Source organism: Marivirga sericea, from assembly GCF_900177665.1.
Lineage (GTDB): Bacteria > Bacteroidota > Bacteroidia > Cytophagales > Cyclobacteriaceae > Marivirga > Marivirga sericea.
On the sequence record NZ_FXAW01000001.1, the window covers coordinates 865,074 to 922,744 of the forward strand.

53 protein-coding genes and 1 tRNA gene (2 of these 54 cut by a window edge) are annotated in these 57,671 nt (G+C 36.5%); 9 read left to right on the plus strand and 45 right to left on the minus strand.

All coding sequences use genetic code 11. The features are described from left to right. The 6 genes from B9Y84_RS03420 to mnmA form a co-directional block, all read right to left on the minus strand. On the minus strand, nt 1-383 hold the beginning of the coding sequence (locus tag B9Y84_RS03420; RefSeq protein WP_085515685.1) for a tetratricopeptide repeat protein. 2,686 nt of this gene lie to the left of the window's left edge; 383 of the gene's 3,069 nt are visible here — the first part of the coding sequence; it begins with the start codon at nt 381-383; its stop codon lies beyond the left edge, outside the window. Nucleotides 384-629: 246 nt separating this feature from the next. Next, nucleotides 630-1,652: a DNA polymerase III subunit delta gene (gene holA, locus B9Y84_RS03425; protein ID WP_085515686.1), complete on the minus strand. Its 1,023-nt coding sequence runs from the start codon at nt 1,650-1,652 to the stop codon at nt 630-632. A gap of 358 nt (nt 1,653-2,010) precedes the next feature. Beyond that, entirely contained in the window at nt 2,011-2,505 is a 495-nt protein-coding gene (locus tag B9Y84_RS03430) for a YkgJ family cysteine cluster protein (RefSeq protein WP_085515687.1), read from the minus strand. A 120-nt stretch (nt 2,506-2,625) separates the two neighbouring features. Beyond that, nucleotides 2,626-3,435, minus strand: coding sequence for a CvfB family protein (locus B9Y84_RS03435; protein WP_085515688.1), 810 nt, complete (start codon nt 3,433-3,435; stop codon nt 2,626-2,628). Nucleotides 3,436-3,598: 163 nt separating this feature from the next. Then, nucleotides 3,599-4,273, minus strand: coding sequence for a hypothetical protein (locus B9Y84_RS03440; RefSeq protein WP_085515689.1), 675 nt, complete (start codon nt 4,271-4,273; stop codon nt 3,599-3,601). Then, complete coding sequence (mnmA, locus tag B9Y84_RS03445; protein ID WP_085515690.1) at nt 4,248-5,384, minus strand: tRNA 2-thiouridine(34) synthase MnmA; 1,137 nt, start codon at nt 5,382-5,384, stop codon at nt 4,248-4,250. The genes B9Y84_RS03440 and mnmA overlap by 26 nt, the downstream gene beginning before the upstream one ends. Nucleotides 5,385-5,587: 203 nt before the next feature. Between mnmA and B9Y84_RS03450 the strand changes: the two genes are divergently transcribed. From B9Y84_RS03450 to B9Y84_RS03480, 7 genes are all read left to right on the plus strand, one after another. Continuing rightward, on the plus strand, nt 5,588-6,172 hold the full coding sequence (locus B9Y84_RS03450) for a redoxin domain-containing protein (RefSeq protein ID WP_085515691.1): 585 nt from the start codon (nt 5,588-5,590) through the stop codon (nt 6,170-6,172). Between the two features lie 250 nt (nt 6,173-6,422). Then, nucleotides 6,423-6,557: a BrnT family toxin gene (locus tag B9Y84_RS21030; RefSeq protein ID WP_394334686.1), complete on the plus strand. Its 135-nt coding sequence runs from the start codon at nt 6,423-6,425 to the stop codon at nt 6,555-6,557. Further along, the gene (gene brnA, locus B9Y84_RS03460) at nt 6,529-6,771 is read left to right on the plus strand and encodes a type II toxin-antitoxin system BrnA family antitoxin (RefSeq protein ID WP_221406407.1); all 243 of its coding nucleotides are present in this window, start codon (nt 6,529-6,531) and stop codon (nt 6,769-6,771) included. Before B9Y84_RS21030 ends, brnA begins: the two co-directional genes overlap by 29 nt. Nucleotides 6,772-6,937: 166 nt before the next feature. After that, nucleotides 6,938-8,149 carry an Nramp family divalent metal transporter gene (locus tag B9Y84_RS03465; protein ID WP_085515692.1) on the plus strand — a complete coding sequence of 404 codons (1,212 nt, stop codon included), beginning with the start codon at nt 6,938-6,940 and terminating at the stop codon, nt 8,147-8,149. Between the two features lie 8 nt (nt 8,150-8,157). Beyond that, a complete protein-coding gene (locus B9Y84_RS03470) occupies nt 8,158-8,913 on the plus strand; it encodes a 5-oxoprolinase subunit PxpA (protein ID WP_085515693.1) in 756 nt (251 codons plus the stop codon). Beyond that, nucleotides 8,910-9,584 carry a 5-oxoprolinase subunit PxpB gene (gene pxpB / locus B9Y84_RS03475; RefSeq protein WP_176223697.1) on the plus strand — a complete coding sequence of 225 codons (675 nt, stop codon included), beginning with the start codon at nt 8,910-8,912 and terminating at the stop codon, nt 9,582-9,584. The genes B9Y84_RS03470 and pxpB overlap by 4 nt, the downstream gene beginning before the upstream one ends. Beyond that, on the plus strand, nt 9,574-10,449 hold the full coding sequence (locus B9Y84_RS03480) for a 5-oxoprolinase subunit C family protein (protein ID WP_085515695.1): 876 nt from the start codon (nt 9,574-9,576) through the stop codon (nt 10,447-10,449). The genes pxpB and B9Y84_RS03480 overlap by 11 nt, the downstream gene beginning before the upstream one ends. Nucleotides 10,450-10,692: 243 nt before the next feature. Here the strand turns inward: B9Y84_RS03480 and B9Y84_RS03485 are convergent, their stop codons facing one another. The 32 genes from B9Y84_RS03485 to miaE all read right to left on the minus strand — a co-directional run bounded on the left by B9Y84_RS03485 (nt 10,693) and on the right by miaE (nt 46,986). Continuing rightward, nucleotides 10,693-11,823 carry a glycosyltransferase family 4 protein gene (locus tag B9Y84_RS03485; RefSeq protein ID WP_085515696.1) on the minus strand — a complete coding sequence of 377 codons (1,131 nt, stop codon included), beginning with the start codon at nt 11,821-11,823 and terminating at the stop codon, nt 10,693-10,695. 51 nt (nt 11,824-11,874) lie between these two features. Next, a complete protein-coding gene (locus B9Y84_RS03490; RefSeq protein WP_085515697.1) occupies nt 11,875-13,137 on the minus strand; it encodes a hypothetical protein in 1,263 nt (420 codons plus the stop codon). Then, complete coding sequence (locus B9Y84_RS03495; RefSeq protein WP_085515698.1) at nt 13,137-14,279, minus strand: glycosyltransferase family 4 protein; 1,143 nt, start codon at nt 14,277-14,279, stop codon at nt 13,137-13,139. Before B9Y84_RS03495 ends, B9Y84_RS03490 begins: the two co-directional genes overlap by 1 nt. After that, nucleotides 14,279-15,358, minus strand: coding sequence for a glycosyltransferase family 4 protein (locus B9Y84_RS03500; protein ID WP_085515699.1), 1,080 nt, complete (start codon nt 15,356-15,358; stop codon nt 14,279-14,281). Before B9Y84_RS03500 ends, B9Y84_RS03495 begins: the two co-directional genes overlap by 1 nt. After that, the gene (locus tag B9Y84_RS03505) at nt 15,345-16,532 is read right to left on the minus strand and encodes a polysialyltransferase family glycosyltransferase (RefSeq protein ID WP_085515700.1); all 1,188 of its coding nucleotides are present in this window, start codon (nt 16,530-16,532) and stop codon (nt 15,345-15,347) included. The genes B9Y84_RS03500 and B9Y84_RS03505 overlap by 14 nt, the downstream gene beginning before the upstream one ends. A 110-nt stretch (nt 16,533-16,642) precedes the next feature. Next, on the minus strand, nt 16,643-17,128 hold the full coding sequence (locus B9Y84_RS03510) for a KdsC family phosphatase (RefSeq protein WP_085515701.1): 486 nt from the start codon (nt 17,126-17,128) through the stop codon (nt 16,643-16,645). 54 nt (nt 17,129-17,182) lie between these two features. Beyond that, nucleotides 17,183-17,560, minus strand: coding sequence for a GxxExxY protein (locus tag B9Y84_RS03515; protein WP_085515702.1), 378 nt, complete (start codon nt 17,558-17,560; stop codon nt 17,183-17,185). Nucleotides 17,561-17,622: 62 nt separating this feature from the next. Continuing rightward, the gene (locus tag B9Y84_RS03520) at nt 17,623-18,663 is read right to left on the minus strand and encodes an N-acetylneuraminate synthase family protein (RefSeq protein ID WP_085515703.1); all 1,041 of its coding nucleotides are present in this window, start codon (nt 18,661-18,663) and stop codon (nt 17,623-17,625) included. Between the two features lie 232 nt (nt 18,664-18,895). Continuing rightward, on the minus strand, nt 18,896-19,645 hold the full coding sequence (locus B9Y84_RS03525) for a cytidylyltransferase domain-containing protein (protein WP_085515704.1): 750 nt from the start codon (nt 19,643-19,645) through the stop codon (nt 18,896-18,898). A 3-nt stretch (nt 19,646-19,648) separates the two neighbouring features. Next, nucleotides 19,649-20,719 (minus strand): glycosyltransferase, encoded by a 1,071-nt coding sequence (locus tag B9Y84_RS03530; protein WP_085515705.1) that lies wholly within the window; start codon nt 20,717-20,719, stop codon nt 19,649-19,651. Nucleotides 20,720-20,728: 9 nt separating this feature from the next. Further along, entirely contained in the window at nt 20,729-21,832 is a 1,104-nt protein-coding gene (locus B9Y84_RS03535; RefSeq protein ID WP_085515706.1) for a DegT/DnrJ/EryC1/StrS family aminotransferase, read from the minus strand. A 3-nt stretch (nt 21,833-21,835) separates the two neighbouring features. Then, entirely contained in the window at nt 21,836-22,381 is a 546-nt protein-coding gene (locus B9Y84_RS03540; protein ID WP_085515707.1) for an acyltransferase, read from the minus strand. Continuing rightward, nucleotides 22,362-22,790: a sugar 3,4-ketoisomerase gene (locus B9Y84_RS03545; RefSeq protein ID WP_085515708.1), complete on the minus strand. Its 429-nt coding sequence runs from the start codon at nt 22,788-22,790 to the stop codon at nt 22,362-22,364. Before B9Y84_RS03545 ends, B9Y84_RS03540 begins: the two co-directional genes overlap by 20 nt. Beyond that, nucleotides 22,787-23,185 (minus strand): sugar 3,4-ketoisomerase, encoded by a 399-nt coding sequence (locus tag B9Y84_RS03550; protein ID WP_085515709.1) that lies wholly within the window; start codon nt 23,183-23,185, stop codon nt 22,787-22,789. The genes B9Y84_RS03545 and B9Y84_RS03550 overlap by 4 nt, the downstream gene beginning before the upstream one ends. 16 nt (nt 23,186-23,201) lie before the next feature. After that, nucleotides 23,202-24,377, minus strand: a complete 1,176-nt coding sequence (locus tag B9Y84_RS03555) for a glycosyltransferase family 4 protein (RefSeq protein WP_085515710.1) — start codon at nt 24,375-24,377, stop codon at nt 23,202-23,204. A gap of 9 nt (nt 24,378-24,386) precedes the next feature. Continuing rightward, a complete protein-coding gene (locus B9Y84_RS03560) occupies nt 24,387-25,298 on the minus strand; it encodes a glycosyltransferase family 2 protein (protein ID WP_085515711.1) in 912 nt (303 codons plus the stop codon). Further along, nucleotides 25,291-25,854, minus strand: coding sequence for an acyltransferase (locus tag B9Y84_RS03565; protein ID WP_085515712.1), 564 nt, complete (start codon nt 25,852-25,854; stop codon nt 25,291-25,293). Before B9Y84_RS03565 ends, B9Y84_RS03560 begins: the two co-directional genes overlap by 8 nt. Before the next feature lie 3 nt (nt 25,855-25,857). Next, nucleotides 25,858-26,934: a DegT/DnrJ/EryC1/StrS family aminotransferase gene (locus B9Y84_RS03570; RefSeq protein WP_085515713.1), complete on the minus strand. Its 1,077-nt coding sequence runs from the start codon at nt 26,932-26,934 to the stop codon at nt 25,858-25,860. Beyond that, nucleotides 26,931-27,632 (minus strand): sulfotransferase, encoded by a 702-nt coding sequence (locus tag B9Y84_RS03575; protein WP_085515714.1) that lies wholly within the window; start codon nt 27,630-27,632, stop codon nt 26,931-26,933. The genes B9Y84_RS03570 and B9Y84_RS03575 overlap by 4 nt, the downstream gene beginning before the upstream one ends. Continuing rightward, a complete protein-coding gene (locus B9Y84_RS03580) occupies nt 27,607-29,055 on the minus strand; it encodes a lipopolysaccharide biosynthesis protein (RefSeq protein ID WP_085515715.1) in 1,449 nt (482 codons plus the stop codon). The genes B9Y84_RS03575 and B9Y84_RS03580 overlap by 26 nt, the downstream gene beginning before the upstream one ends. A gap of 215 nt (nt 29,056-29,270) precedes the next feature. Beyond that, nucleotides 29,271-30,335, minus strand: coding sequence for an NAD-dependent epimerase (locus tag B9Y84_RS03585; protein WP_085516032.1), 1,065 nt, complete (start codon nt 30,333-30,335; stop codon nt 29,271-29,273). Nucleotides 30,336-30,689: 354 nt separating this feature from the next. Next, nucleotides 30,690-31,217, minus strand: coding sequence for a transcriptional regulator (locus B9Y84_RS03590; protein WP_085515716.1), 528 nt, complete (start codon nt 31,215-31,217; stop codon nt 30,690-30,692). Between the two features lie 680 nt (nt 31,218-31,897). Continuing rightward, nucleotides 31,898-34,309 carry a GumC family protein gene (locus B9Y84_RS03595; protein ID WP_085515717.1) on the minus strand — a complete coding sequence of 804 codons (2,412 nt, stop codon included), beginning with the start codon at nt 34,307-34,309 and terminating at the stop codon, nt 31,898-31,900. 6 nt (nt 34,310-34,315) lie between these two features. Continuing rightward, nucleotides 34,316-35,122: a polysaccharide biosynthesis/export family protein gene (locus B9Y84_RS03600; RefSeq protein WP_245830813.1), complete on the minus strand. Its 807-nt coding sequence runs from the start codon at nt 35,120-35,122 to the stop codon at nt 34,316-34,318. A gap of 269 nt (nt 35,123-35,391) precedes the next feature. Next, nucleotides 35,392-36,126, minus strand: a complete 735-nt coding sequence (locus B9Y84_RS03605) for a hypothetical protein (RefSeq protein WP_085515718.1) — start codon at nt 36,124-36,126, stop codon at nt 35,392-35,394. A gap of 54 nt (nt 36,127-36,180) precedes the next feature. After that, the gene (locus B9Y84_RS03610; protein WP_085515719.1) at nt 36,181-37,368 is read right to left on the minus strand and encodes a caspase family protein; all 1,188 of its coding nucleotides are present in this window, start codon (nt 37,366-37,368) and stop codon (nt 36,181-36,183) included. A 12-nt stretch (nt 37,369-37,380) separates the two neighbouring features. Then, nucleotides 37,381-42,897, minus strand: a complete 5,517-nt coding sequence (locus tag B9Y84_RS03615) for a LamG-like jellyroll fold domain-containing protein (RefSeq protein WP_085515720.1) — start codon at nt 42,895-42,897, stop codon at nt 37,381-37,383. After that, nucleotides 42,894-43,346 carry a hypothetical protein gene (locus B9Y84_RS03620; RefSeq protein WP_085515721.1) on the minus strand — a complete coding sequence of 151 codons (453 nt, stop codon included), beginning with the start codon at nt 43,344-43,346 and terminating at the stop codon, nt 42,894-42,896. Before B9Y84_RS03620 ends, B9Y84_RS03615 begins: the two co-directional genes overlap by 4 nt. 273 nt (nt 43,347-43,619) lie before the next feature. Continuing rightward, nucleotides 43,620-43,692, minus strand: a tRNA-Thr gene (locus tag B9Y84_RS03625). 134 nt (nt 43,693-43,826) lie between these two features. Then, a complete protein-coding gene (locus tag B9Y84_RS03630; RefSeq protein ID WP_085516034.1) occupies nt 43,827-45,761 on the minus strand; it encodes a DUF349 domain-containing protein in 1,935 nt (644 codons plus the stop codon). Nucleotides 45,762-45,822: 61 nt separating this feature from the next. Next, on the minus strand, nt 45,823-46,401 hold the full coding sequence (locus tag B9Y84_RS03635) for a YqgE/AlgH family protein (protein WP_085515722.1): 579 nt from the start codon (nt 46,399-46,401) through the stop codon (nt 45,823-45,825). After that, complete coding sequence (gene miaE / locus B9Y84_RS03640) at nt 46,402-46,986, minus strand: MiaE family protein (protein ID WP_085515723.1); 585 nt, start codon at nt 46,984-46,986, stop codon at nt 46,402-46,404. It lies immediately after the preceding gene. A gap of 114 nt (nt 46,987-47,100) precedes the next feature. Here miaE and pdxH point away from each other — a divergent pair, with 114 nt between their 5' ends. Both pdxH and B9Y84_RS03650 read left to right on the plus strand, forming a co-directional pair. Beyond that, nucleotides 47,101-47,742: a pyridoxamine 5'-phosphate oxidase gene (pdxH, locus tag B9Y84_RS03645; RefSeq protein ID WP_085515724.1), complete on the plus strand. Its 642-nt coding sequence runs from the start codon at nt 47,101-47,103 to the stop codon at nt 47,740-47,742. Then, a complete protein-coding gene (locus tag B9Y84_RS03650; protein WP_176223698.1) occupies nt 47,739-48,965 on the plus strand; it encodes a glycosyltransferase in 1,227 nt (408 codons plus the stop codon). Before pdxH ends, B9Y84_RS03650 begins: the two co-directional genes overlap by 4 nt. Nucleotides 48,966-49,181: 216 nt before the next feature. On the opposite strand, the gene bshB1 is transcribed toward B9Y84_RS03650, so the two are convergent. The 7 genes from bshB1 to B9Y84_RS03685 all read right to left on the minus strand — a co-directional run. Continuing rightward, the gene (bshB1, locus tag B9Y84_RS03655) at nt 49,182-49,901 is read right to left on the minus strand and encodes a bacillithiol biosynthesis deacetylase BshB1 (protein WP_085515726.1); all 720 of its coding nucleotides are present in this window, start codon (nt 49,899-49,901) and stop codon (nt 49,182-49,184) included. Nucleotides 49,902-50,001: 100 nt separating this feature from the next. Continuing rightward, nucleotides 50,002-50,970, minus strand: coding sequence for a thioredoxin-disulfide reductase (trxB, locus tag B9Y84_RS03660; RefSeq protein WP_085515727.1), 969 nt, complete (start codon nt 50,968-50,970; stop codon nt 50,002-50,004). A 121-nt stretch (nt 50,971-51,091) separates the two neighbouring features. Beyond that, a complete protein-coding gene (locus tag B9Y84_RS03665) occupies nt 51,092-51,955 on the minus strand; it encodes a sigma-70 family RNA polymerase sigma factor (protein ID WP_013452378.1) in 864 nt (287 codons plus the stop codon). 103 nt (nt 51,956-52,058) lie between these two features. Further along, on the minus strand, nt 52,059-54,200 hold the full coding sequence (gene pnp / locus B9Y84_RS03670; protein WP_085515728.1) for a polyribonucleotide nucleotidyltransferase: 2,142 nt from the start codon (nt 54,198-54,200) through the stop codon (nt 52,059-52,061). A gap of 143 nt (nt 54,201-54,343) precedes the next feature. Beyond that, complete coding sequence (gene rpsO, locus B9Y84_RS03675) at nt 54,344-54,619, minus strand: 30S ribosomal protein S15 (RefSeq protein ID WP_085515729.1); 276 nt, start codon at nt 54,617-54,619, stop codon at nt 54,344-54,346. A 68-nt stretch (nt 54,620-54,687) separates the two neighbouring features. Then, the gene (locus tag B9Y84_RS03680; protein WP_085515730.1) at nt 54,688-56,313 is read right to left on the minus strand and encodes an LptF/LptG family permease; all 1,626 of its coding nucleotides are present in this window, start codon (nt 56,311-56,313) and stop codon (nt 54,688-54,690) included. Between the two features lie 450 nt (nt 56,314-56,763). After that, a protein-coding gene (locus tag B9Y84_RS03685; RefSeq protein ID WP_085515731.1) for an alpha/beta hydrolase crosses the window boundary here: on the minus strand, nt 56,764-57,671 show its 3' portion. It continues 94 nt past the right edge of the window; the window shows 908 of its 1,002 coding nt (coding positions 95-1,002); the start codon falls outside the window, past its right edge; its stop codon occupies nt 56,764-56,766.

The window sequence follows — 57,671 nt, forward strand, 5'->3', positions numbered from 1 at the left end:
TTCTCATAGTATTGAATAGCTTTGGCGTAGTTTTTCTCTCGAAAATAAAAGTTTCCTAATTCGAAGTAAGCCTCTGAAGCTTTCGGATGAGTGGGATTGGATTCCACAAAGGACTTAACTTGCTTTTCCCCATTCGAGTGATATAAGTAAATAGAAATCAACGCACTGTAATATTCAGCATTGACTACTTTCAATCTTTCGTTATCTACATGCTTTTGATATTCCTCAAATTTATTTTGCGCAGCTGTATATTGCTTTTGTTCAAAATATTCCATGCCATCTTCATAAATCTCATCTGCCTGAGAATTTACGAAAGCATATTGGCTGAATAAGGAAAAGGGAAACAAAATAATGAGTCCTAAAATTAGAATCTTTTTATTCATTCTTCTGGTGACGATTAAATTTTCAATATATAATCAAATCCCCTAGCTGTATTTATAGGGAACATTCAAAAATAATAAGCTGCTTTCTTCTTTTAATCTTTTCAAATTTGACAAATTACATAATCTCCGATGATAGCTGAATTTTAAACTTCAAATACTTCAAGCAGGAATTTAAAGTAATTGATTTATATATTACTATTACTGCTAAATAACTGTATAAATTGATAATTATTTCATTTAAGAACTTCAATGCATCAATTTGTATACCAATTCTTTCATTAGTTGTGCTTCTGCAATATTTGCAGTAACTCCCTTAAACATTAAGTCGGCTTGAAAAATGTGGGCTAAATTCTGAATGGTCTTATTCAAATTAAATCTTCTACTGGCTGCTAAGTAGTCTTTTGCAAAAAAGGGATTTACACCAGCTGCAGAAGCTACTCCTCGCTCGCTTTTGTCAGGTGAATGATGAATTAACAATACTTTAGCAAAAAAAGCATGTAGAAAAGCGATATTAACCACAGCAGGATGGTTTTTAGGATCCGAAGCAAAATAGTTAATGATCCTATTTGCTCGCAATGAATCACCTTTTATTATGGCATTTTGCAATTCAAAAATATTAAAATCTTTATTGATGCCAACATACTCTTGAACCAAGCCTTCATTAATCTCTGTCGGTTCAGAAAAATTCACTAATACTTTGTCTATTTCGTTGGAAAGCCTTTCTAAATTATTTCCAATGTATTCTGTTAAAAGTAATAGCGCTTGACGATTGATGCTATGCCCCTTTGACTTCACATAGTTTTGAATCCAGTCGGGTACTTTATTTTCATAGATTTTGTTAGATTCCAGCAGAACAGCATATTGATCAAGAGATTTAAGTATTTTCTTCCGTTTATCAAGCTTTTTATGCTTATAGCAGAAGACCAAAACAGTGGAAGGTTGAGGACTTTTTAAATAGTTTTCAAACATTGAAAAGTCAAAGTTACTTTCCGTAAATTCCCCTAGATTTTGCGCCTCCTTTACAATAATTACTTGCCTTTGCCCCATCATAGGAAAAGATCTTGAGGCTGAAACAACTTGATCTAGCTTTACATCCTTTCCATATAGCACTTGCTGATTAAAGCCCTTTTCAGCTTCATCCAAAGCATTTTTCTCAATGTAATTACTAATTAAATCAATGAAATAAGGCTCCTCCCCATGTAGAAAATAAACAGGCGCATAATTACCCCCCTTAAGGTCTGCCAATATTTGTTCTGCCGATTTTGCCATAAATTTGTAGTATTGGTGCGAATATAAACTTTACTTGCGGGAGTATCAAGTTGACAGTGTCAAGTAGTAAGAATTTGCTTCCATACTACGCAAGGCGAGAGTATCAATCAGTTTTAAACATAAATTTAGGATACTAGGAGGTACTATAAAAGCCAGCTTACAAGCTATAATAATTGCTACTTTAATAACCACAATAGAAACAAAAGAACATAATAGGTTTTTCGCTAAAGCGAAAATTTGTAGCGCAAGATGAACTTCTCTCCACCTTAATCACAATGTCAATATATTTCTACCCTGTTTCAACATACCTATTCCAGGACTAACCTTCGGCACTGACCTTAGTTCGCACTTCGAGCTTCTATCTTCTAACTTCTTTACTTTTCATCTCCTCTAATATGTGATAGACTGCTGGACAAACCTCTGCATTCGTGAAAGTCTTCTTTAATATTTGGTGCATTCTCTTTCGGTTGGTGTGTGGATACTCTCTACAAGCTGTTGGTCTATTTTTATAGACTATGCATTTATTGTCATATCCCAAAAATGGACAAGGAGAAGCGTTCAGGACATAATCTTGATCTTCATCTATATGCAAATAGGTTTCAATAAATTCAGGGACTTTCATTTTAAGCGCCTTTGAAACCCTTTCAATATCAGATTGCTGGAAAATAGGACTTGTAGTTTTACAACAATTTGCACAATCCAGACAATCCATTTTTTCAAAAACTTTAGCATCTAAGTCATGGAAATCGTCATCCAACTTTTTCTTTTTGCGCAATTGCTGGTAAAAAGCTTTGTTTTGACCAACGTAATCTATGCTGTTTTCTTTCCAATCATCATATAGTTCAATGCTCATATATAGTATTCCGTCTAAAACTGTATGGTTTCTAATCTAGCAGCTGAGCTACTTTAATAACTTTAAAATAGCAAAGCTAACAGATTTTATATTCCAATTTAATGTCAAAATTAGGCCTTATCACACCAAATAAATCCCATCTTCTTTAATCTGGATTTTCTTCTCTTTATACAAATGTCCAATCTGTCTTTTGAATTCCTTTTTGCTAAGCCCGTAAACGTCATAAATTTCATCCGGCTTTGATTTATCATGATAAGGCATAAAACCATTGTGGTCTCTGAGCAGCTCAAGGATTTCCTTTTGCTTCGTCTCTTTTTCTATCTTCCACTGTACATCCATTTTTCCATCAGCTCTGATGGACTTTATTTTACCTTTTCCCTCCATTCCGATATCTAAAGGATCGAAAACGGTATTTTCATAAACAAGGCCTTTATACTGCTGATTGATGACCACCTCATAACCTAAATCTGTGATTCTGTAAATCAACAAATCTACTTCCTGTCCCTCTTTCAAATCGACAGAACCCGTCTCTAGGAAAGATTCGATGTGCATAGAGGCTACAATTCGATCAGTTTTAGGATCTAAGGTAACATAAGCCACGATTAAATCACCAACCTCTAATTCATCTGTCTGCTCAGAAAATGGAATTAGCAGTTCTTTTTCTAGGCCCCAATCGACAAATGCTCCTACATTTGTTATTTGCATGACTTCAAATAATCTGGCTTGATGTAATTCAGCCAATGGCTTTAAAGTAGTGGCTATTGGACGCTGTGCGGAGTCTTTATAAACAAATACGTCTATTTCTTCACCTACATTCTGTGGGACATATTTATTGGGCAATAATACATCTTCTTCTCCATCGCTGAGATATAATCCTTGCGGAGATTCTCTCACAATCTTCAAGGTATTCCATTTTCCTAATGCTAACATGCACGCAAGTTAAGACGGTTTTAGCAAATTGTAAACAGTTGTGGTCCCGAAGTCGATAGCTTTTGGTAAATAAGCACTAGGGAATAGGTTCTAAGGGAGGAGTGTAAAGTAGGAAGTATTTGATCTAAATTGAGATTTTGAAATCACTAAATTCCAAAAAAATTTAATCAAATTTCCTTCTCATTCTAATGGTTTGTCCAAAGTCAATTTCTTGGAGTCCTAAGCACTCTGTTTCTCTACAGAATTCTAATTGAGATGATACTTTATAAATCAGGCCTAAATCAGCTGCGTAAACCTCTATTCTTTGATCGAAATTAGCAATAGAATCATTATTATCTTCTTGAATCACTTGCACAGTATTTTCATAGGTAGTACCATTTAGATCATAAGATTGGAAAGCTCTCAAGATCGTAAACTCATCTTCCTCAAATTCTTGGGGTTGGCCATTCCAGCTTTTACCCTCTCTAACAGGAAAGCTTATTTTTACTTCTTCTGAATTACCCAATTTTAAACTACCAAAACTAGAGGTTCGTTGCTTTACGATGGTTGACTCTACTTCTTTACTCCCATCCTGATTTATCCTATAACGATAGCCTTCTAATTTCACAGCATTTGTAGTGGCCACAAAATCCAACCATTCATCTTGGACAATGTAACGGCTAGTGTCGACAGTACCGTCTACATTGTAGTTAATTTCTTCCACTTCGAATCGTGCATTTTCCTGGAAATTGATCGGAAAAAACTGTAGTCCCAAAACTGCCTGATTTGGGGCTACAGTTGAATTTTCACAAGAGGTGAAAACTAGTAAGAGACTAAATAGAATTAGATAAAGCCTCATTTTTTATTTTTTGCTGATTGAAAGAGGAATGGATCCATCCACCGCCCACTACATCATCTCCTTCGTAAAATACCGCTGCTTGACCTGGAGCAATAGCTGGTATGCCATTTCCAAAAAATACTTTCATGGTATCTCCAACTTGTTCAATTACAGCCGGTGCGCCATCATCATTATATCTCACTTTAGTGACAGAATCAAGACGCTCGTCAAGAGAGGTATATTTGCTCATCACCAGATTTTTTACATACATGCCGTCTCTGGATAATTCATCAAATGTTCCTAGCACTACTCTATTCTTATCTTTCTGGATCTCCGTAACATAAACAGGGTAACCCAAAGCAATCCCTAATCCTTTTCTTTGCCCTACAGTGTAGAAAGGGTAGCCTTCATGAGTCCCTACAACGGTTCCGTCTTCTAAAACGAACTCCCCACCTTTCACTTCTTCTTCCAAACCTTCTACTCTCCTCTTCAAAAAGCCTCTGTAATCATTATCAGGTACAAAGCAGATCTCATATGATTCAGATTTATTCACCAATTCATAAAAGCCTTTATCTTCGGCCATTTTACGAATTTCAGGTTTGGTTAAATCACCTAAAGGCAGAATTGTGCGACTCAAACTCTCTTGAGAAACACCCCAAAGCGCATAGGACTGATCTTTATTCAAATCTTTCCCTTTGGAGATAATATATCTGCCGTTTTCTTCCCTAACCTTAGCATAATGACCAGTTGCAATATAATCACAGCCTAATTTATCTGCTCTTTGCAGTAAAGAATCCCACTTTATGTGCGTATTACATAGCACACATGGATTTGGCGTTCTCCCTGCTAAATATTCATCCGTAAAATGGTCAATTACGTAATCGCCAAACTCTTCCCGGATATCTAAAATATAGTGCGGAAAGCCCAGATTTACTGCTAAGTTTCGGGCATCATTAATGGAATCCAAGCTGCAACAGCCTGTTTCCTTTTTGGAACTGCCTGAAGAGGCATAATCCCATGTTTTCATAGTCATTCCTATGACTTCGTAGCCTTGTTCATGTAATAGAACGGCTGCCAATGAGCTGTCAATTCCACCGCTCATGGCTACTAGTACTCTTCCTTTTTTGCTCATAATTCACGTTTTCACAGGATTCACAGTCCTGCTTTGGTGATACATTTATTTCGAATAACCAACAATCTTTATTGGTTTAAAGTGCAAAGTTAATGAGAATTTAAATAAATCGTTAAAAAGAAGAAAATTTATGAAGAAAATTAAAACCAAATGATGGGGCCTTTGCGTTTGTATGTTATAACATTAAAAATATAATTATTTATATGACTCTACATACAACTGCATTAGCCCCTTTATTCAATAAAAAGGACATTTTTGGACGTCAAATCAATCTTGAGGATTATAAAGATAAAAAATTATTAATCGGTTTTTTCAGACACGCTGGTTGTCCCTTTTGCAATTTAAGAGTACATGCCTTAACAAAAGTACACGAAAAACTAAAAGCAAAAGGCTTAGAGATGATCTTTTTCTTTGAATCTAAAGAAAGTGTTTTGCTCAGAAGTAGTTTTCACCAAGAAGTATCTCCAATACCATTAATTTCAGATCCTGAAAAGGAAATCTATGCAAAATATGGATTAGAGGAATCTAAATCAATATCTACAAAAAGCCACATTACAAGTTTCATTCAAACTGCCATCAAGGCAAAACTGAATGGTGTTCCAATGCATATGCCTACAGAGCAAGAATCTCTAAATACAATTCCTGCTGAATTCTTAGTAGATAAAGGATTTAGGTTAAAGAAACTGCATTATTCTAAAAGCTTAACAGATCGATTGGATATTGAATTGATTGAAAAATTTGCTGACGATAGCAGCATTTTTGAGCACTATGAAAAAGAGATGGTATAAATACTAACTGGTTTTTTGTTCTTAGAAGCAATAATCTCTCAGCTTCTTTTTGAAAAGAGTAATTTACACTTAAATTCAAATAAAAATTGAACCATTATTAATTAATTTTTGTGTATAAAAACCTTATGTTTGAATTTGATCATCAGAAAAGCAATTCAAATAAATTAAAACATGGAATTAATTTTAGTGAGGCAAAAAGCTATGGAATGATCCTTCGAGGGTAGTTATTCCTGCAAAAAACATTGATGAAATAAGATATTTGCTAGTAGGGAAAATCAATGATGTTTTTTGGTCTGCAATTTTTACTTTTCGAAACGATAAGGTTAGGATTATTTCAGTTAGAAAATCTAGGGAAAATGAAAAAGACATCTATAAAAGCATCTGAATTTGATACTAAATTTGACAATGGAGAAGATATAACTGAATTTTTGGATTTAGAAAATGCCTTAAAACCTTCAAATAAGCCAAAAAGAGTTAGCATTGATTTTCCAGAATGGATGGTGACGGAGCTTGATAAGGTATCTAAAAGATTGGGAGTCACTCGACAAAGTGTTATTAAAGTTTTTATATCTGAAAAACTGAAGGAGAAATCATTGTAGAATATATTTCTACAATTTGTGCGTACTCGCTGCTCGATCGCAGTAATACTTCTTCGCAAGTGGTCAATTCAATTCTTTTCCTACTAGAAAAATAGAAATTCAAGTGGATCGTCATCTGTACTAAATCAATCCCATGAATTTCCTTAACTTTTAGGAAAAAAAGGGAATGTTCAAAAAACTAAAGCAATTAGGGCCGGGAATGATAGTTGCTGCAGCGTTTATCGGGCCCGGAACGGTCACAACAGCAAGTATAGCTGGTGCAGGTTATGGATATACACTTCTCTGGGCTATGTCATTTTCCATTTTGGCTACCATCCTATTGCAAGAAATGACTGCTCGCTTGGGAACTCAGGCTAAAATGGGTCTGGGAGAAGCCATTCGGTATAAGTCCACCAACAAATTTTTGAAATATTTGAGTTACGCATTAGTCATCAGTGCAATAGTAATTGGCAATGCCGCTTATGAGTCCGGAAATTTAGCGGGTGCCATTATGGGTTTTGAGGGTGTTCCTGAAGTATTTGGAATTAACCTGCTACTACTTTTCATTGGCATGTCCGCCTTTACGCTTTTGTTTCTGGGAAAGTACCAATACATAGAAAGATTTCTCATCCTATTGGTTAGCATTATGGGCATAGTCTTCATCTTTGCAGCCATCCTTTTGCAACCTTCATTTACTGAAATAATGAAAGGACTTTTCATGCCCGTCATTCCCGAAAAGGCCGCATTGATGGTAGTGGGTTTAATAGGCACTACAGTCGTTCCCTATAACTTATTTCTGCATGCATCCGCAAGTAAAGCTAAGTGGAGAACGGGCGATTCTCTTTCGCTTTCGAGATGGGACACTGTAGTATCCGTTAGTTTAGGAGGGGTGATTACAATGGCGATCATGATCACATCAGCAGTAGCTTTTAAAGGGAATCCGCAAGAAATAGATGGAATTACAGTCTTAGGAGCACAATTAAAACCCATTCTAGGAGATTGGTCAACTCCTTTTCTGGCCTTTGGATTTTTAGCTGCAGGATTTTCTTCCAGTATCACAGCTCCTTTGGCAGCAGCATATGCTACTTCGGAAATGTTGGATTGGAAGGACGGATTACGGAGCAAAAAATTTAAGATGATATGGATTTTGGTGTTAATGACAGGCATTATCATTGCCTCTATGGGTTTTCGACCCACCGCCTTAATACTATTTGCCCAAGTCACTAATGGACTACTGCTTCCCATCTTGGCTATCTACCTATTATGGATCATGAACGATAAAGCCCTGATGGGAAAACATGTGAATTCAAAACTCATTAACATTATGGGCGTTGTGGTTATTATTGTAACTTTAGTCTTAGGCCTAAAAAGTATTTTTTCAGCTCTTAGGATTATTTAATCTAAAAAATGAACTCAATAGACATTAACTGTGATTTAGGAGAAAGTTTTGGTCAATTTATAATGGGAAACGATGGTGCCATATTTCCCTACATCAGCTCCTGCAATATTGCATGCGGATTTCATGGTGGGGACCCCCTTCACATGGAAAACACCATTGAGAAAGCTTTGCACTTTAAGGTTCAAATTGGTGCACACCCCTCCTATCCGGATTTAGCAGGATTTGGTAGGCGAAAAATCATACTCTCCGATGAAGAATTAAAAGCTTCCATTAAATATCAAATCTCAGCGCTCATGGGCATGGTGAAAAGCCAAGGTGGTGAATTGAAATACGTAAAAGCTCATGGGGCACTTTATAATTCTATTGCCCATAATGAAAAAGAGGCAAAAACATTCTTACTAGCAGTAAAAGAACTTAACCCTGATTTAGCCATTCTGGGATTGGCAGGGAGTCCTTTTCAAGAAATTGCTCAAAATTCTGGGTTTAGATTTATAAAAGAAGGATTCTTGGACAGGCGCTATCTTGAAGATGGAAGTTTGATGCCGAGAAAAGAGCAAGGTGCAGTTTTAGAATCTGTTGATGACAGTCTGAATCAATTTACTGCAATAGCTCAGAAAAGAGAAGTGCAAACAGCAAATGGAAAACGCATCCCCATGAATGTGGATAGTTTATGTATTCACGGAGATAATCCCTTGGCAGAGAAAATATTAAAAGGTATTCGCCATTTAGATCTCCCCATCAAGGTTAAATGCGCAGCGCTATGATGAAGATTAGACCTTATGGGTCTCATGCCTTGCTCATTAATTTTGAGCAAAAAATAGACCTTGAAATTCATCATTTAGTCAAAGGCTATTTCAATGCTATAAGCGAATTTGAGGAGGTAAGTTATCAAATTCCTGCTTATTGTTCTATCACCGTAGTTTTTGATAAAAAAACCACAGATTATGAGCATTTAAAATCCAAAATTGAGTTGCTTGAGATAGAACCGTCCAAAACCACAGCAAAAACCACCACCATTGAAATCCCTGTATGCTACGAAGCAGCGTATGCACCCGATTTAGCTTCTCTTGCTCAGGAGTTAAATCTCAAGCCAGAAGAAGTTATCTCACTGCATACTGCTGAAACTTATGATGTATATATGATGGGCTTTCTGCCAGGCTTCCCCTACCTAGGAAAACTCCCAGTTGCTTTGGAATGTAAAAGGAAATCAACTCCAAGAAAGCAAGTAAAAGCAGGAAATGTGGGTTTAGCAGGACAACAGACTGGCATTTACCCGAGTGATGCACCAGGTGGCTGGCAACTGATTGGACAAACCCCGCTTAAAATATTTGATCCGCACAGGAAAGATGCCTTTTTACTGAAAATGGGAGACCGCGTGCAATTCAAATCAATAAATGCTGAAACCTACATAAAAATCAAGCAAGATGTCGAATGATTTAACCTTAACATTTTTAAAAGCCGGACTGCAGACCACATTGCAAGATAATGGAAGAAAGGGGTATCAACAGTTGGGTATTCCAAAAGGCGGGGCACTCGATCAGTCATCAGCTTCGATGGCAAACCATATTGTGGGCAACGAAAGTGATGAACCCTTATTAGAAATCACCATGGCAGGTCCAGAAATCCTTTTTGATTCAGATGCCATTATTGCTGTAACCGGGGCACATTTCGATGTCTACTCTGATAATGTTCTCATTGAAAATGACAAAGTTCATTATCTGGAAAGCGGAACAATGATTCGATTTGATAAATTGAATGCCGGCTGTAGAGCCTATTTGGCAGTAGCTGGCAATTGGAAGGTAAAAAAATGGAAAGACAGCGTCAGTCCGCTTTTACAAGTAGCCGAGGCCACTCCGAACAGCGTGATTAAAAAAGGCACTAAAATAAATATCAATTCATCTTACCTCAACCATACTAATCTGTGGGACAAAAAGATTCCTTATCCCGCATTATCCAATAAAGTGCGGTTGCGCGTATTAGTAGGGCCTGAGTTCCACAGCATTTCCAGACTCGCCATCGCCAATTTCTTCGGAAAGGGTCATAAGGTTTCAAATGATGCAAACCGTATGGGCTACCGATTAAGCAGTCAACTGGAAAAGGCAACTGAAATAAAAGAATTGATCTCTTCAGGGATTATTCCAGGTACTGTCCAGCTAACTGGCAGCGGCCAGCCTATCATCTTACTAAATGATGCTCAAACCACCGGTGGATACCCAAGAATCGCCAATATTATTGATGAAGATTTGGATCAGTTAGCTCAGCTCAAGCCTGGTGATGAGATTTGGTTTAGTTTGATATAGGTTCACACATTCACGAGTTTTTAGGTTGACATGTTTTGATGTAGGGTGATGGACGTATGAAGTGAGGGGATAAGTCAGTACCGTAGGTCGGACTTTGGTGGCGGCGGACGCTGGTGTAGGATGTTAGGTGTTTGTGGTAAGTTGGTATGATGATGTGCTAGACAGGTTGTAGCTACAGAAAAGCTGAAGAAAATCGAAAATGGTTTTTGAGCAACGAGAGGGTAGCTTTACATGCATTCGAAACTAAATCCCCATAAAGCTGAATAGATGCTCATTCACGATATTCACATCATATTTTTCGGTTGCCAAACGGTAACTCTCCTCCCCTTTTTCTTTAATTGAAGCTGGATTTTCAATAAATGACTGCATGGCTTTACCCAATGCATTTGTATCTTTCACTGGGATTAAATAACCATTTTTATCCCCATCTATGGTTTCCCTGCAGCCTGGATTATCAGTGGTAATAATCGGTTTTCCCATGGCAAGGGATTCCAAAATGGTGCGGGGAGTACCCTCCCGATAATAAGAAGGCAAAACAAATACCGAACAGTCTGCTAAGTACTTCCGGACATCAGACTGAAAGCCTAAATAGTCTATGATTCCGGCTTTATGCAATTCTTTAAGTTCTGTTTCTTCTAATGAATCGGGATTTCCCTCATCGGTCATGCCAATAAGCTGAAATTTTACTTCAGGATATTTTTGCTTTATATTTTTAGCAGCGGCTATATATTCATTCACTCCCTTAGCCCCTATCAATCGAGCAATTAGCAAGAACTTAATAGGATTAAGTTGGGGTTCCGCCTTTGGATAATGTGCTAAATCTACACCTGAACCAGCTGTAATAGTTTGGGCCGTATCTGCTTGTAAAAGTTGATGCTCTTTGAAAAATTGCTGATCATCCGGATTTTGAAAGGCAATAAAAGGGAGCGTTGAAAAGGCTTTTTTATAAAGCCTGAAAATCACTGAACGGACTAATTTTCTTTTAAAAGTATCGGCTTCCATACCAACATAGCCCAGACCGGTGATCCATGCCAATACTTTAGCTTTTTTAAGGCCTTTAGCGGCCCAACTGCCGTATATATTGGGTTTTATGGTGTAGGTGATGACTACCTCTGGCTGAAGCTCTTTAAAAAGCTTTTTAAGGAATTGTAAGGTGGCATAATCTTTTAATGGATTGAAGCCAGTTCTGCCTAAAGGCACCTGAATAAAATCAACACCTAATTCAGCCAAGATTTTTTCTGTTGCTTCATCATTGCCTGGGGCAAGTGCGATAACCTTATATCCTTTTCCTTGAAGGGCCGTAAGTAAGGGCTTTCGGAAGTTAATGACAGAAGGCAGGTAGCTGCCGAAGACAATGGCGGTGGGTTTGTGCATTTGTAAAATTAACCGCAAAGGCGCAAAGTCGCAAAGAATGGTTTAGAAAGATTATAGGTTCCGCTGTTCAACCTTCTCTTTGGTTTTGATTTGTTCCTGCATTTTCATTCTACTTTGCCACATAAACTTTTGATAAGCTCTTTTGACTTTCTCATCATAGGCAAAAGCCATGAGAAAAAGGAAAGGGAAGATAATGGCCCTATGACGTGCTATTAGACCAATATTATTTTCAAAAAGACCCACGGTGACCACGTATATAAAAACAAAGGCTAGTGTAAAGGTGGATAAGCGGTTGGTTAAGCTATCTTTCACAAATCTTACTACCGACTTTCGTTTCCAAAAAAGCAAAAAGAGTACTGCGTTTATCTCTATAGCGGAAGCAAAAGTCAAAATATTACGGATTTCCCACAAAAAGGGTCGGGCTAGCACATCCACTATTCCCTGAGGAATTGAACCAATACCACCAGATTTTTCATCTAATACACCAGTACCATATTCATTATTCCTGAGAGTGCCTGATTGAAGTTCTGTCAGTTCCTCATTGGAGAATTCCTCTACTCCCCATTGATCTGAAAGGTAATTGGCTAAAAAGATAATAATTACTAATCCCGCTGAAATTTTAAAGATTCGGAGCAGCCAACTGTCTTTCAGATTCAAAATAAAGAAGGAACCTAATGCCAAAACAGCTACGTAGGCAGTGGGAGGTCTGAAAGCGTAGAGAATAGCTAAGCCAATCATGATATAAATATAATTCAACTTCTTGTTGGTGATCCCCATACAAACTACACCCATTCCTAAAAACATAAAAGAATCTTTCCCGATAGTGGAGGTCCAGAACCAGAGGGCTGGGAAAAGCAAAATCCAAAATAAGAGATTCGCCTGGTCTAAAAAGAAGTAATTTTTACGAAACGCTTTAAACATTAAGATCAAACCTGCAAAGCATACCGCGCTAAAGAGAAGGTAAATACCAAACTCATTATCAAAAGTGAAAATCATAAAGAAGGCAGCAGGATAGGCCACAAAATTAGTGTAGAACAATTGACCATTTCGCCACATACTTTCAACATAAAAGGGAGAGAAATCAAAGTCGCGAAAATATTCTGCATATGCAGCAGCATAATTATCGTATATCCAGGCATCCACACCACCCCCACTAAAAAAGCGAGCATACACGATATAGCCGATCGTTCCTACTATTCTAAAGAACACCCCCCAATTGTAGCGTTTATTTAGTTTTGGCTGCTTTACAATATAAGACGACTTTAACCATTGAGCTAAGCCTACCAAAAGCAATATGGCAATAATAGCGCCCATTACTTCAGTACGGATTGATAAAAGGCCAGGGTTTCATGGGTCATACGGTCCAAATTGAAGTAATTCTTTAGTTTTTGATGTGCCTTGAGGCCAACTTCTTCTGCTTCAGTTGGGTTTTTAAGAATATGAGCTATTTTTTCTGCCAATGCACGGGTGTTATAAGGTTCAACCAGATAACCCGTTTCCCCCTCTTTCATTAATTCATTTCCGGCAGGAACATTCCAGGCTACTACGGGTTTTTTACAATTAAAAGCTTCCAAAAAAACGACTCCAAATCCTTCCGAAATAGACGGAACGGCTACTAGATCAGAATTATACATCCATTTGATGACTTCTTTGCTGTAGCCCGCAAAAAAGACATGTTCACTTAGTCCTTCCTTAGCTACTCTGGATTTTAACTGACCTTCAATTTCCCCACTGCCCGCAATGACTAAACCCGCTTTAGGAAGTTTCTCCATTAACAATTTGATGGCATCCAATAAATAATGATGGCCTTTGAAATTTATTAATCGACCGGCAATTACAATTTGTTGCTCGAATTTTCGGAATTGCCCATCCAGTAGTTGGTCGCTAGTAGGCTCAAAATCGAAACCATAGTGAATCATTTCCATTTTATTGGGTTTGGCAAGCCCGGTTTTGATAAAGAAATTTCGAAGCCCATGCGAAATAGTATAGGATTTCGTGCAAAGTCGTTCGGATAGTCTTGCCAAAAGGTAATAAGGCGTAATTCCTTGTTTGGAAGCATCGAAACCAAACTTAGCAGTGAAGCCGTTATCATAACCGTGCTTGGTACTGACCCATGGACAACCTACACCCCCCAGCAGGAGGCTAATTTTACTTAAATGGAAATCTGCATGAATCAAATGCGTATGCACCAAATCAAATTGACCTGCTTTCACCAACCGTTTTATCTGTTTTAAGCTTTTTAGTTTAGGATACTTCCCAATATTAATTTCATGGGTTTTAACCCCATAAATGTTTAATCTCTCAACAAAATCTCCTCCTTGTCCGCCCTGATAATTGGTATATAATCTCAGAAATTCGATCTTCACACCCTTCGCTAATAAGGCAGGAATAATTTTCAATTGAAAATTCTCCGCTCCAAAAATACCGCCTTCTTTTTGTATGAATAAAATCTTCATTAAATTAATAAATTCTTAAGCATTTCTGGATTATTGTATTTCTTGAACAAGACTTCAGCCTGATTTCTGGCAAAATTACCGAATTCGACTAGATTAGCATCATTTATCATCTTGAGAATAGCTTTTTTTATATGCTCTGTTGTATTTTCAAATAAAACAGCTTCTTTTCCTTCTTGCAAATAATTAGAGATCCCCTCTACATCAGAAGCTAGAATAGGTAAGCCACAAGCTTGAGCTTCCATAATGGAATAACAAATTGTCTCCCCTTCCGAAGCATGAATATAAGCATCTAGGGACTGGTAGAAATGGAGCAATTGATTTCTGTTGAGTAAGCCCACAAACTCTATCTCTTCATCAAGTTGATAATTGGTAACCATGGCCTTAAGCTCCCCTTCTTTTGGCCCTTTGCCTGCAATTTTCAATTGAACGATTTGTCCTTTTTGCTTAAGCGTCCTAATCGCCTCTATGATCAAATCATGACGTTTACCCTGAATTAAGCGTGCAGTAATACCCAAAGTAAAATGAGGATGGTCTAGCTTTTTATGAGCGGGTTTAAAAAAATGAATATCGACCGTTTTCGGAATAATATGAGTGTTCTTACCAAATCTAAGAAATGGAAATTGGCGCTTATTTTGTTCAAAATGTCCTTTATAAAAGTAAATCATCTTTTGAGCAAATAAATGATTAACCAAGGTGAAAAGCTTTTCAATTTTAGTTTTGTACGCTAAGGTCGTATGATCAAAAGCTATCACTTTCCAGTTTTTTATCAAGCCTAAAATAGTCAAAAAACTTAGACTAAAAGTATGCAGTAAAAGATATTGGATTTGATTCTCTTTTCTAAATTCTAAAACTTTCCCTAGAGCTTTTAAGTCAATCTTGCTTTGCTTTCGCTGATACCGATATGGAATTTGCTGTTCTTTGCAAAAGGCTTCCAGTTCCTTATCTAGCTCTTCTATCCCATAAAAAAAAACAAAATGTTCAAATTGCTTTTTCTGATCACTATTCACAAAGTTCATGAAATAGGTACCTAAGCCGCCTTGACCTGAGTATAAAATATGTAGAATCTTAATTTTCTGCATGCAATATTTTTCCCAGAAGCTTCAAAGATATAGATTCACGGCTATAAAAGAATCGATCAATCAATTTAGCCTGCTCGAGTTTGCTTGCGTTAAAAACCAACTCTTCTGCTGTAAATTGCCTGAAAGGTACTATTTTCACTTGCTCAATATCCTGCAAAGCTTCCTGCAAAGCTGAATAGAAAATAGTAAATAAAATAGTAGGTTTCCAATAAACAGCAGGTATCACCATGGTGGAATAAAAACCAAAACAGCCTATGGCTGATTGAATATAACGATTGAAATTATCCACTTTTCGTAAATAGACAATATTATCGTGCCGAGGAAGCCAGTCTGAATGATACGATTCAGGATGCAACTTGATGTACAATTTTGCATTTTTACTTAGACAAAAATCACTTAGCTTAAGGTAGAAAGCAATCATGCCTTCCTTACTTACTGTTTCCTCTCCAAAGCTATTCTCTGCAAATGCCTGATCGACGTGCAAGTAAAAATTTTCTTCGATTAAATCTTCTTCCTTTTTTAAATACTGCACCAATTCAGGACTTCCGATGTATTGAATCCTGTCCTCTCCTATTTTATCTAGTTCTTTATGGATAGTAGCATTGAAGGGTGAAAAACAGATGTATTGATCGGGCTTCTTGGCTTCAAAGGATAAATGCTTCGCGGCCCAGTAGGGGCCAATCTTTTGAGAGGCTTTGATAAATAGGCTGATAGGAAGTAACCAGGCTTTTTTAAAGCCTTCTAAGGAATTATTGATCCATCGAAAACTACTAAAACCACTACTGCTTTTGGCTAAATTATTTTGAGCGGCTAATTCTTTCTTTTTCCAGATTTTCTCTCGATTTCTATAGTCTTTGTAATTGGTGTAAATGCCGTGTTGCAATAGATAATTAGGGATTCCTTTTTGCTTTGCTACCAAATTGAGTGCGATGTTTAAACCGCTATCTACTGACATGAATACCAATTTGTCGGGTTTAATTGAATCTAATAAATGCTTAGCTGAGTTATAATCAGACCAATGAACAGTTCGGGCAAAATCTTTGACGTAGTTTTTTTGCTCTGAATCATAAGAGATTCCGGAAAGGAAGATGAACTCAAACTCCTCCGATAAGGTCTTGAAAGGGAGGATCCAATCTTCTCGGTGGGTGGGCCATATGACTAAAATCTTCTTCATCTTAGTTCACGCAGAGGGCGCAAAGTCTTAAAACGCAAAGAACGCTGAGATGAAAAATAGAATTCTTTGCGCTCTTTGCGTGTGTTTCCTCGGCGTTCTTTGCGTGAAACCTACAATAGTTCTTCAATGCTCATTTCTTTAGATATAATCCACTCAACGAATTCTCTAAAGGCACCCTCTCCCCCTTTTTTGTTCGTTACATAATCCACATGCTTTTTGATGTAGTCAGGAGCATTGGCGGGGGCAGAAGAGATACCGGCAGCTTTTAAAAGTTCCAAATCACCTATATCATCGCCGATGTAAGCCACTTCGGTGAGCTGAATTCCTAATTCATCGCATAACTTCTGAGCAACGGGCAGTTTATCGGCTATGCCCATAAATAAATGCTTGATTTTGAGTTTGTCGGCCCTCCTTTGTACGATTTGAGTGTCTTCACCTGTGATGATGCCTACTTCAATACTCAGCTTGCGAGCAAAGAGTACCCCTGCCGAATCGGAGGTATTAAATTTCTTCCATTCGTTGCCAGTCTGGTCGTAGTACATACCGCCATCGGTCCATACACCGTCTATGTCTGTTAGTATTAATTTTGGGAGCATATTGTTAGTTTCACGCAAAGGTCGCAAAGGTTTCTACGCAAAGAGCGCAAAGTATTATAAATTATTGACGACTCTGTGAATTTCGTTTTTTAGGATTTTTGAATTAAAGTTGATTAAAAGACCTAGTTTTTTATTTGATAACTTTAAATAGGTCAATAATTGAGAATAATGAACTGGCGCTAAATTTTCTACTGATTTTACTTCAATAATTACTTTATCTTCAACCAGTAAATCAACTCTGTAGCCAACATCCATTTTAATTTCTTTATATACAAAAGGCAAAGGAATCTGTTGCTTTACATCGAGACCAAACTCTCGTAAGTCATAAGCAAGGGCGGTTTCATAGGCAGATTCAAGCAAGCCCGGACCCACATTTCTATGCAACTCAATAGCAGTACCTATTAACTTATATGAAATTTTATTCTCTGTCATCTCTTTGCGGTCTTTGCGTATATTTTCTTCGCGATCTCTGCGTGAAACTACTTAGCCTGAACCTAGTCCACCATGCCTCTATAAATCACTTCATCCTTCGGAATGTCCTGCTTAAGCTTCTTCCCCACTACATGATCTTTTTGCGCCCACTTAAACCCATCTCCCGGGCTTAACATATGTAAATCTTCTTCTTTAACAATCTCTCCGGCTTTTAAGTCCCTTTTGGTGGCAATGGAACGTTCCAATTTTATCTTGGCCGCTTCTATTGATTCACTGGCTTCTTTCTTTCTCTCCCCTAATGCCATTTCCAAATTACGGATGTCGCGCACCATTCTATACATACCATCAGGTGCTAATGAGCCCTTTTGATCGGTCCCTTTCATGCTACGGTCTAAGGTGATGTGCTTTTCAATCACCTCTGCTCCCATGGCTACTGCAGCCGTAGGAATGGAAATGCCGATGGAATGATCGGAATAACCAATGGTATAATTGGGGTATCGCTCCTGCAAGTAGCTAATGCTTTTCAGGTTAATATTTTTGTATTCAGATGGATATTGCGACAAGCAGTGCAGAATCGTAATATTTTCATGATGCTTAGTAATCACTTCCAGCGCATTATCTATTTCCTGCACCCCGCCCATACCGGTAGAAAAAATAATCGGAATTTTAGTCTCTGCTAAAGCTTCTAGTAAAGGTAAGTTGGTAAGGTCTCGACTGGCCACTTTTAGGCGATCCGGAGTGAAATATTTTAGCATGGAAAGGCAGCCAATAGCGCATAAAGTTTCCACGAAATCCAAGCCATAGCCTTTGGCATACTGATACAACTCAAAATGCTGCTCATCATTGAGCTCCAAGGCTTCACGATGTTCTCCATAGGTTTTACCAAAGCTATTCGGATTATCATAAGGCTTAGCCATAGCTGAAGCAGATAGCTCTTCATTGAGGTCTCTCTTTGTGAGCTTTACTGCATCCCAGGGTTTTAAATGTTGCCCAAAGAGCGGGTCTACCACCTCTTTGGCTGCTTTGTCAATTAACAATTTGGCTATATCAACGGAACCGTTATGGTTTTGTCCGATTTCTCCTATTAGGTATGTACTCATCATGCTTATTTTTTGAACCGCTAAGGCGCTAAGACGCTAAGAAAATATTCCTAACCGCAAAGGCGCTAAGACGCGGAGTAAATTACTATTTAAAATTACTTTAATAGAAAGTGAATATAAGGGATTTTCTATCCCTGAAAAAAATAGTTAGTATTATAAAATCTTAAACTTTATACTTCTTTGCGCCTTTGCGTCTCCCGACTTTCAGTGCGGGACGGCTTCTGCGGTTAGTTTTTCACTTGCTGAACCGAGCAATCCCCTCACCCATCACTTTCTTAATCTCCGGATGTGCATCAGCAGTCTTCACAAGGTTTTCTAAAGAAAAATCACTTCCTTCCTTCTTGATAATCTGATAAAGTTGCTGCATATTCTTAAAATCTTCCGGGGTATCAATGGTAAAACGGAGATCATCTCTATTTCTAATGACCTTAGGAGCTTCTAATAATTTCACTTTAAATTTCTCCGGGTAATCGTAAATATAATTGGTGACATGCTCCCTGTAGAAAGCTACTTCTGGATGATTTGCTGTTTCTTGATGCGCTTTGAGCAAGGCCTCTCTGCTGACCACTTCAGCAAATACCCCCCAATGGGTTTTAATAGCTGGAATGCCATGATGATTGGAAAAAGAAATATAATCAACTCCCTCTTCCATTTTTGTAATGAATTCTTGTATCGATACTACATCCAGAAAGGGATTATCAGAACAAATACGAACGATATAATCTGCTTGGGTGGCCGCAATGAATCGTTCAAGCACATCATTTTCCGAACCTCTATAAAGCTCGATTTGATTCTTTTCTGCGAACTTTTCTATGGCGCCATCTTTAGGATTAGTGGTGGTTGCTATCTTCACGGGGAAACTTAATTCCTTGAGTGATTGTAGCTGCAGCTTCAATATACTTTCACCTTCTACAAAATCAAGCAACACTTTGCCTGGCATACGGGTGGAGGAAAGACGGGCTTGGATTATGATTTTAATTTCCATGCATTATGATTTAGACCAGAAACTTAAATACTCCAAAGCGACTTTATCCGCGTCATGATATTTCTCAACAAATTCTCGACTTTTTATTCCTAAATCAAATATTGTAGGCTTTAGATCTAAAATCTTCTCGATTTCAGCTTTAATAGATTCTTTATCGGGCCTAATATTAATAACAGGGCATTCTTCTACTTCTATTGCGGACAAGGCTTCCTTTTCTGCTCCACTCATCACTATTTTCCCTTTTGCCATTGAATATAATGCATTCATTCCATAGGAATAACTGTTTACTTGATCTACCACTACGTGTGTTTTATCAAGAACTTTCAAATACTCATTTATTGGCATTTTATCGCTGATATTAAATTCTAAATCATTAGGATATTTCTTTGTCATATCTGAAAAAGCCTCGGTAATAATTCTAGTTCCCTTGAAACCATAACGATTCAAACCATGAAAAAAAACAAGTTTTTTATACGGTTTAACTTTTTCAACTAACTCTTCCTTAATAGTTAACGGTAGAGGTACAGTCTTAACTTTATCGCTAAATTCTTTCCTGTACCCTCCTTCATAATCGTACATTACTGGGATAATTCCGTCAACTTGCTTTGCAATGAACCTATTAAAATCAAATGCTTCCTGACTAATTTTGAAATCAAGAAATCTATTCCAATCAAATTTCCTCATTTCTTCATATGGCGTATAATTCATATACTCCTTGGAGTATTTCCAAAAATATGAATCCATTGAAGACGCACCTAAAAAAGATTTTCCATTATTATTAAATAGAATTTTGTAAAATATTTTACTAGGAAAGTACTTTAAGTAGAATGTAAATGGATCAATCAACTGTATAATATCAAAACCAGTTAATTTAGAAAGCAGATTAAAGGGCTTTAAACGATCATAAAAAACTCTTTTATAACCTGTTTTTCTATGATTGAGGTTAATATCAAAGCTAAAATTACGCCAATCAGCAGAAGATGACGCAATAGTAACTTCATGTCCTGCATTCATAAGACCATTTTTTAAATTAATACCTAGACCGCTAAAGTCACCTAACAACAGTATTTTCATACCCAAATCTTAAGCAAAAAAATCACTAATTATTTTAGTTATTTGCTTAGTTTGGCTCTTAGTCATCCCAGGCCATAATGGTAAGCTCAAACTTGAATCTGCCAGTTCTTCAGCAATCGGAAAATCACCTATTGTACATCCCCATTTCTTATACGCTTCTTGCAAATGAGGAGGGACAGGATAGTGTATCAATGTACCAATTCCTTTTTGAGCAAGATATTCTTTTAGCTCATCTCTACGTTTAGTTTTAATAACAAAAAGATGAAAGGAATGAGTAGCTTTCGGTAAAATAACAGGAAGTTCTATTTCTCTCAAATTTTTAAGACTTTCAAAATACCAATTGGCAATCTCTTGTCTTTTTCTAGTCCATTTCTCAATATATTTTAACTTAACTGAGAGTAACCCTGCTTGCAGTTCATCAATTCGCATATTAAAGCCAGACTCTTCATTATAATATTTTGTATTAGACCCGTAATTTCTCAAGGTCTTAACTTTTGTAGCAAAATCAATATTATCCGTTGTTACTGCACCAGCTTCTCCTAAAGCTCCTAAATTTTTACCAGGATAAAAACTAGTGGCATTCACGTCACCCCAACTCCCTGTCTTTTTATTATCATAATGGGCACCATGGGCCTGGGCATTATCTTCAACCACATACAAGTTGTGTTTTTTAGCAATGCCAGTGATTTTATCCATTTCACAGGGTTGGCCAAATAGATGAACTGGCATAATAGCTTTAGTTCTTTCCGTGATTTTTTCTTCTATGAGATCGGGATCAATATTAAAGGTTTCTCTATTAGGTTCCACTAAAACCGGAGTTAATCCATTGTGCGTGATAGAAAGCATTGAAGCAATGTAGGTATTTGAGGGCACAATCACTTCATCTCCCTTGTTTAAGTTTAGGCACCTTAATGCGAGTATCAATCCATCTAGTCCATTACTAACCCCAACAGCATGATTAACATTGCTCCATTTTGCAAAATCCTGTTCAAATTGCTTGGTAAATTCTCCCAAAACGTACCAGTTTGAATCATAAAATTTTTCAAATGTTTCTTGCATTTCGCCTTTGATAGCAGGATGCATTCCTTCAAAAGAAAAGAAAGGAATATTCATTAATTATTTTTTTGTGGGTTCATTAGCAGTATTAAAAGCATACTGTTCGCCAGTTTTTTTATCGATTAAATCCAAGTTAAGTGTAACACCTTCTTTGGTGACAAATCCTACTTGTTTTGCTGGGTTTCCTAACCATAAAGTAAAATCAGGAACATTTTTTGTAATGACACTGCCAGCTCCAATTAACGCAAACTTTCCAACTATTACATTGGCCAAAATGGTCGAATTCGCTCCAATGGAGGCTCCTTCCTTTATAATAGAGGAGACAAATTTTTCAGGATATTGTTTTGACCTAGGGTAAATATCGTTCACAAAGGTCACATTGGGTCCAATAAAAACATCATCCTCAATAGTAATTCCATCCCAAATATAAACGCCACTTTTTACAGTCACATTATTCCCGATGACTACCTCATTTTCTATAAAACAGTGACAGTTGATATTACAATTTTGACCTATTTTGGCTTCCTTTAAAATTATAGAATATTGCCAAACATACGTGCCTATTCCAATTTTATCAGATTGTACGTCAGCTGTCTTGTGTATCATCTACATATTTTTTAAAGTCATTATAATCACGAATATAATCCTTTTCATTGTATTCATGTGAAGCCAATACGAGACATACCGAACCTGAAGAGAAATTAATTTCAGATGCCCATATGCCTGGCGGAATATGTAAACCTATAGTCGGTCTATTTAGGGAAACTACTTTTTGTACTTTTCCATCATCTATCAATACCTCATAAGCACCACTTGCCGCAATTAGAAATTGATGACACTCCTTGTGTGAATGGGCTCCACGCGACTCACCGCCAGGAATATCATATAAATAAAAAATTCTTTTTACCTCAAAAGGGATTTCCTTTAACCCATTAACTACAGTTATGTGACCTTGTCGGTCTCCCAACTGAGGCAAATGTATCATCTGACAATCAAAAACACTCGGTTTATTCATTTTTTTAATGACAATTTCTTAAACAAGTTGAATTTCCTGATATAATCAGAGGCTTCAAATTCAGTACTTGATAAATGCAAGCTTAACGCATTTGTAGAAAAGTTTTCCATATGACGCCATGTTAACGCAGGGAGATACAAACCATAATAAGATCTATTTAAGGAGTACTTATCAAGCTCGCCATTCGCGTTTTTTATTATTACATCAAAACTACCACTTAAAGCAATGATCACTTCCTCTTGCTCTCTATATGCATGACCTCCCCTAGTTTCTCCACCAGGTACATCATAAGTCCAAAAAACTCTTTTGATCTCAAAAGGAATTTGATCTGGCTTTTGAAGAAAAGTTAGATTACCTCTAGGATCTTCAATTTTAGGAAAGTGTAATAATTCCATTGAAATGTCTATTAGTCTAATTTAATATAAATTCTCTGTATACTTTCTCGTAATCTTTATTAATCTCCACCCAATCAAACGGTAAAGCAGAATCAATAATTTCACTCTTCTTTAGCTTAAGCTTTAAAATCTCAATGATTCTAGCAAAAAATATATCTTTATCTCTTGGTGCGGTAAAGAACCCCTTAATTCCCTTTAAATTAGATGTCGCCTCCAAATCCTGAAAACATAGGGTAGGTGTTCCAACAGAGGCTGCTTCAATAAACATTCTTCCAAATGCTTCAGACATGCTTACCACACAAACCAAATCAGCATTTTTATAAAAAAAAGGCATATCAGCATAGTCAATGTCACCTAAAAAAATAATTCTTTCAGAAAAACCTAGTTTTTCTGAAGTAGTAATTAAATCATTACGTAATGGACCATCACCACAGACTACCAATTTTATATTTTTGGGTAATAAGTCCAAATTTTCAACTAAAAAGGTCAAATTTTTTCTCTTTGTTAGGCTACCAGCGAACAACAAATATTTATAATCTTTATTGCTAAATACACTACAATTTTTTGAATATTTCAAATCAGCATTCCCTGACATATTAAACCCGTTAGTGATTACAGAAATATCATTATTGAAACCAAGTTTATAGATATCATTTTGAAGTTCTTTACTTATTACAGTAATAAGACCATCAGATTTTGCAATAAGTTTTAACAAAAGTTGATATTTCAATTTATTTAATGGATATCGAAAGTGTAGTGTAACAATAAATTTCTTTTTTTTATCGATAATTTTCAAAAGGTATGGAATAATATTATCATCTAAGCTGTGAATATGGATAATATCTATTGCCTTTTTTGTTAAAATAATAGAAAGAGCATCTGCTTTGACTAAATTACCGAAGATAACCTTAAATCCCTTTGCACCATCAAGATTTAAAAAAAATTTGAAATACTTAATAAACAAAATAAATCCATTACAAATGGCCTTTATATAGTTGACATGATTAAGTGCATTTATTATCTCTAACTTATTCTTTTTGTAATTTTTCCTATGTCCAGAAAATAAAAAAACATTATGATGTCTTTTAATCTGCACTTCATTTAATTCATATATTGTTTGAGAAAAGCCTGATTTTTCAAAAATATTAGCTTCAGGTAGCCGAAAATAAGGGACAACTCGTAAAATATTCATATTTAATACTTATGAAATTAAAACTTTCAAAAAGCTCTTAAGCCCATATTGATTGAGTTGAAGAAATGAAAGCGATTGCAAAAAGTTGGGAATAGACTTACCTAAATTATATTTCTTCAAATAAGCCTTCGATAACATGATATAGGTCTTACAAATTTTGGTTTTAAGATAAGTTTTATATCTATCATCAGTAACCGATAACATTTGTTTGTAAGAATGAAGCATTTGCTGAAAACGGTAAACATCGTCTTTCATAGAAAAAACACCCCCCTGATGAACTCTTCTAACAGATGGATTAATATCGTGTTGAAAGATAGCTTTTCCTTGATGACCTAATATTGACCACAAAAAAGTATCTGCATTTTTAACTTTATTAAAATTATCAGGAAGTGTAAAATTGTTTTTAAAACAAGAGGTGGCAGTTGGTATATAAATACCTGCCGCAAGCCATTTTTGATCAACAGTCTTATCTGATTTCAAGTCACCGTAGAAAACCCTTTCATTTTTAAGGTGCTTCAAATCATAATTAACCGATTTATGAAAACTAATCACATACTCAGAGTTATTCTCCAAAAAGTCAACCTGTTGTTGTAATTTCAGAGGATCAGTCCAATAATCATCCCCGTCGCACAATGCAATATATTTTCCAGAACAGCGCTCGAGCAGATCAATAAAATTGGGCATCATCCCAATATTCTCTTTTCGCTTAATATAGGTGATCCAATGACCATTAGGATGGTTTGCCATCATCTCTTCGACAATTGCACTGGTATTATCAGGAGAACAATCATCGCCAATCAATAAATTTACCTTAAAATCAACCTCCTGATTCAAAACTCCTTCTATAGCTTCTTTAATATAAGCCTCATGCTTATATGTCACTATACAAACAGAAACCATCACCTTTTCTTCTTCAATCATTAGCTTTCAGCTGTTCTGCTTTCTGAATAAGATCTCTTTTTCTTTCTTTGATAAATTTTACAGGAGAACCAATATAAACCCCCCAGTAATCTAAACTTTTCACTACCAAAGACAGAGCACCTACAGCAGTACCTCGTCCTACAGTTACACCTGGTAGAATAACAGAGCCTGCACCTATGAGAGAAAACTCTTCGAAGATTACAGGTCGATGATCTACATCTTTATATTGGTCAGGTATTGTTGGGCCCACCAAATACTCTCCACTGTAATTATCACTGCTAGAATAAACAGCTGATTTGGAACTGATCCCGACATAATCTTGCACATCAATTAATTCTTTTCCAATTAGCGAGACATAACAAGCAATATGAACATAATTCCCTATGCTTATTCCTTTTTCTCCTGCAGACAGTATGCAAAAATCATCTATTCTTACATTCGATCCAATTTGAATGTTTTTAGGATTATAAATAGATACTTTATCGGAGATCATTACGTTCTCACCTAATGATTTAAATCCAATCTCATTGAGTTTTTCCGTTGATAAAAATGCCATAGTTTAATTATTTTGTATTCTAAGTAATAACCTTGCTATCATATCTTGTTCTGCCTTAGTTAAGTGATAGAAAATAGGCAGACAGAGAATCTTTGAAGCGATTTCTTTGGAATTAGGACAATCTCCTTCCACATATTCAAGGCTCTCCAATGATGGATAAAAATACCTTCTAGGAAATATTTCATTTTTCTCTAGTTCAGTTTTAGCATCTAAAAGCGCTTGTTCACATGAGAAAATGATAGGATAGTAAGCATAATTAAAAGTACAGCCCTCTTGTATCTGAGGCTTATCACTTATAAATGTAGCAAGCTTTTCATCATAATTAAGTGACAACTCTTTTCTTTTTGCTAGGATCAAGTCAATATCATCCAGTACCGCCAACCCCATAGCTGCATGAAACTCAGAATTTTTGCCATTAATACCTACACCGTTAAATTTTTCAGGTCCATCGTGCCCAAAATTACGCATATAAGCCATTCGCTTTAATAATTCTGGTGTTTTCGTAAACAGCAATCCACCTTCAACGGAATGCATTAATTTAGTAGCGTGCAAGCTAGAGGTACTGATATCACCATATTCAAAAATGCTCCTTCCTCTATATTTTGTACCAAAACAATGAGCCGCATCATAGATTACTTTTAAATTATGCCTTTTCGCAATCTCATCAATAGCATCAATGTCACATGCATTGCCAAAGCAATGGGTAGCCAAAATTCCTGATGTCTTCGGTGTAATTGCGGCCTCTATTTTAGCCGGGTCAATATTCAAGGTTGAGGCATCAATATCAACGTATACTGGTGTACAAGCTTCCCAAACTATACTGCTTGTAGTAGCTACATAAGAAAATGGGGTAGTAATAATCTCCCCTTTTAGCTTCAAAGCCTTTATAGCAATTTGTAATGCAATGGTTCCATTGCTCACATACAATAAATGTTTTAGCCCCAGATATTCTTTTAAGCTTAATTCAAATTCGTTTACCAAGGGTCCATTATTCGTAAGCCACTGTCTTTGATAAATATCGGAGACATATTGCTGATATTTTTCTATAGGGGGAAGATATGGTTTGGTTACTGGAATCATTTTGCTATTATATTTTCAGTCTTATTTTCCCAGGGAAAATCTAAGTAAGGTGAATCAACTTTTATAAAATTAACAAATTTCTGATAGCTTTTTCCTTGAGACAAATTCAATTCTATAAAGTTTTTTGATGTGCCGAAAAATTGCTTCACCTCTTCATTATATTTTATATACTTTTCCTCAAGGTTTTCCCGATTATATGGATCATCATCAGATATTTTAAAGTTATACTCCATAGCCTCCCAAATCCAGCCGGGCCAAACATAATTTGCGGTTTTTAATTCCTGTGCAGTAGCCACACTATTACTTGAAAACTTCTTTGCATGAAACTTTGTGATAGAGTCTACCCATTGTTCTGGAGAATCTCTGACAGTCAAAATGAATTTAGCATCAGGATATTTATCGTAGAGCACCCTATAAATATCAAAAAAGCTAAAAGGAACATCTTGGAATACCTCTGAAGTATCACAATACTTTAATAAAGTACTGTAATTCTTACTTTTAATGTCACCTAAAAGCCTTTCGGCTTTTCTTTGATTACCCACCTTAAACCCCAAATCTAGAAAAGCTTTTTTTAAAGACGTAGTACCCGTTTTATTGAGGCCTATACAAAAATACTTTTGCCTATTCTTGTATTTAAGAGGGTTTAAATAATCCTCCATAATATCCTTCAACTTATTGATTAGGCCTATTTTTAGCATAGAACTTAGATTTCAAATTTGTAATAATGAATAAAAAACCTTCCGATTTTATGATATGACTATAAAGCAAGTAGCCTACTATATATAAAACACAAAGTAATGCCCTTTTTAATAAATCGTCAAAATAAGGCAATTGACACAAGAAAATAATGATCACCAATGGCAAAATGCCTTCAAAAATCTTTCGAAAGTGCTTTTTAATTTCTAAACCAGTATATCTATTTAAAAAATAGATATTTGTAACTGTTAAAAAATAGTAAGTAATCACTACTCCAATTGTAAACTCATATATGCCATAAAAATAGGCTATTAATAAGGGAATCACCCTAACCAGTTTTCTGAAAATCCCTATTAAAAAATTCTCTCTGGATTTTCCTTTACTCATAAAAGCATTAATCATCATTGAATTTAATGGATAGGTACACACCCCAATGATTAGTATTTGAAAAATAGGTACAGATGGGTACCATTTTTGTCCAAATAGTATAATTATTATGTCTTCTCCCATAACATACAGCATACCTGTAAGTAAAAAACTAATAAAAGAAATTACAGAGATTACCTTGAAATAGACTCTTGAGTACTCACTTACATCGTCTTGCAATTTTGAAAGCACTGGATAAAAAATTTTCGTGAGGCTCCCTGAAGAATAAGTAGTAACAAGCTGCTGAAGAGACATAGCTCGTGTATAAAATCCTAAGGTTGCTGGAGAAAACACTTTACCAATCATTAAGATATCTATTCTTTGAAAAATGGTAGAAATAAATCGGTCAAAAAACACAAAAGAACTAAAGGCTGTTAACTTTTTTACCTCAATGAATGAAAAATTAAGGTCAGGTTTCCATTTTGAAGTAGTCCACAATAAAATTGTATTTAGAATTGCTGTGCTAATTTGTTGAATAACCAAAGCGTAAACACCATAACCCTGAAATGCAAATATTACCCCCAATACACCCCCGATTGCACTGGCAATTACTGAACGCAGAGTCAATATTTTGAAATTTAATTCCCTTTGTAGGATGGCCTGCTGAACAAGATTAAGGGAATTGAAAACAAAAATCAATGAAAGCCACTGTACCAGTTCTGTAATTTGTGTGCTTTCATAAAATGCGCCTACCAAAGGAGCCGCTAAGTAAAAAACAACTGTTAAAACAAGGCCAGCAAATACATTTAGGTAAAAAACAGAGCTATACGTTAAATTATTATTCTCCTTATTTTGGATCAAAGCAGATGAAAAACCTACGTCAATAAAAACCTGACTAATGCTTATAAAAACCATAGCCATGCCCACCAAGCCAAACTCAGCAGGATCGAGCAATCGAGCAAGGAAAATGGAGATAATAAAGCCACTTCCCTGTCGCATAATGGTTCCTCCCATATCCCAGGCTAAAGCGGTGGCTGAGCGTTTTTTAAGTGAGCTCAATTATTTATTAATATATTGTTCATAGTTGAGAATAAATTCTGTGTCATTAAGTGCTTTTTAAATACTAAGCTGCAGCTTAAGGCTGATTAATTTTCTCGCTAAGCCGCAGAGACGCAAAGTTTACGCAAAGAAAAGTAAAAATACTTTTCTTAATTTTGAGGCGTCTCCGCACCTTTGTGGCTCAGCGTGAGTCTCCTTAAAGCCTTTGGCTTTTTTTATTTTAATTTAGAATCTTTGTAAGCAATAAACCACTCCACAAACTTCCCTATCCCCTTTTCCAATGGTGTATTCGGGTGATAATTAAAATCATTGATCAAGTCTTTCACATCAGCATAAGTTTTTTGCACATCACCGGGCTGCATAGGTAAAAATTCCTTTTTAGCTTTTTTGCCCATGGCTTTTTCCAAGGCCTCAATATAGTCCATCAGTTTTACCGGTTGATTGTTGCCAATATTGTAGAGCCGGTAAGGCGCATTGGAACTCCCTGCATCAGGTATATTGGTATCAAATTCCTTATTGCTTGTCGCTGGCTTATCAAGTGCTGCCATTACACCATTTACAATGTCCCCCACATAAGTAAAGTCCCTTTCCATTTCCCCATGGTTGAAAACCTTGATTTTTTCTCCTTTTCTGATGGCTTCCGCAAATAAAAATAATGCCATATCGGGTCTTCCCCAACTGCCGTAAACGGTGAAAAACCGAATTCCTGTTGTAGCAATATTAAATAAATGGCTATAAGTATGCGCCATCATTTCGTTACTCTTTTTGGTGGCAGCATAAAGTGACAAAGGGTGATCAGTATGATGATGCACAGAAAAAGGCATTTGGGTGTTGCTGCCATAAACCGAGCTGGAAGAAGCGTAAACTAAATGCTTTACCGGATAGTGTCGACAGGCCTCTAGAATATTGAGAAAGCCCTGTACGTTGGCATCTAAATAAGCCTGTGGGTTTTCTACGGAATAACGTACCCCTGCTTGAGCTGCCAAGTTGATTACATAATCAAACTTATTTTCTTTAAATAGCTGATTTAAATATTCGCGGTCACATAAGTCTGCTTTTACAAAGCGGAAATTAGGGTATAGCTCGCTAGACGCTAACTGATGCTCTTTTACCTTGTCTTTTTTGATGCCGAGCTCATTGAGGCGACCGTATTTGAGGTTCACATCATAATAATCGTTGATGTTGTCGTAACCAATTACAGTATCGCCTCGCTCAAGGAGGGCTTTGGTTAGGTGGAAGCCAATAAATCCGGCAGAGCCGGTTACAAGTATCTTTTTCAAATTTATATTTTTTTTTTCAGCCCGAGGCTGTTTAAATATCACGCGAAGACGCTAAGGCGCAAAGTTTACGCAAAGAAAAGTAAAACATTTCAATTATTTCGTGTGTATTCAAAAGTTCCTTTTTTGTTAACGTTGCGAGGTCTCTGCGTCTTAGCGTCTCTGCGAGAGTCCGCCAAAAGCCTTAGGCTTTAAGAAAAACGAAACAGCAAAGTCGAAGGATTTGAATAGCATTTTTTTTATTGAAAATTCATTGAGATTGCTTCGTACCTGGCAGTAGCCTGTCCCGCATTTTCATCGGGAACGCTCCGAGCTGGTTTATTCGTAATTCCAAAATTTATAATTCGTAATTCTTAATTAGTTCTCCCAAAGAAGCAGTCCCGCCTCAGCAGTAGGCACTTGCCCAACAAACTCTTCCGGGTTCATATACAAAAATCTAATTTTACGATCTATTTTCTTTTCTGCTATGTTTGTCATATTGGCTATGTAATCGTAATTAAATTTACTTCCAACCAATAAGAAATCAATGATACCACTGTCCACACCTTTCGCATACTCCCCTATCAGATAGACTTTGTCCAGTTCTCCCACATTACCAATAATCTGTTCAATTACCCGATCAATTCCAATATACTTTTTCATAATATTATGGATATCACCAAACAAAGGATGCTGTGTATTGGCTTGATACAATTTCTTATTGCCCTCCATATCCGTCTTCAACATACCTGCTTCCTCAAACTTATTGAGCTCCAGGCGAATGGCATTCGTACTTTCCCCAAATTCACCTTCCAAAGAACGTAAATAGCTCTTCGTCTGCGAATTCAGAAAGAATTTCAGCAAAAGCTTTATTCGGGTTTTTGAGGTGACTAATGTTTCGAGCATCTTTTTAACACAGGAAGGTAATTCTTAACAAACTGATGAATTCTATCACTTGTAATTTTACGATGGAAGTTGGGTGTTGGAAGTGGGAAGTCAATTTATATCGGTCTGACCTTCGGTACTGACCTTTATCTTCGCAGGCACTATACTATGGCGCCAATTACTAATTAACTAATTATTAATTTTAATTAAATAAAGCTTCGCCCTTTCAGTCCCATTGCAAGACCTAATCAGCAACCTAAGAATAATTAGAAAACGAGTAGAATAACTACTCATTTATAAAGTTATGTGATTTACTTTTGAATTGCAATAAGTGAAGGAAAAATTGTATCCCAATGTAAGAAATAGATATCTTTTTATGACCTAAAGTCATGTGAAACCGCATCACCTGTCCCGTACCATAGGTCGGGAGGCGCCAAGACGCAATGAACAAAAAATAATTCAGCTCACCTGTCCCCACTTATCGGGAAGCTGAAATGGGCTAAACACGTTCAATACGTTTAAATAGAGAAAGTTGAGGAAATACAATTATCAGCCAATTGTTCTGCACGTCATTTCAAATTACTTTAGGATGAAGCAATCTTTAGGTGGATCAAGCAAGCATTAGATTGCTTCGCTGCGCTCGCAATGACGTTATCAGCTATCCAATTTATAATTAAAAAATTCGAAATTCGCAATTAAAATTAGCCTTCTTGATAGTAGCCGTGACCATTTTTTTCTTTCCCATAACCGTAGCCATAACCATAGCCATAGCCATAGCCATAGCCATAGCCTGGTCCCGCTTTTTTAATGTCATTAAACAATATACTAAGATTCTTAATTTTTCCTTTGGTGTATAATTCATTTGCTGCAACCACTGCCTCTTTTGGGGTATAATCCTGTCTTACCATAAAGAGGGTATGGTCTGCAAATTTCGACAAAACAAAGGCATCTGTCACCAGGGCAATGGGTGGAGAGTCAATAATGATAAAATCATAAGTTTTGAATGCCTTATCCAAGCTATTTTTCATGATATCTTTCATCAGCAACTCACTTGGATTGGGTGGAATCGGACCAGCACTTAATAAATCGAGGTTATCCACCTCTGTTTTTTGCACCACTTCCTGCAATTCCGCTTGACCTGACAATAAATTACTCAAACCAAACTCATTGTGAAGCTTAAAATCATCAAATATCTTAGGTCTTCTCATGTCGGCACCTATTAATAAAGTTGGTCTTCCAGAGAGTGCTAAAACAGTGGCTAAATTAATGGTTGTAAAGGTTTTACCTTCACCAGAAATGGATGAAGTCACCAAAAATATCTTTTTTTCTTTTCCCTCCGTATAGAAATTTAAGTTCGAGCGTAATGCGCGAAAAGATTCTGCAACTGCAGAACGCGGTTTACGAAATACGACTAGATTATCTTGTAATTTTTTGTGTCCAATTCCTCCTATGACTTGAATGGAGGTTGCTCTTTCTATATCCTCTTTAGATTGAATTTTGTTGTTGAACAACTCTAAAACAATAAAAAAACTTATCGGAATCACTAAACCAATCACCAAAAATATTAAATAATTTTGACTGGTTTTAGGTGTGATTGGTCCACCAGCCAACTTAGGTGGGTTTATAGTTCTAATATCACTGGTAGTAGATGCTTTTGAAATGGCGGCTTCAGCCCTCTTTTGCATTAAAAAAGTATACAAGCCTTCCCTAAAGGAGTAATCTCTTTTGATATTAATAAAATCCTGCTGCAAACCTGGAAGCAATTTCAGTTGTTCTTCCAATATTTGCTGCTGTCGCTTAACCGACTTTTGCATGATGCCGCGAGTTTCTTTCAAGGTCTTGATACTGCTTAAAATATTGGTTCGAAGAGCTTGCATTTCTTGCTTTTTATTTTCCAAAACAGGATTAGCAATTTTCTCCTTTTGCTGAAAACGCTTGATTTCAACATCTAATTTCAAAAGTTTACCCAACATTTCAGCAATTACTTGGTCTTCGATACCCACACTTTGAGGTGTTACTACCTGTTCCATAGCATTATCAGGATTTCTTAAAAATTTCCGCAGATAATCATAGTACTGTTCTTGAACAGTGTATTGTACGGCCGCTTCTTCGATTTCCCTTAGGTTTTCATAGATTCTAACGGCTTCTCCGTCCATATTGGTCACTACATTATCTTTCTTAAACTCCATCAACTTCTGCTCATAAAACTGCAGAGTGTCAGAAATGCCATTTAGTTGATCATCGATAAATTGAATAGTCTGGCTCGCCGTTTGGTTTTTTCTATCAATATCAAGCTTTTGATATTTCGCAATAAAAGTAGTCAAAAAATCGATTTCCTTTCTAGGCTCTGGTCCATTCAAACTAAGATTCAAAACGGAAGAACCCTGTTCGGCCCATTTAGCAGTTAATTTGGATTGGTATTGACCTGTAATGCTTTCAGGATCATCAAATCTAAGAACAAAATATTTGTCAAGATCTCCTTCTGCAATGGCTCCATTATTATTAAAGATGACCTTATGTCCATTTATTGGTACTAACTCTCCAAATTGAAATATCTTTTCTGTTCTAACTTCATTATCATCAGAAGTTATCGAAAGATTTGAAAGTTTGAATTGCTTTTGATTAAGGAAAGTAATCCCTGCAGATTTACCATAAGGTAATTGACTTCCATCTTCAGGCTTGACTTCGACAGGAAAATTTGGATTATAATATTCTGAACTTTTTATTTCACCCTCCCGGTAATAGGCCACCTCAAAATTCAACTCCTCTATGGCCGACCGGATTAGTGGAAAAGATTTAATGACATACATTTCATTATAGAAATTCCTGTAAGGGTCTGAAATGGCGTTGTTATACAAAAATTTCGCACCGACTTCCTCTTGATTTTCTTTAATCATAATAGAAGCAGTAACAGGATAGATTCGAGTGCTATAGCGGTTAATAATATAGGCAGATGACAAGGCAATGAGGGAGGTAATCACAATGATATACCAAAATTTAATGACTTTATATAAGACCCTCTTAAAGTCTATTAATTGATTCCCTTCGGACGAAGGGGTACCCATGCTAGGGTCGGCAAAATCAGAACTGTATGGGTTAAATTGATTATCCAATATCTTTTATCTTGTAGCGCTTAAACCGAAAAAACTCCCAATAAATAACACAGCAGAAACTGAAGAAAGTAGTAAACTTAAATTTTGACTGTAATATCGTCTAATGGGTCTTTGCCGCAATGGTGGCACGATAATAATATCGTTCTGATAGACATAAAATTTTTCAGATTCAATAAAGTCTTCTTCAAGTAAATTAATATAAAAAATTTCTGCAGTATCTCCTTTTTGTCGTATCACTTTCACATTATCTCTGCTCGCAAGTTCCGTGAGCCCTCCAGCCATTCCTATGGCTTCCATAAAAGTAATTCTTGTATTTTGCGTAGTAACAATTTTTTCTCCATTCACCTCGCCAAGTACTGTAAATCGATAATTCAACAAACGTACTTTAACTGTTGGATCTTCTACATATTGTTCCGCTATACTTTGAAGTGTATCCTGGACTTCAAAAATAGTCATGCCTTGCACTTTGACTTTCCCCACAACAGGAAAACCAATCTGGCCTTGGGGGTCTACTAATTCACCCATTAAGCCAATCATTCCCTGGCCTCCTCCTGCCATATTGCCGCCGCCCATTCCAAAGTCGCTAAAGATGTCAAAATCTTCTTCTGTCAAACTTTTAAATCGAACCGATAGAATATCCTGAGGTTGAATTTTATAATCGCGATAAGTTAAATCGTACTCCCTTAAAACAGTTTCTTTAGGCTGATCTTCGTATAAATCATCTTTTTGTAGATACACTAATCGTTTATTTCCTACGCAGGAAGCAAACAGTACCGCCACAAGCACAAACAATGTAATATTTCTAATCAACATTTTAATTTTTCAAATGACAAAAGTAAGGATTTTTAATGACGAATTACGAATTACGAATGGATTAATTATGGATTAGGTGATATGAGTTTTACAATTATATATTAAAAGCCGTTGATCAACATAGAAAAAACTAGAACCCATAAGCTTTTAGCAAAAAGAAGCTGATCTCGTGCTCACGCACCATTTATCTGTTATACTTCTTTCCGAAAGGAAGTGAAAAAACAATCACCCCTCTCATGCTTACTTTTAAAACTCCCAACTGTAATTGCTTATCGTGATGGATCAGGTGGGTCCCCTATTTGAAACTCAGGTTCTGGAATAAGACTTTGAATGAGTATAACAAGCCCTGCACCGACCACAGCACCTGCCGCTACTTGCAGGCTCAGAGGAAACTTTCTCTTGATTGAAAAATTTTCTGTAAGGATTACATCATCACGATTCTTAGTATCACTTACTTTGAGATAATAATTATCACCTGGTTTGACCATGGAAGGGAAGTCTAAACTGGTTTTACCAGTATTGGGACGTTTCTCAAAAGAAGACACCAGGTTTTCGCCTCTGTATAATTCAAAATTCAGGATGTTGTCTCCTCTACCGCCTGACCAAACAATATCGTATTTATTCCCTCTCTTAAACTCCCTACCCTCTTGGATACCTTCAAGTGTAATAAAGGGCACATAATAATTACCCTTCAACTCTACTGCTATATCGCCTTTAAAATCGGATCCTAACTCTTCTTTTGCGTTCCATTTTACCACTTTGTTATTTCCAGGAACAATATCAATCCCTATATCTCCTTTCACTGATTTCATAGGTTGTATGAAATTATCTTTGGAAGTATATAAGCTTATGGCATACGATCGATCAATACGTTCATCAACAAGATTGTAATGTATTTCAAGTTCGCCCCCATTAATTTTGACCGTATTGATTTCAACTTTTTGTGAAAAGGCAATATTGCTTATAAAACTTAAAGCAAACATGAACAAGAAAATCTTTTTCATCAGTATCTATTTAATTTTTTCAACTATTTCTATAGGCTAACTTCTTCATTTTCGCTATTTGGCAACAAACACAAAATCACTGCCTTTTTCATCACTTCCAAATTCTCCAAATCTTGGAGTTGTTTTAGAGCGGTCCATGAAGGATTTGATTTCGTCCAACACTAGAATTCTGTCCGAACCACCATAGCTTTTTAAGGCTTCCAGAAAATTCTTAGCAAAAGGTGAATGTGAACCACGCACCCCATCAGACACATACTCTTTACCACCCGAGGTAAGGTATTTCCGTGTTTTCTTTGAAAGCTTCTTCACCAGATAAGCTTTGTCATCTATATCATCATAAAGGGCTGATCGGCTTGAGGCCAACAATGGATCAAACGTTCCACCAAAGCAAACATCCATGCTGAGAAAAATATGCTCACAGGGGATATTGTTAATATTACTACGGATCCTATTGTGAGATATATAACTATTTTTACTTACATCATTCACTTTAGAGTTGCTGGCTACCACAAAGCCTTCGCCAAACACTTCATCATAAACTCCATGCCCTGCAAAGAAGATAAATAGTTGGTCTTGTGGTTTGTACTTCCGCTGCCCATATTCTCTTAATTTGGTCATGACTTCATTTTGTTCTTCATCTTTTACAATCTCCACTATAAATCCGTACTCCTCTTCTAATATTTTTCCTATCGCCTCTGCATCGAAAATGGGATTCACCAGGTCGTTCCAATTGTCATATCTGTTAGTGGCAAAGAGCAAGGCGTAATCCTTTCTATCAATCATGACTGCATCACTTATGGCATCGAGCCCAACTCTTATGCTCCGGTTATCTTTCACGATTCCTCCCTCTTCATTTTCGGCTGTTAATTCTAGGTAGTTTTCGCCTTTTACGACATACATTGAAAGATCTATTTCAACATTGAAAGGATCATCTATATCTGCTGCCCTGGTTCCCAACGCAGTGCCATCTTTCCGATTCAGTACTCTCAGCATCACACTTTTAAGCGGCACTCCTGAAGTTATTTTTGCTTTTACATTTACTCTATTCTCCTGTGTGTTAGTAAACTCCATCGCAGGATATATCCATTCAATGGAAGGCAAAGAAGTCGTGATGCTTTCATTTTCAAAATCAAGCACGATTTGATTTGTTTTATCCCCCACTATTTGCGCCGATACTCTTCCAATGAACAATATGCTTAGCAGCGTGATAGCGAAAATATTTTTCAACATTCTATAGGTCATCTCTAATTTGTTCTATCTATTTAAAATAACTCTCTTTACCATTATTTCGCTATTGACGGACAGTTTGTAAAAAAATACAGCGCTACTTGACTGATCAAGCGTTGAAAAATCCGTTTCGAAGGCGTATGAACCTGACTCAAAACGTCCTTGAGCAAGGGTACTCACCTTCTTGCCGTTTAGATCGAATAATTCCAGTAATAATTCGTAGGATGTATCTGCTTTTGGCAGCAATACAGAAATAGTGCTTAGACCCATGCTTGGATTCGGATAGGGATTCCCCATTTGAATGGTAAAAGGCAAGGGCTTTACGTTTCTGTTTTCTGTGTAGTGTAGGGAAATTTTATATGCATCGGAAAGCATGACTTCATAGCTTTCTTCATCAGCAAGATTGACTAAAGCGCCAGTTTCTTCATCAATCAGCCACAACTGTCTCACCGCTCCTTGAAGATGCTCGTTGCTCCACCTCAACGTAACAAGCTCTTTCCTGTGATTAGACGATAGCGTGAAAAGCCAACTCCCTTCACTCTCATTTCGTTTAATATCTCTCGAAAAGTATGGATAAAAATATTCGGGATGAACCGTAGCCATATCAGTATATTCTATAAATCTCGGCAGACGCATTTTATCAAACTCATCTTTACCGCTTTCAGCCTGAGGATGAATGCCAATGCCGACAGGTGCAGATAGGGTATCCCCGCTGCTGCTGGTCATCATTAATTCAAAGAGCCAATTATCGCTATCAATATCTTTCCCAATAGCAACTTCCTGATTTATTTGACGGGATGCGGCATTATCCTCTCTAAGTGAAATTTCTACCTCCAGCGCAATATCTGACCAGATGAATCCACCACTAAATGCTTCAATAATATCCCCTTCCACGAACTGCCTTGATTGACGATTATATAAATTCACCTGCTCAACTGAAGAAGCTATTCCATTACTCAGCCTTACCTTATTCCAACTGATAGGCACATTGTAAGGATTTCCTACCTGATTCCATCCCTGATTTAAACTGAGGGTAAATGTGTTTGCAGTATTTACAGTTGCATTTTCGATTTGGATGCTTACATCCTCCGTGGTATTAAACCAATAGCTGCCCCCTAATTCAATTCTATTTATACCTGCACCGGCATCTAGGTATCTTTCCCCATCGAAGCGGACGAGCCTCCATTGTGAACTGTACTCAAAAGGTCCCATTTCATCAAATATGGTTTCAATCAGATTATCACTTAGTTGATAAGGAATTGAAAAGATTTGCCATTCATTTACTAAATCCAGACTTGGTAACTCGCTTTCTGCATCATTCCAGTAAATAAAGCTTTTAGGACTTCTAAGCGTATTAAAACCGTCATTCACGACCAATTCAAATTCAATTCCGATATCATCAAATTGAGAGTTTTCAATATTATATTGGTAAACGTCTCCCGCTAACTCTACGGAATCTTCTTCCCACTCTGTAGAAAGTACTCCTCTATACCGAAAAATCACATCATAAGGATCCTGCCCCCCTCTCACGGTAAAGCTCAAAGGAACCGGTTCGGTATTAGCTCTGGATTTCTCACTAGTTACTGATAGTTCGGAAAGCTGAAGGGGTCTTCCAACAAAAATGATATTAGAAAATGGACTTCTTCCATTAGCATTGACGGCATACACCCTATACCATTGCGAGGTGCCTTCTTCCAGGTCACTTATTTCAATACTGGAAGCCGCGTTTGCAGTTTCGGTCTTTACGATATTGGCAAAATCTATATCATCAGCTACTTCTACTACATACTCTATATCTTGACCTGATACTAAATCCCAGTTGGCAGTGAAGGAAGCAGAAGAAATAGCAGTGGCATTTTTCGCTAAAGGAGCAGCATCTAGTGAAGTAACAAAAGTTAGTATTTCAGAAAATCCGGAAGCTCCTTCTTCCACTGTTCCAGTATTGGTGGCACTCAACCTTACCCAATATTTTGTACCGGGTGTAAGACCAAAGACCGTTTCCGAAAGCGTATTAAGGGAGCGGCCATCAAATCCACTAGCAAATTCACTAAAAGTGGAATCACTGGCAACATCTAAAATATAATTTTCAGTACCTCTATTCTCCAGCCATTTTATAACGGCAGTGGTAGAGGTGCTAGCAATAGAATCTATTAAAACAGGATTTGGTGGTATAGTCATAAAGTCAACTTTTTCAGAATATCTTTCAGATTCACCAAAGGCATTAACTGCCTTAACCCGGACGCTATAATTCATACCAGCGGATAAGGAAGCTATATATTCTGTTTCAGTTACCTCTACTCTTGGAAGAGTGTCTTCACCTCCGACCCCTTCCGTAATTTCCAATATATAATAGTCTGCATAACTTGACTCAGACCATTCTATCTCTGCAGCGGTTTGAGTAAAATCATCCACCTCTGTGATTTCTGTGACCTCTGGTAAAGGATTTAAGCGCGCAGTCCATTCTTGTTGGGTACCGTCTTCAGCAGTAATATTGTAAATTAAGGGCTCAGTAAAATTAACTTCATTTTGTTTACTAATTTGTTCTACTCCATTTAAAGTAATGGTCGCCTTCTCAGAGATTTCAAATGTTGGAACAATATTGGTTAAAATAGTATTGTTCTTTACAGTAATATTTATTGTATGGTTATCTCTGTCAATTAAGGCTGATGAGACAGAATCTCGAACCTGAAAATTTTCAAAATCTGCGTCAGAAAATATATGGTAATAAATTTCTACTACGCCTTCTTCATAAGCAACCGCAAAATCTAGATCACCGTCTGCATCAAAATCTTCGGCAAGAATATTGCGAGGGGCTATATAAAAGTCTGCTAAAAGCCTTCTAGTAAACGTTTTCTGTGCTATACCATCTTGCTCATAGATATAAATTCCGTCTATTTCTGATCTGATCAAGTCCTCATCGCCATCACCATCATAGTCGACAGATAAGGCTTCAAAACCAACTGAGCCGAAAGTAATACTAGCACTATTGTTAGTTATTCCATTTTCATTTTCAATCCAAAAGGCCTGCCCCAACCTATTGGAAAAAAAGATATCATTGTCGCCATCGTTGTCAAAATCAGAAATAATAGTCGACTCTGGTCTTCTGGTTTCTGTTGAATAAGCTTTATTGAATTCAAACCCATCCACCCCATTGTGAAGATACTCATAGCCTTGATAGCTCTCAGCTTGACTGCCTACCACAAGATCTAAAAAACCATCATTATTTATATCTCCAAAATCGAATGAAATGATACCAAGTTGCTGCCTGATAATTTTTGGCTCAAGATATTGGCCGAAAAAGCTCCCTCTAACACTAGTATAATAAGCAATAGCACCATCACCTCCCTGTGGATCACCAACATAAGAAATCACAAGATCTGTGTATCCATCTAAGTCTATATCTGCAGCACCGATTTGCGCTTCATTACTTGTGCTATATCCTGCTGTAGATAAATTCTCCTGGTAAAATTTTTGATTACTACCTTGAGTCAATAACATTTTGGGACCAGTTGCAGTGGCAATTGCAATATCCTCTAAGCCATCAGCATCATAATCAGCAACGCAGAGGCTATTTCCTCCATCAACTGCAGAACCACCAGACTCTGTCACCACCTCTCCTGCCTTAAATGACTTATCAACGTTTTGATAATAAACCTTCAGTTCATTCCTACCTAAAGCTATTATATCGCGCAATCCATCTTGATTAAAATCAATAAAGGCTATGTCATTCGCTAACTGAAGACCTGCTTCAAGTCTTCGTGCTTCATAACTAAAATTCCCTCCTTTATCTTTTTCAATTACCGTTAACTTTAATGCTCTGGATTCGCTCGATATCGTAGCAAATTTTACCAATCCGGGACCAATTTCCGATTCTGGAGGAATTACAAATGTGATACTATTATTTTTTCTTTCTACTATTTCTGCAGGTATATCGTTCACAAATGGCCTAGTGAATCGAAAGGGATCTAAGTCAGGAATGTAGGCCGTAACCTCTTGACCACCGACCACTACATTTTGAGATATTTCGACAACATTAAAAATTGAAAAACTAATTGCGCTACTGTTAACAAAATTTGACGTTGGCCCATTGAGTGCAAAATTCATTAACTCTTGTTTCTCACCTGAGCTCAACTCATTTAATCCTTCAACAGCAGAATTATCTCTTCCTCCATCCCCTTGATTAAAAGTAAAATAAGTAACTAAGCCTTCACTATCAGGATTTACCGAATTATAGAACTCATTTTCAATGTCGATGAGGTTGCGGCTATAATTCCACAGTCTTAATTCGTCCAATTGTCCATTAAAATGATTTTCATTTCTTGAATTTCTTCCCAAGTAAAATTTCTCATATTGATTCCCAAAATTCAATTCTGGCCTAAGAGTCCATGGCTGATTAGCCGTGGTTATTTCGGGATCTCCTGGGTTTTCAACAACTGTCCGCTCACCATCAGTGTAATTGTTTGCGACTTCAGTTCCGTTGACAAACACAGATAATTTCTGTTTGGCTGTTTCTAAACGTATGGTCAAATGAGACCAATCATTATCCAAAGTGGGAAAGTTGACAGTTTCTCGAACTAAATCCTCTTCCACATTATAAATTTGCAACATTGTAAATTTTCGTGTTGTTAGCCTAAAAACTTCGGCACTTAGAAAGCTAAAGTCCAAAATTGTCCTTTCAACACCAGGGATATTGGGTTTAACCCATAATTCAAGGGTGAAATCACCGTTTAGTTGATTACTTAAATCAGGATTGATTTTAACGTAATCATTATCTCCGTCAAAATTCAAAGCATTTCCCAGACCAGCTGCATTAAATTCGATGGTTTCAGGTTCGACAGGAGCCAATGCTTGTATTTCTGTAGCAGACAACTCTCTATCATAAAATCTTATGTCGTCAACCATTCCTGTGTAAATATCACCGATTGTATGATCAGCACCAATTCGTAGTGGATATATTGAGCTACCACTCAGATCTTCGGGCTCAATACTAAAGTCATCTACAATTTCACCATTTAAATAAAAGATAATTCCACTGCTTAAACTGAATGTATAAGCTAAATGATGCCAATCTAGCGGCTTCAGTTGTGCATCACTTTTGAAGTATTTTCCGTTAACATAAATTACAGGATGGTAGGTTTCATCTGTCGTGTTATACTCCAATTCAATGGAATAATTCCCCATCCCCGCTGTCCAATCTCTACTTATAACAGGTTCATATATACTCGCTGTTCCTAAACCTACTGGCCGTATCCAAGCTGCAATTGTTTTACCATCTTTTAAATCAAAAACAGCATTGGTATTTACTTCGACAAAATTCCCCTCTATTTCATCAATAAAATAAGCGGATATTCTCCCAAACCTGTCCTGTCTAAAGGGCTGTATAGGATCAGAATTTGTTATATAGTTAGAAGGAGTATTATTACCGACAAAGTCAGAAATATCTCTTATTATAGGATAATGAGCTACAAGCCCTTCTTCTTGCGCGAATGTGTCAAATCCCACTGCAAGAATCACTAGTATAGAAATAATTAATTTTATTTTCATCGGATTGGTAAATTTAAATCAGGGCGTTTGAGGACATCTTCAGGCTGATTCAATTGATTGAGTACAATAAAATGAAAATTGTCGTCAAGGGTATTTAGGATATTTTCTGTGGCAGCATATAAGTGCCCTGCTAGACCGAAAAGATTGTTAGATAATATGGTCTGAAAATTATTATCAGCAAGGTTGAACCACAGTGAAATACTATTTCCACATCGAAAATCAAAAATGCCTTTAAAATCTATATAGGGACTAGTATCGTTAAAACTGAAATCCGAAGCTTCAATACCTAAATTAACTTTGGTAGGAGCAACATTAGTAATATTTTCTGTAATAATAATACCCATACCCTTTTTTGATCCCACTTTAAAGAGAATATCAGCAATGAGCGCTTGACCAATATAATTTCTGGAATACAAAACAGTAAAAAGAATGGTATAAAATTTTGCCATTATTTGTAAATCAAAAGTTAATATGATAGAAAAAATAGCGTATCTAATATAGTTCGAGTAACACTTACTTGGGGAGGAAAAAATAATTTAATTAATGTACGAAAAAATAAATTAATCTAAACGCATTCAACACTAATTATTTTAGAATGTGGTATAATTTTATACTTTAATTTAGTAAGCTAAATAGTTAAAAATATGGGGGAATCTGTCATCCAATTAAGGAATGTGCATAAAAAAAGCCATCCGCACTACTGCGAATGGCTTTGAATCTTGAGCCTCCTGTCGGGCTCGAACCAACGACCTACTCATTACAAGTGAGTTGCTCTACCAGCTGAGCTAAGGAGGCAATACAGCATTTTAGAAAGACTTCTAAACGCTTTATTCAGTTGTTAACCTTTTGTTATCCCTGAATGCGGATGCAAATATAAAGGCTGTTTTTATTAATCCAAACCACTTTCCTAAAAAATATTAAAGAAATTTTTAATCTATCGAACGAACTATACGTAACTGCTTCTTTAACAGGGAGATTTCCTTTTCTGCATCCTTTATTTTTTCTTCAAATTCTTTTTTAAGTTTATCAGCAGTCTTTGAAGAAGCGAAAAATTCCATATTATTTTTCCATGTTACGATGTCATTCTGCAAATCTCCAATCTTCTTTCTAATAGAGTTTTCTTTTTGATTCAATTTTCGATCTGAATTTGGCCCTGACATAATCTTGGTGATTTGAGCCATCAGCTTGACTTTTTCTTTCTGCTCATCATTAAGCACATTCTCAGACTTATCAATGAAATCTTGAATGGCTTTAGAAAAGTCTTCTTTTACTTTTTGAATGGCTTCCTTCGGTACAAATCCTATTTTACCATAGGCTTGCTCATAGGCTTCCAATTGATCTAAATCGCCGGGTTCTAAGCCATTAATTTGAGAAATAATATCTTCCTTAGCTTTAAGGTTCTCTTCAAACTCCTTTTGAGCATCTTGAGAACCCGCTCTTTTATTTTCAAAGAATTTATCACAAGCAGCCTTAAATTCTTGGTAGATGCTTTCTCTAAATTTCTCTGGAACCGGACCAACCTCTTTCCATTGTCTTTGTAGACCTTTCAGCTGATCGGCTGTTTTGTTCCATTCGGTGCTTTCACAGAGCTCTTTAGCCTTATCTACAAATTCTTGCTTTTTCTTTAAATTTTCTTCACGCATGCCATCCAGGCGTTTGAAAAATTCATGCTTATTGGCAAAGAAGTACTTAAAATTACCCCAGAAATTTTTATTAATTTCTTTGGCATTTTCTTTAGGAACCTGGCCAGTTGCTTCCCATTCCTTTTGAATCGCTAAAATCTCTTTTGTTTTAGTATTCCATTCTTTGATTCTATCCGAATCAAAATCTAAAAAGGGTTTAAGCTTCTCTATGATCTCCTCTTTCTTTTCTAAATTTTCAGTTTGAATCTCTTTTAGATTTTTTACAAACTCTTTACGCTTATCATAAATAGCATCAGAGGCTGCTTTAAATCTTTGCCAAAGTGGCTCCTGTTCTTCCTTCGGAACCGGTCCTATATGTTTATATTCATCATGAAGATCATTCAAATGCTTTATAGCATAAGGTACATCCTCCGACTGCGCTAACTCTTCCGCTTTTACACACAGCTCATTTTTGGCTTCTAGATTCTTCTTTCTATCTAGTTCTTTTAACTCAAAAAGAATACTTCTCTGATCATAATATCGATCCAGAAGCGCATTGTAATTGGCCCAGAGCGTTTTGGATTGGCTGCCTGGAACCGGGCCCACAGACTTCCATTCTTTTTGAATTTCTTTAATTACATTAAGACTTGTGATGGTTTCTTCACCATCTACTAAATCCCGTAATCTATCCAATATATCTAATTTAGTCTTAAGATTATCGTCTTTTTGATGTTCGAGTTCCTTGTAATGTTTTTTTCTTCTATCTCTATATAATTGATAGTTCGCCTCAAACCTTTCGTTTAGCTCATCATGCTTCATGGCAAAATCAGCTTCTTCTCCGCCCTCAGCAATGAATTTATCGAAAGCTTCTTTTTTTTCAGCTTCATAAATTTCATCAAAGACCGGTTTTAATTCGTTGATGATTCGATCTGTTTTTTTGAAATCATCGCTCTTGGAAACTTCTTTGATGGCTTCCACTAATTGTTCTTTGCTAAATTCAGAATAATCGGGAACTTCATCATGATCATCATGATCTTCCTGCTCTTCTCCCGCATCAGAATCTTCAGTTACTTTATTTTCGCTTTCTTGAACAGGGATTTCATCCTTCTTTTCTTCTTCTTTTTCTTCTGCAACAGAAGCTTCAGCTTGTTTTTCTGATGTGGGCTCCACATGCTCCTTCTCTTTATCCATTTCAGAATTATTTTCCTCTGGATTTTCAGAAGTACCTTTTTCGTCTATCATAATCATTTTACTTTCTGCAATACAAGCTACAATATTAATTAAAAAATGTGAAAAGTTTCAATCAATTCAGATTGGGATCAGACGGGTAATTCGCATAAATCTTAAATCGCCCCCCCATTTTCTCTAAAATACTTTTCCATAGCGTCTCCGGAGGACTTTTAAATATATAAGACGGATGAACCCCGCGCGCTATTATCCAGCTATTATGATCAATCTCTTCTTGTAGCTGATTTTCTGACCATCCACTATAGCCAACAAAAAAACGTGATTTATCTTTATTAATCTCTCCTGCAAGCATCATACTCTGCAGAACCTCAAAGTTTCCACCCCAAAATAAGCCATCTGTGATTTTCTGCCCACCATCTTTAAGTTCTTCTATATCGTGAATGAAATGCAAGGTATTCTGTTGGACAGGGCCACCCACAAAGAGACTTGCTTCAAAACTACCTATATCAGGCAGAACCTCGTCCACTTTTAGGATAGAAAGTTTATTCAAAATAAAACCAAATGAACCTTCTTCATTATGTTCACATAGCAAGATCACTGTCCTGTCAAAATTTTGATCAGGCAAAAATGGCTCGGAGAGTAATAGATCTCCCTTTTGCGGTTGCTCAATATTTTTGAATTCAAAAAACTCCATTTAATGCAATGCTGCTTTTAATGGTAAGGCAGTCAAAATCTTAGCTTCTGCTTCACTCATTTCATCTAATCTATTATATACTTGCTCTTTATCAAAATAATGAAGCGCCATATCTACAAAAATTTCTCCATGTTTAGCTTCTGATGCCCACAAGTGATGATAAAATTTTCTTAAGTTTCCCTCTGGTAATGCTTCATACACCATCCTAAAACGCTCCGCTCCTCTCGTTTCCACTAAAGATGCCAAAAGCAATCGATCCATAAATCGTTCTTCCCTACCCGATCGGCAAATCTTGATTAAATCATCCACATAAAAATCTTTTTCAATTTTATGTGGCAATGATATTCCTTTTGACTGCATTATAGCATAGACATCTCTGAAATGTTCTAATTCCTCAACAGCTGTATCAATAAGTTCAGGGATAATTTCTAATCTATCAGGAAATTTAGCTACAAAACTCATGGCCATTCCAGAGGCTTTTCTCTCACAATTCGCATGATCTTGTAAAAAACTGTCAAAATCGGCCATCACAGTATCAATCCATTCTTGGCTGCTGTTAGCTTTTAAATCAATCCTTAATTTCATTTAAATAAATTATTTTCATTATTTATCTCCCAATAATTGGATACAATTTGAAACAATAATAATTTTAAATTCTATAAGCCACTAATAATTTAAAGAGAAATCTCAAAAAAATATATGAAGCAATCTTTAGCAGACATCCGAAAAGAATACACCTCCATGAGTTTAGAAGCTTCAGAAGTAGACAATAACCCCATTCAGCAGTTTATGAGTTGGTTTGACATGGCGCTAAGTGCCGAAATCATGGAACCTAATGCCATGACTTTATCCACCGTAGTTGACAATAAACCAGCCTCAAGGATTGTGTTATTAAAAGGAGTAGAAAATGACCAATTTATTTTCTATACCAATTATGATAGTAATAAAGGTCAACAGATGGGTCAAAACGCCAATGTATCTTTAAATTTTTTTTGGCCTGAATTAGAACGACAAGTCAGAATTGAAGGCAGAGTTCAAAAAGTTGAAGAAACAGTAAGTGACAGCTACTTCCAAAGCAGACCTAGAGGAAGTCAAATAGGTGCTTGGGTCTCACCCCAAAGCAGTGTAATAAAAAGCAGGGAAGTATTAGATCAGCGATTAGAAGAGATCGAATTAAAATTCAAAAATAGAGCCGTAGAGCGACCTGAAAACTGGGGCGGATATGCTGTAACACCCACTATGATCGAATTTTGGCAAGGTAGACCAAGTAGATTACATGATAGAGTTCAATATTCATTAAATGAAGGCGGTAGCTGGACCATTGAAAGATTAGCTCCTTGAGTTCTAGGATATACTTTGAGCGTTATGCTTATCCAGAACGGTTTATAAAAGAACCGATCAAAAAGGGGACTTTTATTACAGTTGTTATTCCATCTTTTAAGGAAGATGATATTTCCCCAACTTTGAATTCTCTAATAACATGTAAGCCAACTTTAAATCCGGTTGAAGTAATTTGGGTGATAAACCATCCAGATAATGCTTCGGCTAGTATCAAAAAGCAAAGCATAAAAACGGTAGCCGAAATTGAGCAGTATGTGACTGATAATCCATCTTCACTAAAAATTCATATTGTTAAAGCTTTTGATCTACCAAGCAAAAAAGCGGGAGTAGGACTTGCTCGAAAAATTGGCATGGATGAAGCTGCTTTTAGATTAAATAGTATCGATCAAGATGGTATAATATTATGCTTTGATGCCGATAGTACCTGTCAATCGAACTATCTGCAAGAAATAGAGCAACATTTCCTTAACTATCCAAATGCTACTGCTGCCTCTATTCATTACGAGCACCCACTCAAGATTCAGAATGGAAATTTAAATTCAGCGATCATTTTGTACGAATTACATTTACGGTACTATATTCAGGCGTTGAAATATGCAGGCTACCCTTTTGCCTATCATACTATTGGTTCAAGTATGGCTGTGAGGTCTTCCATCTATCAAAAGCAAGGTGGGATGAATCAACGAAAAGCAGGAGAGGATTTCTATTTTTTGCACAAAATCATTCCACTAGGGGATTTTCATAATATTACTACTACTAAGGTAATTCCTTCTCCCCGTCTATCTGACAGAGTTCCATTCGGAACCGGTAGAGCCATGCAAGAGCATCAAAATCAAAAAAAGGATCTTCATTTAAGCTACAATTTTGAAATTTTTAAGCTGGTGAAAAGCTTCCTGAGCGATATTAGCAAAGCATCACTTTTAAATAATTTACCCTTGGAAATACGAGCATTTCTAAGAGACTCTGACTTACAAATGGAACTGGATAAAGTGATTGCACAAGCCAGCAATGATCAACACTTGAAGAAAAGGTTTTTTGAATGGTTTAATGGTTTCAAAATGCTCAAGCTCGTTCATTTTCTTAGAGATAACTACTATCCCGAACAGAAATTAGTAGAGCAATCAGCCAAGTTACTGAGTGCAGTGAATCTACTGGACAAGCCACAGTTAAATGCTATTGAAGCCCTTAGGATTTTTAGAGATTTAGATGGTGAAAGATTTTGACTCAACATTAATTTAGTTTCGAAAAGAACTCTATTTCTAATGAAAAGGTATGCCAGGTAGCATAGGATTTTTAAAGCATATTGAAAATTTTAGTTGAATAATATTCAGGCTGTCACATTCATATATGAAGAAAACAATGTCAAACTATCACAAGTCTGACATTAAGCTATTGCTGGTAATTTTATACTATCTACTTCGTAAAATCTTTAAAGTGGATCAAATGAGTCCGTTCAAATCCTTTACACCTAAATACCTTTCTACCGTAAAACCCTCTGCATAATCAACACCTATGATTTGTCCAAACTGCATCGCTCTCGCTTCAATCATTTTCATAAACCGTGGACTCGAAATATAGGTTTCAGGTTCATCCGACTCAGGATTATGGAATTGTGATGCAAATGCTTTAACAGATTTCATCTTTTTAGTCCATTGTTCGCTTACATCTACTACAAAATCCGGTTTAATGGGTAAACTTTGAATATAATGGTATACCTTATTAGGTCTATAAGCTTCTTGTAGCTGCCCATTAGCATCTTTTGTTTCAAATTTTTTCAGACCAGCTAAAAATATTGATTCAGAAAGCAAATCAGAAGCCTTCCCGTGGTCAGGGTGCCGATCCGAAACGGCATTAGCCAACACAATCTCAGGTTTATATTGTCTAATTTTTCTTACAATTTCAGTCTGATGAGCTAAATCGTTCTTAAAGAATGCATCTTCAAAACCAAGATTTTCACGAACTTTTACCCCTAGAACAGCGGCACTTTCAGCTGCCTCCTTCAATCGCTGCTTCGGAGTCCCTCTTGTACCCATTTCTCCTTCTGTGAGATCAATGATTCCTACATCCTCTCCCATCTCAGCATGCTTTGCTAAAGTTCCTGCACAAGCTAGTTCTATGTCATCGGGATGAGCTGCGAAAGCTAAAATATTTAATTTCATAAAGTAATTTAAATTTCACTAAAGCCTACAATTACAATTAGTGTTTTGACATTGATAAACGCAATAAAAAAGGAGAGCAAAACCCTCCTTATTACTATTTTTACGCCTTCTCAGCTACTTCTTCCTCTTCTAATTCATCTTCCTTTTCCGCTAAGAATCGCTCCGCATCCAAAGCTGCCATGCAACCGGTTCCTGCAGCCGTTACGGCTTGTCGGTAGATGAAATCTTGGGCGTCACCAGAAGCAAAAACACCTTCTACCTTTGTTTTGGTGCTTCCACTCTTCGTAATAATATAACCTGCATCATTCAAATCTAGGAAGTCTTTAAATATCTCCGTATTAGGTTTGTGACCAATTGCAACAAAAAAGCCGGTAGCTTTAATTTCCGTTTTTTCTCCTGTCACATTGTTCACTACTCTCACTCCTTCTACTTCATCCTTACCTAAAACTTCTTCAGTTTCACTATTCCAAAGAATTTCAATATTTTTAGCTTTTTCTACCCGTCTTTGCATGATTTTAGAAGCCCTCATTTCATCTCTTCTAACGATCATGGTTACTTTATTGCATATATTGGAAAGATAAGTAGCTTCTTCAGCAGCAGTATCTCCAGCACCTACCACAACCACATCCTGGCCTTTATAAAAGAAACCATCACAAACGGCACAAGCAGATACACCCATGCCATTCAGTCTTTGTTCTGATTCCAAACCTAGCCATTTAGCGGACGCTCCTGTTGAGATAATGACAGCATTTGCAGTGATCTCATGTTTATCATCAATTATTACTTTATGAGGATAGCCACTAAAATCAACCTGCGTTGCTAATCCAAATCGAACATCAGTTCCAAACCTCTCCGCTTGCTTTTGGAAATCCACCATCATCTGTGGACCATTAATTCCATCGGGATATCCAGGATAGTTTTCTACATCATTGGTAATGGTCAATTGACCACCAGGTTGGCCCCCTTGATACATGACTGGGTTTAAACCAGCTCTAGCAGCATAAATTGCAGCTGTATATCCAGCTGGTCCAGAACCTATAATTAATACATTTACTTTTTCTTCTGTCATAACGCTCAATAATTTCTTAAGTAATGTTACGGTCTTCTACTAAAACAGATGTGAATTTAATTAATTAAATAAAAAAAGGTCTTCTAAAAGACCTTTTTATGTATCATTTGTTACGAAAAATCTATCCTAAGTAAGGCTTCAAGGCTTTACTCCTGGATGTATGTCTAAGCCTTCTAATGGCTTTTTCTTTGATTTGTCGTACTCTCTCTCTTGTCAAGTTGAACTTCTCTCCTATTTCCTCTAAGGTCATAGAGTGCTCTCCATTCAAGCCAAAGTAAAGCGTGATTACATCAGCTTCTCTTTGAGTTAAAGTAGATAATGCTCTTTGCACCTCTCTTCTCAATGAATCATTCATCAATTCATCGTCAGGAGACTCTTCACCGTCATTTTCCAATACGTCTAAAAGACTATTTTCTTCCCCTTGAACGAAAGGCGCATCCATAGATACATGACGACCAGAGATTTTCATGGTGTCTACCACTTCATTAGAAGTAACCTCTAAAACTTCAGCTAACTCATCCGGAGATGGTTCTCTTTCAAACTTTTGCTCCAAAGTAGAGAAGGTTTTAGAAATCTTATTTAAAGATCCTACTCTGTTCAATGGAAGACGAACAATACGTGATTGTTCCGCCAGTGCTTGCAATATGGATTGTCTGATCCACCATACTGCATAAGAAATGAATTTAAAACCCCTTGTTTCGTCAAACCTTTGTGCTGCCTTAATCAAACCTAAGTTTCCTTCATTAATCAAGTCTCCTAAGGATAAACCTTGATTCTGATATTGTTTGGCTACAGACACTACGAAACGCAAATTGGCTTTAGTCAATTTTTCAAGTGCAAGTTGATCACCTTGTTTAATCCGAACGGCTAAATCTACTTCTTCGTCCGGGGTTAACAAATCTACTTTACCTATTTCTTGTAAGTACTTATCGAGCGATTGACTCTCCCGATTGGTGATTTGCTTGCTAATCTTGAGCTGTCTCATTAATTGATTTTAGATTTAAATTTAAACGAACCCTTAACATAGAGAAGGAACCAAACAGTTCCCTCTCTACATCAAAAATGTGAATATTTCATTAAAAATGAAATTATTTCTCTTCTTTTTCTGGTTTAGGTAATAATACCTTCCTTGATAGTCTAAGTTTTCCTGTCTTCTTATCGATGTCTATCAACTTCACTTTAATCTCTTCTCCTATTTCTAAAACACCTTCCATATTCTCTATTTTTTCATGCTTGATTTCAGAGATATGTAAAAGACCATCTTTTCCTGGCATGATTTCAACGAATGCACCATAAGGCTGAACTGCTTTCACAACACCATCGTAAACTTCACCTACTTCTGGTTTAGCAACAATCCCTTTAATCCATTTCACAGCCTGATCTAGTGAATCCTTATTAACTGCAAACACATTAATTTTACCACCTTTTTCAGTTTCTTCGATCACAACTGTTGCCCCGGTAGTCTTTTGGATTTCCTGAACTACTTTACCGCCAGGTCCAATGACAGCGCCAATCATTTCTCTATCAATCTCGATATTTACAACTCTTGGTGCATTTGGTTTGTAATCTTCTCTTGGAGCAGCAATGGTGGTCAACATTTCATTTCTGATATGATCACGACCTGCCTTCGCTTGATTCAATGCTTCCATCAATAATTCTGAAGAAAGACCATCTACTTTAATATCCATTTGACATGCTGTGATCCCTTTTTCAGTTCCGGTCACTTTGAAGTCCATATCTCCAATATGATCTTCATCACCTAAAATATCAGAAAGAATAGCATATTTACCAGTTTCAGCATCAGAGATTAATCCCATTGCAATACCTGAAACTGGAGCTTTAATAGGGATTCCAGCATCCATTAATGCCAATGAACCAGCACAAACAGTTGCCATTGAAGACGAACCATTGGATTCTAAAATATCAGAAACAACACGAATAGTGTATGGCAATTCTTCCGGAGAAGGCAAAATTTGCTTCAATGCTCTAAGCGCCAAGTTACCATGGCCTACTTCCCTTCGACCAGGTCCTCTGTTTGGTCTCGCTTCTCCTGTGGAGAATGCTGGGAAATTATAATGTAAAATAAATTTATTGTATCCAGAGTGAACCGCTCCATCTACCATTTGCTCATCAAGCTTAGTACCTAATGTTACAGTGGTTAATGATTGCGTTTCTCCTCTTGTAAATACAGCAGAACCGTGAGCGGATGGTAAATAATCTATTTCACTCCAAATAGGTCTGATTTCATCTAATTTTCTACCGTCAAGCCTACTGCGAGTTTCTAAAGTGGCATTTCTAACTGCCTTCTTTTGAGTTGCGCTCAAATAATTTTTAGCCAGTGACAAACTGATTTCAGTGTCTTCAGGTAGAGCATCAATGTATGAATCTTTTATCTCTGAAAATAAACGAGCTCTTTCAGCTTTGTCTGCCAAACCTTTCGCAGCTATATCATAAAACTGCTGGTAATACTTGTCGAAAATTTCTTTTTCTAATGCAGGATCAGGTTCCTCTTCATGATTATATTCACGTTTTTCAGTTTTACCTGCAGCTTGAGCTAAATCTAATTGTGCCTGGCACTGTACTTTGATCGCTTCATGAGCAAAGTTGATAGCTTCTACCATTTCTTCCTCTGAAATCTCTTCCATCTCTCCTTCCACCATCATAATATTATCGATGGTAGCAGCAATGATCATATCAATATCAGATTCTGCTAATTGCGTTGAAGTGGGGTTAATAATCATTTTGCCGTCTACTCTCGCTACTCTTACTTCAGAAATAGGTCCTGCAAATGGTATGTCTGAGGCCGTAAGAGCCGCAGATGCTGCCAATGCTGCTAAAGCATCAGGTAAATCGTTCTCTTCTAAAGAAAAAAGCTGAATCATCACTTGAGTTTCAGCATGATAATCAGATGGGAATAATGGACGAAGGGCTCTGTCCACCAATCTAGAAGTTAAAATTTCGTAATCTGAAAGTCTTCCTTCTCTTTTCAAAAATCCGCCTGGTATTTTTCCCGATGAGGCAAATTTTTCTTGGTAATCAACAGACATTGGTAAGAAATCTACTCCTTCTCTTGCTTCTTTGTTTGAAACAACCGTAGCAAGTAAGATAGTATTACCCATTCTTACTTCAACTGATCCGTCTGCTTGCTTTGCTAATTTTCCCGTTTCTATACTTATTTCCCTTCCATCAGGTAGGTTGAAAGTTTTTTTAATTGCATTTGGTATAGCCATAAATATTTTTTTACTGTTTTCTCGTCTTGTTAATTTTGCCGCATTTGCTATACACGTCCTGTAAAAGATGTGGTATTCGTAATGAGGTGATTATAATGGAAAAAGGGAACCCATCAGATTCCCTTTTTTATAAATGAATTGTATTATTTTCTTAATCCTAACTCAGCAATAATTGCTCTGTATCTTTCAATTTCGTTTTTGTAAAGATAATCTAACAATCTTCTTCTCTTTCCTACTAATTTTAAAAGACCAGTTCTTGATGAGTGATCTTTTTTGTTTACTTTTAAATGCTGCGTCAAATGATTGATTCGGAAGGTGAAAAGCGCAATTTGAGATTCTGCCGAACCCGTGTCATTATCTGCTTTTGACCGACCATGATTTTTGAACAGCTCTTTTTTCTTTTCTGTGTCTAAATACATAGTTAGCGTTATTAAATTATTTTAAAGGCGCAAATATACGTATAATTTCTTGTGAACAAAAAAACTGCTTATTTTTCCTTTTTAAATATTTTAAAAAGCTTGGCAATTTTAACAGCATAATAATCTGTTTCAAATAATCTCGAATCATTTCTTGCTTGTCTTAAAAAGAACAAGCCGAATGGAAGTAATATTAGATTGGAGGTCCATACAGCCCAAAAGTTACTAATATCTCCTGCCCTGCCCAGCTTTATTCCTGTTGTATTGATCACGTACGATACAATGAAAAACAATATAGACACAATTACAGGAAAGCCTAAGCCTCCTTTTTTTATAATAGCTCCCAATGGAGCTCCAATTAAGAACATTACTATACAAGCTACTGCCTGAGATAATTTTGCATTAGCTTCTATTCCATAAACATTACTTTCAAATTCACGTGATTCAATTCTCCTATTCTCTCCTTTCAATCTGTTTTTGGCAAATCTAGGCTTATCAACCAAATTATTATTTCCCCTATTTCTCTGTGCATATACGCTGTCTGCTTTTGCCACCAAAGCTGAATCATAATTTAAAATAACACTATCTTGCTGTTGAGCAATTTGATTCTGTTCATTACTATTTTTAGAATCCTTCCTCTTATAATTAGCTTTATCAAATTTTACATTTTTTCCATCTTCTATATCTGCACTAGTTAAGTGATCCTCACTTTCTGCTATTGAGTCAGAGTTTGCAGATATGGTATCTTTTTTCTGTTCTTCCCACTGCACCACAGTTTTAGGCTTTATTTCTTCGACTTCCTGTAAGTGCATATTGAAGAAGCGAGGGGTATATCTGTATATGGTCCTTTTCGCTTTGATGATATCATTGTGCATTGAATCCACATCATTCCGTAATTCGCTCTCATTTTTCATCATTCGATTAGATGAAAATAAGTCCTTATCAGTTCTTTCCATCTCGAAAGAGGCTAAGCTGAATACGACTTTATTATGCTGAAATACGTTACGGACATAATTAGAAGGTTTATTTGGTTTCTTAGCATCTTCTTCTGTATAGCTTTTGCCATTAAATAGCTCCATAACCAAGTATTTATCTCCGAGGATTGTATACATCAATGCGGAATCAGCCAAAATGATCTCAGTATTCCCTTTTTTATCAGAATGATTATAAATAATAAGATCACCTAGAGACTTTTCATCATCAAACTTCTTATTCGCTTTAATACTATAACCTGGTATACCTCCATAAAACGCACCTTCCTTGATATCTATAGAGGGTTTCTTTTGCTTGATGTCATATAAGAGACTGAAGGCCTCTAAATTTGCTTTAGGTACAATAAAATTATTGGAGTAATAAACAAGTGCACTTAAAAACACCACAAACACAAAAAGTGGTCTCAAGACTCTCACCAATGATATACCTGCACTCTTAATGGCTGTTAGTTCGAAATGCTCTCCTAAATTCCCGAATGTCATTAAGGATGAAAGCAAAACGGCCAAAGGAAAGGCGATCGGAGTCATATTGATACTGAAATAACCTATTAGTTCCGCAAATACACTAAAGCCCAAATCCTTACCTACAAAATCATCAAAATACTTGAGCATGTATTGGGTCAATAAAATAAAAACCACCACAAAAAAGGTGATCAAAAAAGGACCAATAAATGATTTTAGGATTAATTTATCTATTTTCTTCATTCAAAAATTATTGAATTGAAATGTTAATACACTCACTTTTTTTAATCTGACTTACAAAGAAACAAGAATTATGCTAAAGAAGTAAATTTAGATTAAAATCATCAAAATTATTATAAATCTAGAGTAGATAATGATCACCAATTTTCAAAAATTTATTCGAAAAACTATCGCTATTCTGTGCATTGCAGTCTTATAACTTCTGAATTTTGATTATTTTGTTTCAACTATTAAAAACTATCCGTTCTCGGACGCAAAAGTTTTTTTTGAAATCTGTAGAGCAATTGATTTTTTGAATTAAAAAGATGATTCTCCATATCAAAAAGCTAGATAAAACTTTATTTCTTATATTCAAAAAATGAGCTTTGAGTCTTTTTAATTTCTAGAGGTCATTAAGCAATACAAAACTAAGGACCTGGATATTTAATGAGTAGCTGAAATTCTGCGTTAAAATTATTCTGCTTGTAGGACCTTATGCTTAATGAACATCCAACTACTATCTCTTACCCCTTCCCAATCTTTAGAACGAAGGTCACTGGCAATAACATGATTACCTGATTTTGGAAAGGCAATTGCTTTTTTAGTAGGGGTCTTAAGTTGAGCAAACATCTGCTGCATAGCGCTAACCGAAACTACATCATCTTGATTATCCTCATCCTTATAATAATAGGCCATAAAAACAGGGCAGTTCACTTTTTCAAAAATTTCTGGTTTCATACTTTTATTGATCATACTGAAAAGAGAGAAATAACTATCTAGATGATAATATTCCGACCAAAAGGCAGCTACAGAATCTGGTCTAACTTCATGATTAATATCACCTCCCATTACCAATTCCATAATATTAGCTCCCCATGGCCCTAATACTAATTTTTCATTTGATGCATCTCTCAAAGCGATGTATGGTGAGTACAAGATAAGTGCATCCACTGCTTCGGGAAATTCAGCAGCTAACCAGATGGCCTGTGCTGCTCCGGTAGAGGTTCCGACCAAAATAATTTTCTCACCTAATTGCTGACCAATTGCCAAAGCTTCCATGGCTGACAACATATAAGACTCGGCGGTTAAACCCTTAAAAGCTTCTTGGGAGGAAAGTCCATGTCCTTTTTGACGGGCTAAAAATAAATTAGCTTGTAAGCTATCAGCTAACTGTCTGTGGACTGGGAATCCCTCTTGATGACTCGCTCCAAAACCATGAAGATAGACAAGAGCGTATTCTGTTTGGTACAGTTCTTCATTACCCCATACTATTTGAGCCTGGTTATTTGGTTTTATATCTTTTTGTAAAGATTCCTTGTCTGCTAACCAGCTTTCTAATGAAATAATATCTGCTGGAATCTCAGGTAAATTTTGTGCGAAAT

Excerpts from the sequence above, each read along its gene's own strand:
- B9Y84_RS03440 (WP_085515689.1), bottom strand. The coding sequence starts at position 4,273 with ATGAGGCTTTATCTAATTCTATTTAGTCTCTTACTAGTTTTCACCTCT.
- brnA (WP_221406407.1), top strand. The coding sequence starts at position 6,529 with ATGAAAAAGACATCTATAAAAGCATCTGAATTTGATACTAAATTTGAC.
- pxpB (WP_176223697.1), top strand. The coding sequence starts at position 8,910 with ATGATGAAGATTAGACCTTATGGGTCTCATGCCTTGCTCATTAATTTT.
- B9Y84_RS03530 (WP_085515705.1), bottom strand. The coding sequence starts at position 20,719 with ATGAAAATACTGTTGTTAGGTGACTTTAGCGGTCTAGGTATTAATTTA.
- B9Y84_RS03485 (WP_085515696.1), bottom strand. The coding sequence starts at position 11,823 with ATGCACAAACCCACCGCCATTGTCTTCGGCAGCTACCTGCCTTCTGTC.
- B9Y84_RS03615 (WP_085515720.1), bottom strand. The coding sequence starts at position 42,897 with ATGAAAATAAAATTAATTATTTCTATACTAGTGATTCTTGCAGTGGGA.
- B9Y84_RS03450 (WP_085515691.1), top strand. The coding sequence starts at position 5,588 with ATGACTCTACATACAACTGCATTAGCCCCTTTATTCAATAAAAAGGAC.
- B9Y84_RS03600 (WP_245830813.1), bottom strand. The coding sequence starts at position 35,122 with ATGTTGATTAGAAATATTACATTGTTTGTGCTTGTGGCGGTACTGTTT.
- B9Y84_RS03500 (WP_085515699.1), bottom strand. The coding sequence starts at position 15,358 with ATGCAGAAAATTAAGATTCTACATATTTTATACTCAGGTCAAGGCGGC.
- B9Y84_RS03560 (WP_085515711.1), bottom strand. The coding sequence starts at position 25,298 with ATGATTGAAGAAGAAAAGGTGATGGTTTCTGTTTGTATAGTGACATAT.
- B9Y84_RS03635 (WP_085515722.1), bottom strand. The coding sequence starts at position 46,401 with ATGGAGTTTTTTGAATTCAAAAATATTGAGCAACCGCAAAAGGGAGAT.
- mnmA (WP_085515690.1), bottom strand. The coding sequence starts at position 5,384 with ATGAGCAAAAAAGGAAGAGTACTAGTAGCCATGAGCGGTGGAATTGAC.
- B9Y84_RS03565 (WP_085515712.1), bottom strand. The coding sequence starts at position 25,854 with ATGGCATTTTTATCAACGGAAAAACTCAATGAGATTGGATTTAAATCA.
- B9Y84_RS03495 (WP_085515698.1), bottom strand. The coding sequence starts at position 14,279 with ATGAAGATTTTATTCATACAAAAAGAAGGCGGTATTTTTGGAGCGGAG.
- miaE (WP_085515723.1), bottom strand. The coding sequence starts at position 46,986 with ATGAAATTAAGGATTGATTTAAAAGCTAACAGCAGCCAAGAATGGATT.
- trxB (WP_085515727.1), bottom strand. The coding sequence starts at position 50,970 with ATGACAGAAGAAAAAGTAAATGTATTAATTATAGGTTCTGGACCAGCT.
- pnp (WP_085515728.1), bottom strand. The coding sequence starts at position 54,200 with ATGGCTATACCAAATGCAATTAAAAAAACTTTCAACCTACCTGATGGA.
- B9Y84_RS03610 (WP_085515719.1), bottom strand. The coding sequence starts at position 37,368 with ATGACCTATAGAATGTTGAAAAATATTTTCGCTATCACGCTGCTAAGC.
- B9Y84_RS03505 (WP_085515700.1), bottom strand. The coding sequence starts at position 16,532 with ATGAAGAAGATTTTAGTCATATGGCCCACCCACCGAGAAGATTGGATC.
- B9Y84_RS03435 (WP_085515688.1), bottom strand. The coding sequence starts at position 3,435 with ATGTTAGCATTAGGAAAATGGAATACCTTGAAGATTGTGAGAGAATCT.
- B9Y84_RS03545 (WP_085515708.1), bottom strand. The coding sequence starts at position 22,790 with ATGAATAAACCGAGTGTTTTTGATTGTCAGATGATACATTTGCCTCAG.
- B9Y84_RS03550 (WP_085515709.1), bottom strand. The coding sequence starts at position 23,185 with ATGGAATTATTACACTTTCCTAAAATTGAAGATCCTAGAGGTAATCTA.
- rpsO (WP_085515729.1), bottom strand. The coding sequence starts at position 54,619 with ATGTATTTAGACACAGAAAAGAAAAAAGAGCTGTTCAAAAATCATGGT.
- B9Y84_RS03430 (WP_085515687.1), bottom strand. The coding sequence starts at position 2,505 with ATGAGCATTGAACTATATGATGATTGGAAAGAAAACAGCATAGATTAC.
- bshB1 (WP_085515726.1), bottom strand. The coding sequence starts at position 49,901 with ATGAAATTAAATATTTTAGCTTTCGCAGCTCATCCCGATGACATAGAA.
- B9Y84_RS03540 (WP_085515707.1), bottom strand. The coding sequence starts at position 22,381 with ATGATACACAAGACAGCTGACGTACAATCTGATAAAATTGGAATAGGC.
- B9Y84_RS03590 (WP_085515716.1), bottom strand. The coding sequence starts at position 31,217 with ATGCTCGAAACATTAGTCACCTCAAAAACCCGAATAAAGCTTTTGCTG.
- B9Y84_RS03680 (WP_085515730.1), bottom strand. The coding sequence starts at position 56,313 with ATGAAGAAAATAGATAAATTAATCCTAAAATCATTTATTGGTCCTTTT.
- B9Y84_RS03555 (WP_085515710.1), bottom strand. The coding sequence starts at position 24,377 with ATGAATATTTTACGAGTTGTCCCTTATTTTCGGCTACCTGAAGCTAAT.
- B9Y84_RS03620 (WP_085515721.1), bottom strand. The coding sequence starts at position 43,346 with ATGGCAAAATTTTATACCATTCTTTTTACTGTTTTGTATTCCAGAAAT.
- B9Y84_RS03570 (WP_085515713.1), bottom strand. The coding sequence starts at position 26,934 with ATGATTCCAGTAACCAAACCATATCTTCCCCCTATAGAAAAATATCAG.
- holA (WP_085515686.1), bottom strand. The coding sequence starts at position 1,652 with ATGGCAAAATCGGCAGAACAAATATTGGCAGACCTTAAGGGGGGTAAT.
- B9Y84_RS03575 (WP_085515714.1), bottom strand. The coding sequence starts at position 27,632 with ATGCTAAAAATAGGCCTAATCAATAAGTTGAAGGATATTATGGAGGAT.
- B9Y84_RS03470 (WP_085515693.1), top strand. The coding sequence starts at position 8,158 with ATGAACTCAATAGACATTAACTGTGATTTAGGAGAAAGTTTTGGTCAA.
- B9Y84_RS03665 (WP_013452378.1), bottom strand. The coding sequence starts at position 51,955 with ATGAGACAGCTCAAGATTAGCAAGCAAATCACCAATCGGGAGAGTCAA.
- B9Y84_RS03535 (WP_085515706.1), bottom strand. The coding sequence starts at position 21,832 with ATGAATATTCCTTTCTTTTCTTTTGAAGGAATGCATCCTGCTATCAAA.
- B9Y84_RS03605 (WP_085515718.1), bottom strand. The coding sequence starts at position 36,126 with ATGAAAAAGATTTTCTTGTTCATGTTTGCTTTAAGTTTTATAAGCAAT.
- B9Y84_RS03465 (WP_085515692.1), top strand. The coding sequence starts at position 6,938 with ATGTTCAAAAAACTAAAGCAATTAGGGCCGGGAATGATAGTTGCTGCA.
- B9Y84_RS03480 (WP_085515695.1), top strand. The coding sequence starts at position 9,574 with ATGTCGAATGATTTAACCTTAACATTTTTAAAAGCCGGACTGCAGACC.
- pdxH (WP_085515724.1), top strand. The coding sequence starts at position 47,101 with ATGAAGCAATCTTTAGCAGACATCCGAAAAGAATACACCTCCATGAGT.
- B9Y84_RS03490 (WP_085515697.1), bottom strand. The coding sequence starts at position 13,137 with ATGGGCGCTATTATTGCCATATTGCTTTTGGTAGGCTTAGCTCAATGG.
- B9Y84_RS03510 (WP_085515701.1), bottom strand. The coding sequence starts at position 17,128 with ATGCTCCCAAAATTAATACTAACAGACATAGACGGTGTATGGACCGAT.
- B9Y84_RS03525 (WP_085515704.1), bottom strand. The coding sequence starts at position 19,645 with ATGGAAATTAAAATCATAATCCAAGCCCGTCTTTCCTCCACCCGTATG.
- B9Y84_RS03520 (WP_085515703.1), bottom strand. The coding sequence starts at position 18,663 with ATGATGAGTACATACCTAATAGGAGAAATCGGACAAAACCATAACGGT.
- B9Y84_RS03630 (WP_085516034.1), bottom strand. The coding sequence starts at position 45,761 with ATGATAGACGAAAAAGGTACTTCTGAAAATCCAGAGGAAAATAATTCT.
- B9Y84_RS03515 (WP_085515702.1), bottom strand. The coding sequence starts at position 17,560 with ATGACAGAGAATAAAATTTCATATAAGTTAATAGGTACTGCTATTGAG.